Raw genomic sequence first — 57,671 nt, forward strand, 5'->3', positions numbered from 1 at the left:
GCGAATAAAGAGGATGATGGCTAAGGCAAGCGAAGCCACAATCCAGAGGGAAAGACCTTCGGAAAGAACCGGCTTGATAAACGAGAGCAATAAGGTATCTATGCCTATGATAAGCCCCGCAACCAGCCCCAGCCAGGCGCGCCGGAAGATCAGGCAGAGGACGAGATAGATCTCTATGGTGGCGATTACGAAGAGAACGCCTTGCACCATACTCACAGCGGCGAAATTTCCCTGGCCCGCCAGAAGAAAGACCGCCGCGATGAGCAGGGGATAGCCTGGTGTACGTACTGGATCGACGAGGTTGCCATTTGCCAGGATATGCTGAGCGACATTGAGATAGCTGGGAGTATCAGGACGAATTTCTGCCTGTGGATGGTTCAGATAGTACCCGACAACGACCAGGCTCGTGATAAGCAGCAGTAGGAGGCCGAAGGAGACATACCTGGCGCCCTTCCAATCTTTAGCAAGTGTTGCTACCGCTTGTTGAATATGCCGACGTCCTCGCGCAAAGCTGGTCCCCCAGAAAGGTGACCACTGCCAGCTGAGCGCAGAAAGCAGGGTCAGCGGGTGTCCCTCATTAGCGCCATACATGATGTGCTTCCTTGTCTATTAAAATCAGGCCGCAAGATCGAATTTCCAGAGGCTGGTTTGCCATCCTGTCGCATTACTACCGGGATACACACCTGCCATACAGATAAAAGTCTGCTTTTTATCTTGTGAGAAGCCCAGCGACCCTTGTGCATAGTCACCCCAATGTGCTCCGGTGAATGGCCCATTCCCAGCTTGCAGGAGCGTAGATGGGTTCCCCTGCCCAAAGGTATTGGGGGGGCTATCCTGTGAACGGCTGGCGAAGATCAGACCAGAGTACCGATCACGAGACGAAAGCTCTGCAAAGAGTACAACATTTCTCTGGGGATCGACCACCAGTGATGGGTAGAAGATGTAGCCATCGGAGAGGCCGAGGATACTCTGCTGCGCAACGCTGGCGCGCACCCCATTGGCACCTCCATTGTTTGGAGAAGAGTTAAGCGATGGTATGAGGTCGAACCAGTAGATACCCGCTTTGGTAGCAGCGTTACCAGTCCAATTGACGGCTGTAGTGAACGCAGCAAAAAGATGTCCCTGGGTAAGCTGGGCCTGGGCAATCCGCGCGTCGCCTGTTGTGAGCTTTATAGAAGTCCCTTTTTGTTCGGCGGCAGGTGGATCGGCGTAGGGAGATGGAAGCGTCACTACCCCTGCCGTGATGGAGGCTGGAGAAGAAGATCCTCCTGTGCTGGCCGATGACGTATCGTTGAGCGCCCAGAGGCTCAATTTGTTGGAAACCTGGCCGAGGTCTGCGTAGCCAGCGTCATCAGCCAGGAGCCATTCAGTCGTGTCAGCGCCACCCTCGACAGCGGGAGTCAGTGTGACGACTGGATGGCCCTGTGCATTGATGAAACCAGTCCAGGAATACACAGATTTTGTATTGCCAGAGAGAAACTCCTTCCTCGGAAGCTCCCAGAGGTCTGCCCCCAGGAACGCGCCATTTTGCCCACAGGCAAAACTGGTCCCCGTAATGAAGATGCTCGTTCCGTTAATGCCAATCTGCGGATAATCGGCCCAATTACATTGCTCCCTATAGGTAGGAATCTGTGTATTAAATTGATAGAAATACCATGTCCCTAGCGGAGCGCCTGAAACAGTAGTCATAGCGACATTGAAAAAACCCTGGGTGACAGCGCCATTACTTATGCGCAGTTGGTTGGCAACCAGGATCCAGCGATCCCTGGTTGGATCGTAGAGTACCCTTGCCTCCCCGATGACATTACCTGCTTGGAACATGGGCGCAAAGAACGTTGCTAGGCTCACGACGCGATTGCCACTGGGGCCGCTGATGAGTAACGTGCCATCCACTGCCTCAAAGAGAAAATTATTTCCAGATGCGACGGAAATGTCCATCGGGGAATTTATTCCCACTTGCGGCTGTCCAAGTCCGCCCTTAATAGAGGTTGCTGCTGGACCAGATGGCCCGTTGGAGGGTTTCACACTGATGGTCGCGCCTTTGTCTTGTGAGAGGGAAGGTAATTGCTTGATATTTGTAGCTGCGTTGGCAATGTTGTCGGCCTCTTCACTGGACCATTTGTAACGCGCTGGCAAAGTGTATTGTTTGGCTGCTGTATTGCTGGTGATCGCGGGAACACTGGCGAGATCGTGCAGGCCGTATCCCGTGACTGTATGCAGCCTTGAATGAATCGGGTTAACGGTAGTGGGTGGGGGTGAGGTGGTTTTTTGATGCAAAAGAACCCCAACCAGGACAGCAGAAAGAGAACCGAGTATGATGATGAGCGCCAGGCCGCCAAAGACGAATCGCTGACGCGCAGAGAGTGTGTTCAAGGAGAGACGCCGACGAGGCAGTTTTTGGAGGGGAACGCCCGGTACAGGCGGGCGTGACATATCAGGACTTGCAGGCCAGGCGCCTGCTGGCGTGGCTGTCAGAGGTGGCGCAGAGAAATGTGCCCCTGGCTGAGAGAATAGGCTAGCAGGCGTCCCTTGCCCACTGGGTGGAAATTGAGGCTGGCTCCCCCATGAGGGCACAGGGGAGGGAGTTGGTTGCACTATCACGGGAGGAGGGCTGCTCCATCCTCCCGGTCCTGCGGGCGAAATTGGCTGCCCAGGAAAGGGGGTAGCCGCTGGACCTGGGGAGGAAGGTGGAAAAGAAGGCGCTGTCAATTTATCTATGATGCTGACTGGTAATGTCGGCTGCCAAAGCGCCTGCTCAGCCTGGTTTGCAGTGCTGACCGAGAGACGCAGTGCTTGCGCGAAGTCACTGATACGCGCGAACCGCTGTGGCGAGTCTTTTGCCAGTGCGCGGAGAAGCACCCCATTGACGCCTGGAGGCAGGAGCGGGTTGGCTTCAGTTGCAGGAGGCGGCGTAACCGTTAAGTGGTGATGATATACCTCTGCCAAAGTCCCGTTAAATACTGGCCGACCAGTTAAGAGGAGATAGGCAACCCCGGCAAGGGCATATTGATCACTGGCAGGCGATGCCCTCCCGCTGTATTGCTCAGGCGCTGTATAGAGCGGTGTTCCCGCCAATCCACTATGGGAGGAGGTCCAGGTAATCGAACGCGCCAGGCCAAAATCAGCTAAGAGGATATGGAGCTGAATCAGCACCTCATTAGTTATCTGGACGGTAGGTTCATTGGAGAAAGCCTCGTAGGAGAGGTCACTCTGATAGTGATAAGAGGAAGGGGTCGTTGTCGTCGATCCTGGCAGAATACGGACAAGCAGATTTTGTGGCTTTACGTCGAGGTGGACGATCTGGCGGTCATGGGCAAACTGTAAGGCGCTTGCTGCCTGATCGATGATGTCGGCAACGAGGATAGGGTGGAGAGGAAGCTTATAGCGGGGCAGTTGGGAAGAGGTGACGAAATCGGCCAGCGAGCCTAATGCGACGTATTGCATGACCAGATAGCGAGTACCATCCTGCTCGCCAAAGTCATAAATGGGAATAATGTGAGGATGCTCTAGCGCAGCAATAGCCCGTGCCTCTCGGACGAATTGCTGTGTTGCTTTTTCCCGGCTGGCGGGGGTTGCCATCAGCGAGTCTTCCCCCTGAATGACTTTGACCGCCACCTGTCGCCCAAGCTCAGGCTGCTCAGCAAGATAGATGTCACCCATTCCGCCGCTGCCGATGCGGCGTATGATACGGCAACTTCCAAGCGTTGTCCCCTCTAGTCCAGCCATACAAGCTTCCTTTCGCTCTCCCCTCCTGAGGGATTTGTGTTTGCATTGATCCCCTTGCTTCGTGAACGTATTGTACCATAGACTGCTGCTGACTTGTATCGTCTTTCTCGCTTGAGCAGCCCTGTCGCCTGAGACCCTTGCCTCCCCTCTCTAGTCCTTAACAACGGTTGAGGTTAGCGCTTTTTGCGCTTTAGCGAGTCGCGGTTGCCGTAGGGGTTGGAGCAGGCGCCTGGTGAACTACCAGCGCGGCCATGACATTTGCAAGTAACTTTTGCATGCCAGGAATAGGCGAGGTGTGATGAGCGCACCCCTCGGCTGGCTGAAGCAGGCGCAGGCTATCAAGCGCATAGGACCAGTAGATAGAACCTGTGGCAAACACCATTGCGCCCGATTGAGCAATGTAGTAGGTCGTGTTGCTGAAGTCGTGTGTGCCATCGGCGGCGACAGTAGCCGAGACGCTCAGCACGCGCAATCCTGGCGGGGTTGCGCCGTTATGAAAGACGCGGTCCCATTCATAACCAACAAGATCGCAGCCGTATGCTTCCCCTGGCTGAAGGCCCGTTCCGGCCAGAAGTGGTGATGACACCTGCTGATTCACCTGCCAGGGAAATCCTGGTGGTTGGTTTGCAAAGTTGGACCACATAATACCAATTAAGGCGTTCTCTGGACGGCTCAGGAGATCGTCACGCCAGTGGACGGTCACATGGCGATTATCAAGGCCATAGAAAGGGTCTGTTTTGAGATCTTTATAACAGACAATCGTGCGATCCGCTCTGTCCATGCTGTCCGGCTCGAAGCGGATTTGCCAGTACCCATCGTTCGCTCCGAGAAACGCCAGGCCCACGCCCGCGTTGCGGGCGCTTTCCACCCCATCGCGCATCGCTTCTGACCAATATTCATCGTGACCGAGGTCGAGATAGGCGCGATGGTTGAGTAATTGTTGCGGGTCATCGTTCAGATCAACACTGCTGATGTATGAGAGGTCGTAGCCCTGGCGTTCCATCCAGCGAATAGCATCAATTTCGTAAGGCAGACCCTGCACACTAGCGCCCACAGATGCAGGCCGATCAAGAGAAACTTTACTGGCGCGCGTGGCGTCCGAACCATCAGGCCCGTGATACAGGCTATACCCTCCCCAGTCATTATAGGCTGCATAGGTTGTATCGGATGTAACGGCCACATACGTCGAATGCGGGTTGCCGCGCACATCGAAAGTAAGGAACGTTTGCTTATCAGCCGCGCCAGTCAATTTAGCCAGGTAGACTCCTGTAATCCAATTATCTGGGATGCGCAGCTTAAACGAGGGTTGCCAGCGAGCTTCGATCAGGCGTGTTTTGGGATCAACCAGGCAGGAATGACAATCAACAAGCTCCTTCTTACTGTAATCATAATACCCCTGTGCCTGCCCGACTTGTTTGGTAGATTGCATCAGGCGCGCGCCTGCCCCCCCATACCAGCCCAGCCGGTAAATATCAATGGTATACGATGTCCCTGCTTGCTGGACACTGACATAAAACGTGACCGTTTGCCCTGGCAGCGCCGATAAGGCGCTGGCATATACTTGAATCTGTGTGGAAGCAGCCCGGTTTGTTGGAATGAGCCAGCTTGCTGAACCCTTTCGCGCGTTCTCTTGCGCGATGAGTGAACCTTTTCCCTCCCGCGTTGGTGGGGGGTCCGAGCCGAACAGCGCAGTACAGCTTGCCAGAATGATAGGAATGCTCATCAACAGGAGCAGTCGAGGTAGGCTCCAGAATGCCCACCACCCCTTGAAACGTGATAAATATGGATGAAAGGAACGAGCCATAGACACTCTCCTTCAGAGCCTGTATATGCGCCCATCTGCCCAACTGCGCGCCAGGCGTGTGAAGTCCCTTTGGAGCGTGCGCTGCTAGGATTCTTCTGCTTTCCGAAAGACATACTCATTACATCCATGCCCTTTGCCGCACGTCTTGAGTTGCTCCAGTATGAAGCCTCGTTTTCGGTAAAAGTCGAAAATCTCTTCGGGCTTAGCTACTTCAAAGGGGTATCCACCAGCCCAATCCACTAGATCCCGCCACGCCGACATTCCTCGATTTTTTTTGTAATTTTGCCATGAGGTAAATGGATTGCCATGTTGCAGCAGGTCGCGGAGCATGCGTGTTCCCCTCAACTGAATTGTTAGGGGGATTAAAATAAGAAATCTGAGATACCTGGGCAAGCGATTATATGTTCGCTTCATTTGCCGCCACCGTCGGCTCGTACCGCCCTGGTCATTGTAAATGGAAATGAAGAGAAACCCTCCTGGCGCAACCAGCGTAAGGACATATTCCAACGCTTGCCACATTGCTCCTGTATGGTGAAGTACACCCCAGGAATATACAATATCCGACTTCCCCAAAGTCTGGAGGTACGCTGCATCCAGCACCGATCCCTGCTCAATCGTCCAGGTGGGATCGTTTGGGAAATAGCGCTGCCTGAGTTCAGCAGTACACTCCACTGCTACTGGGTCGTAGTCAAAGGAGCGGACCTTTGCGCCCAACCTTCTGGCAGCAAGAGAAAACAGGCCACTCCCAGACCCAATATCGAGAAACGTCTTGCCCTGTAAGTTCTCCACCGATAGCCGACGTTTGAGCGATTTTTCAGCCTCGGTAATGCGCTCATCGTTGAGTGTTCTGAGGAATTGGCGCCAGTTCTTCCCAAATGCAAAGCGCTCGCCCGTAGCAACTTCTTTTTCAGAGAGAATCATCTCGCCCCCTTTGGATTTCAGACTCAGGCATGTTCATCACAGCACAGACGAGGAGGATACGAAGGCGCCCTGGCGCCTTATCGCTGCGCTCACCTGTGGGCGCCTTTGTCTGGTGTTGTCAACGCCAGGCAAAGCTGCTCATAGTAATCGGCAACACGGTCCCAATTATACTGCTGTGCAATATGGGCGCGCGCTTGTCCTCGGCGCTCGGCAACAAGATCAGGATGGGCGAGCAGTTCGCCCAGCACACGGCATAAGTCGCTGGTATCTCCACTCTGAAAGAAGAAGCCAGATGGACCTGCTGCTTCGATATTGGCTGGGATAGTGCTTACCAGCACACAGTTATTAAATGCCAGGGCCTCAAGCAGGGTAAACGCTATTCCTTCAGAGCTGCTGGGCAGAACATAGACGTAGGCATGGCTGTAGAGTTCTGCTAATTCGTCACCGTAGCGAAAGCCAAGAAAACGCACCCCAGGCGTTGCCAGAGAGCGTAGCTGATCCTGGTATTTCTTCTGATGTGGCGCATCACCGACGATTACCAGGGGCATGTCTGTCTGTAACTTACTATAGGCTTCCAACAACAGGTGAACCCCTTTCTGGGGGACGAGCCTGCCGACGAAGAGGATGTAGCCACGCGATGTAAGTCCAAGTGTTTCCAGGTTTTTCATCGGTCGTAGTTCTGGGAGGGTGATGCCTTGAGAAGCGAATCCCGCCTCGCGCCCATAGCGCAGGCGCAGATTTTCCTGAAGCCACTGGGAAGTCACACAAACGTGGGTTGCCAGACTGAATGACACCCGCTCAGAAGCGCGGAGAAAGACCTGTGCTGTGGCGCCCTTCCATTTCTCCATGCGCCATTCCTCTGTATGCAGCACCAGGATCGTAGGTATTCCTGCCAGACGCGGTAGAACGCTCATAAAGGCGTTGCCAAGGCTCTGGTAGATCACAGTATCAACATGTCGTTGGGTTATTACATCCAGTGTTGAAAGCAGAGTATGGCTCAACGTATCGGTGGTTTTCAGATTGAGGGAGGGCAAGCGCACCAACTGAATGCCTTGGTATGGCTTACGCGCAAGCTCCTTTGACGTATAATGGGTGCGCGCATAGACCAGGATTTCATGACCACGCGCTGCGAGGCGAGTCGCCAATTCCTCAGTGTAACGCTCGACACCTCCATAGGTTGCTGGAATGCCTTTCAGGCCCAGTATCGCAATCCGCATGATCGGACACTCCTCCGTGAATCAGTGATGCTCTTTTAGATGAGCATAGAACTACCTGCATGCAGCGCGTGAGCGAGGTGCAGCAGGTTGTTATGATATTACTGGGCAGTCGTTTTCTTTCTCACCACTTCATCCATCTGCATATATGACAGTTAACCAGACTAAAAGTAACTTGCTCGATTGAAGCGATGTGTCTGCGCACACTGCTTGCATAAGCGTAAGGATGTTACCAGAAGCTAGCTGGCTCGTCCTTATCTTGGATAAAGTATGGGGTCGAATGCTATTACCTACAGCTTATGAGCTATACTGACACTTCCGCAGGCTTGAATCGAAGGCCGTCGCGCAATCAGTTGGCTAAGCGGCACTGGATCCAAGGCAGGTTCTGATGAGATCTGACAATGCCTATTGGTTCGGCATGTTTTCGGGCATAAGGAAAGTGTTATGGGTATACAGGCTGGCCGTTCAGCGCGCCTACCTTATCATTCTCGGAATCCTTCTGGTAGCCAGCGCTGCTTATATCTGGTCCAGCCAGCAGATCATTACCTATCAAGCCTCGGCCTTCGTCATGGTTGCAGACCAGTCTCATGCCAGCCCTGATGCCCCACTAGAGGGTGTTGCTTATGCCGCCACCCTGGCCGCCCAGTATGCTGCAAGGCCCATCACATCGGCGATGATTGGCCGCGCGCAAGCAAGTGTCCCCCGGCGCGGAGCCGCGCAAATTCGTGAGGAAGTGCATCTGGCTGCTGTCACCGGCCAGCCTCTTATTATGGTTACTGCTGTGGATACGGATGCCCCAACTGCGATGGCGCTTGCCAATAGTATGGCAGGTGTTCTGGCACAAGCTGATACCGATCTTGTCAGACAAGCCGATGACCAGAAGGTTGCAACCCTTCAGTCTCAGGTCAACACCTTGTCGGTAGATGTTGGCAAGACCATCAACGCGATTGCTCTGGCTCGCCATCGTGGTTCTTCTGGCGCCAGCCTCCAGGCGAAGTTACAACAGCAGCAAATGGAACTGGATCAATTGCAGATACAGCTAGCCCAGGCTCAGAGAAATGCCGCCAGTGTCCAGCCGATGTTCTGGGTCTCATCGCTCGCTCTAAGCGCTTCACAGAACGCGCCCAATCTCCTCTTGAATACATCCCTTGGGGCGCTTGCCGGAGCTTTGGGCGGTCTAGGGCTGGCTGAGATGGCCGATTTGCTAGGCGGTGTTGTGCGAGGTGTTGAGGATTTCTTGCGCTGGGAACAAGTGAGTCCGCTGGGCGAGGTTCCTGATGCTCCCGCCAATGAATCGCCATTTGTATTTACCGACGAAATGTACACGGCTGTGGCTCAGCCCTTCCGCCGGGTCTGGAAAAATCTCCAGTTTCTCAGCGGTCAGCAGACAGGGCAAGCGACGCTGGTCCTGCCGGTAGGTAGCGTGCCTTTCGATGGTTGGGTAGGGCTAAACCTCGCCGTAACTTCTGCGCGATTGGGCCAGCGAACGCTACTTCTTGATACCAATTGGATACAACCAACGGTGGAGGGGTACTTTCAGTTACCAGTCTCTGAGCAGGGATTTTTTACAAGTCTGGCAGCCATGAACCCATCCTCCTTAGACCATTGGCTGGCTATCAAGCCAACAGATACCCCCCATCTATTTGTGTTGCCTGCTGGACCTCTTTCTTCGTACCCTGATGTCCTGGCGCAGCCACAATTGCTTGTCGAACTTTTTGGCATGCTGCGGCAGGACTTTGCCCAGATCATTGTTCTTCCGCCGCCTAAATCGCTCCAGCTTTCCGATGGAGTATTTATGGAACAAATGAATCATGTTTTGCTCGTCGCACGCAGCAAGCACACCACTATCGCAGAGATAAAGCCGGTGCTCGCTGAGCTGGAGAAGGCGGATAGTCCCTTCCTGGGAGCGGTTGTGTTGGTCAGTACATCTGGCTTGTTCAGCCACTTACCGCTTGGGGCGGCTCAAAGAACTGAAGAGACAGAGGAACCCTGAAGGATAGCATCCATGCCTGATACGGTCTATTCCGCTCCTTTGGATTCGGAGGATGTGACGGAGGACTCCAGGGAAGTGGAAGTTTTCACCGACCCCCGGCTCGCCATCGCCAGCGTTACAACCGAACCTTTGCCAAGGGTGCAGGCTGCGAGCGAACGCTCGGTCAATGTGCGTATTCTGGCTGCTCTTATCAGTCTATCCGGGGCTTCTATTGCAGCGCGCGCGTTCGGAGTACTCAATCAGGTGGTGATTTCAGACCATTTTGGCGCGGGTGTCTCAATGGACGCCTATTTTGCTGTCCTTGCGTTGCCAACACTCCTGACCAACCTGATTGTGAGCGCGCTGCAAGCCTCGGTCATTCCCACCTATGTGCGTCTCACCAGGGCCAATCAAGAGCGGGAAGCATCGGACGTGTTGAGTACGCTCTTTAATCTCGTGATCTTGTTCCTTGCCGGTGTGCTGGCGCTGATGCTCTTCTTTCCACGATTTGCCATCAGTCTCTTTGCCCCCGGCGTCTCTTCTGCCACGGTTGATGTTGGGGTAACGCTGGCGCCCCTGATCTTTCCCACATTACTGCTGAACATTTTTGTGGGCTTTATCACCAGCGTCTTTAATGCCTCCCGCCGCTTTGCCTTTCCAGCCTTTACGGCTATGCTGATGCCGTTAGGTATTCTCGTTGCGACCATTTTGCTCAGTTCGCAGTTTGGCGTCTCAGCGTTGGCTATCGGCCAACTGGTAGGGACTGGCCTCCAATTCCTCATCATGCTGGCGCTGGTAAGGAAGGCTCGATTTTCCTACCGCCCCGTACTCCGTCTGGGCAGCCCTCATGTTCGTGTGGCGCTCGGCCAGCTCTGGCCGATGCTCTTCGGCGCTACGATTGGGCAAGCCAATCCGGTTATTGACCAGATAGTCGCCTCGACACTCGGTTCTGGCGCCATCTCTGCCCTCAACTATGCGTTGAAGGTTATCAGCATTCCGGTCACAATGATTTTTATGGCAACTTCGCAAGCGGTTCTGCCGTACTTTGCGAGCCAGGCGGCAGCGCGGGACTTTAGAAGCCTGAAAAAGACGCTCAACCTGTTTCTATGGGCCATTGGGATCATCACGCTTGTGGTAACGGTAGGATTCATTGTATTCGCCCAACCCATTATCACCTTGTTGTTTCGTCATGGAGCATTCACCGATGAGAGCGCCCAAAAAACATCTGCAACGCTCATCGGCCTGGCAGTGGGCCTTCTCCCGATGGCATGGGGCTTCATGATTCCGCGCGTCTTTAATTCCTTACACCGTAATGATGTCCTGTTAAGAATTGCTATCTTTACCCTGATAACCAATGTCGTGCTTGATATTGCGCTGGCGCGCTTCCTGGGCCTGCCGGGTATTGGTTTGGCAACATCACTCGCTTACCTGCTCACCACACTCATCCAGATCGCGGTGCTGCGTTTGCTCATTGGTCCGTTGGGTCTGCTGCGGGTTCCCCCACAGTTGCTGGAGTGGCTATCTCCTCAGCGTTGGATGGGCAGGACTCGCTTCTCGCGGGCCGGGCCACCGAGGAGATTCAACTCCTGGCGTATCCTCAGAAATGGCGCGCTGGTCTTGGGCGGATTCCTTGTTGTTGCTGTTATCGCCAGCCGCGATGCCATCCAAGGGGTACGTGTCTCGCTGGGTATGGCGCTGGCGTTTTTCTTCCTGCCCTCACCCTATCTGCTCTTGTTGACCTGGGCCGGTATGGGAGCGTTCTATGATGTCTATATCGGCGGGCATTCAATCGGGTTTGTGCTGGCCCTTGCCTCACTGCCTGCCTTTGCTCTGGCGTTCTGGCGCCAATGGCGCGGTCTGGCGCGCCAGACCTGGGCGATCTGGGCCTATGTGTTTTTCCTTGTCTGGCTGCTGCCTGGCGCGAGACTGTCGCCGCTGGGGTTGAGCGAATTCAGCGTTACGGTGTGGGGCCTGTTTGATTATCTGGCCCTGATGGTGTTTACCGTCGCTATGCTGACAACTCGTGATCGCTTTGAGCGCTTTCTTTCTGTACTGCTGACGACCTCGACGCTCCTCTGCTTCGTTGGCCTTGCTGAATATGCGCTGCGCTTTGGCGGCTCTCAGCAGGAGGGCGTCATCTGGATTTATCGGGTGGGCGGCGTCTTTGGGTGGTACAACTCGTTTGGCTTTTACCTTGATCTGCTGCTTCCTCTTTGCCTCTATCGCCTGTTGACGGCGCCGCGCGGGCGGCGACGGTTCTGGGGCGGCATTCTTGCGCTCCATGTGCTGGCGCTCGGCCTTACCTTTAGTCGCGCAGGGATGATTTCTGCCATCTTTATGGTGATTACGACAGCAATGCTCCTCAACGGCAGGCTGCGCTGGTGGATGTTACGGGGCGTGTCAGGCGTCATTGCGCTGATCGCCGTACTGCTGCTGATCCCAGGGCTGGGGCTGAACCAGCGGCTGCTTGGTGATCATCTGCTGACGTTAGATGACCGCACAGATGCCTGGGGATTGCTGTTAAGCCAGCTTGATCTGCGTAACCCGTTTGGGCATAGCTATTACGCCTCCTGGGCGCTCTTGCTGCGAGACCACCCAGGTGGAGTTGCAGCGCCCCACAGCCTTTACCTACAAACGCTCTTTGATATGGGCATTCCCGGCCTGGCCTTTTTGCTTGCCACTTTTGCCCTGCTGCTCTGGGGGGGGACACGAAAAGCGCTTCGCAGCCAGGGAGAGGCGCGCATCGCGGCGGCGGTTGCCACCGGGGGAATCTTCGGCGCTGTGGTCAACAGTCTGGTGGGCAATGAATTTCTCGATTTTGCGCTGGGCCTCCACTTCTGGTTCCTGGCAGCCTTACCCTATCTGCCGCTCTTTGCGGCTGGGTCTGGGCGGCGAAAGGGCGCTGCTGCTCCAGCGCCAGCCCAGCAGAAAGATAGTCTTTCCGTCCAGTTTGTCACCTGGCAATTTTTTCCCTTCGTCGGGGGGGCTGAGGTGCGCGCGCTGCGCGAGGCCAGGGCGTTGCAGGCCAGAGGGCATCGGGTGCATGTGCTGACGCTGCGCCTGAAGCGCTCGCTGGCAGCGACGGAGGAGATTGAGGGCGTGCCAGTACGGCGTATTGGCGGCCTGTTTGTGCGTGGTAGGCTGCGCCTGCGCTTTGGGGCGCAGTGGATTGCTGAGTGGTTGCTCTTCCGTGAACTGCTTCGCGCCCGAAATAGCTATCAAGTGGTTCATCTGCGTCAGCTCAGCGTGCTGGCTCGTCCGGCGGCGCTGGCGGCGCTCTTCACCGGCAAGCCGCTCTTCATTCGCCTGGCAAGTACCAGTCCTTCAGACGATCCCCTGGTTCGCATGAGCGCAAAGACAACGCTCTGCCTTGGGCCTCTTAATCCTTCGCTGCCGTTTCTCCAGGTTGAGGAGCATAGCTGGGCTGGCAGCGATCTTCAGACGCTCAGGCGTTCGCAGTGGCTGGCTGGCCTTACCCTCTGGCTGCTGAAATATTGTGGCGCGGTCTTCATTGCCATCAGCACGCGCATTCAGACCACATTGCAAAAGATCGGTTTTCGCCCAAAACGGATTGCGCTGCTTCCCAATGGTATTGACCTGGACCAATACAAAGAGTACGCGCTCGGCGTGAGCATGCGCCTGGCTGCCCAACCGACCGAAGCGCCAAAAGTGGTCTGTGCTGCGCGCTTTAACTATGTTAAGGGTCTAGATGTCTTGATTCACGCATGGCGCGAGGTTCACGCGGCGCTGCCAGAGGCCAGGCTTCTGCTGGTTGGCGGTGGCACTTTGCGCTATCAGCTTGAAGCGCTGGCTGCTGCTCTTGATCTGAGCCAGAGTATTGAGTTTATTGATCTGACGCAGGATGTTCGCCCGTTTCTCGCTGAAGCCGATCTCTTCGTACTGCCATCGCGTTTTGAGGGGATGCCCAACGCGCTGCTGGAGGCGATGGCCTGCGGGCTGCCCTGTGTCGCTACCCGTGTCAGTGGCAGCGAGGATGCAATTGTTGATGGTGAATCTGGTTTGCTCGTGCCTCCCGGCGATCCGGAGAGCCTGGCAAAAGCGCTGCTGGCACTACTGATGGATCGGAATCGCGCGCGGGCCTGTGGCGCTGCTGCTTATATGCGCGTGCAGCAGCATTTTCAGGATGATACGCTGATTGATCAACTGCTTGGTCTCTATCACGAGGCTGTTGGGGGGAAACATCTTTTGCCAACTCCAGTGGGCCTTCAAGAGGCAGCGCCGTTCTCTGGCGCTCCTACGGAGACGCCCTCTCTGGCAAGGCCAATGAGCGCCAGAGCAAAAAGCGAGGAATAGGCATATGTGTGGGATCGCTGGTTTCGTCAACATTGGTCTGAATAACGAGGATGCTGGAGCATTATTAGCCAGCATGACCGATATTATTCACCATCGTGGGCCTGATGACGAGGGACACTGGCTGAAGGATGGTGTCGGCCTGGGAATACGACGCCTGAGTATTATTGATCTCAGCGGCGGGAAACAGCCGATTACCAATGAAGATGGCTCCGTCATTGTGGTTTATAACGGGGAGATCTATAACTATCAGGCGCTCCGTCAGGAACTTGAGGCAGCCGGCCATCATTTCACCACCAACAGCGATACCGAAACGATTGTCCATGCCTATGAGGAGGATGGGCTTGATTTTACACGTCGACTGCGCGGAATGTTCGCTATTGCCATTTGGGACCAGAAGCACAGGCGTCTGGTCCTGACACGCGACCGCTTTGGCAAAAAGCCGCTTTACTACTGCTTCGATGGGCAGCGTCTGCTCTTTGGATCAGAGATGAAGTCGCTGCTTCTGGCGCCCGGTCTCTCCAGAGAACTCGATCCCGTTGCTATCAACCAGTACTTCACCTACGGCTATATACCCGCGCCGCGAACGGCCCTGACGGGTATCTCTAAGCTAGCAGCCGCCCATACGCTCAGCTTTGAGAACGGCAGCATCGTGCTCCAGCGCTATTGGCAGCTCGATTTTACACCACGTTGTATGGATGATGAAGAGACGGCAGTGCAACGAGTGCGTGAATTGTTCGCCGAGGCGGTGCGCATCCGGCTGATGAGCGAAGTGCCGCTTGGCGCTTTCCTCAGCGGTGGCATAGATTCGAGCTGTGTTGTCGCCCTGATGAGCCAGGTCGCCACTGAACCGGTGAAGACGTTTTCCATCGGGTTTGAGGAGCAGGATTACAGCGAGGTGAAGTATGCCCGGCTCGTGGCGCAGCGCTATCAGACCGATCATCATGAATGTATCGTCCGGCTTGATCTGCTGGATGTGCTGCCGCGCCTGATCTGGGATTTTGACGAGCCATTTGCCGACGCTTCGATGGTGCCAACCTACTATGTCTCAAAGCTGGCGCGCCAGCATGTCACGGTGGCGCTTTCCGGGGATGGGGGGGATGAGTTGTTTGGTGGATATATGCGCTATGCCCGTATGATGGCCGATAATTGGGTGGATAGACTTGGCCCCCTCCGAAGAGTAGGGCCGCTGGTGAGCGCGCTCATGCCCGGTGGGATGAGGGGTAAAAATCGCCTGCGCGCCCTTGCTCTTGATCCTGAAGTGCGCTACATCGAGGGATCGTCTATCTTCCCTACGCCGCTTCGTCAGCGCCTGCTTCAGAGTGAGTTTCTCGTAGGAGGCGCGGCTGATTCCCAGCGTATACAGCTTGATCACTTTGCTGAAGCGCGGAGCCTCGATTTTTATACCCGAATGCAGCATGTAGATGTTGCCTGTTATCTGCCCTATGACATCCTGGTAAAAGTGGATAAAGCCAGCATGCTGACCTCGCTGGAGGCGCGCGCCCCGCTCCTCGATCATGTGCTGGGCGAGTATGTCGCTTCCCTACGGCATGAGGTGCGCAACCCCGGCGGGCAGCAAAAATATCTCCTCAAGCGTGTAGCAGAGAGCCTGCTCCCTGATGAGATTCTTCATCGGCCAAAGAAAGGGTTTGGGCTTCCGATTGAACATTGGTTCCGGGGCGAACTGAAGGAACTCGCCTGGGATATTCTCCAGAGCCAGCAGGCTAGCAATCGTGGCGTCGTCAATACTGGGCAGGTGGAGCGGCTCCTCGCCGATCATCAAAGCCATCTGTATAATCATGACCGGCGCATCTGGGCGTGGCTCTGCTTTGAGTTGTGGTGTCGTCTGTATCTTGATGGAGCCGATCACTCAGCGTTCTGGCCGCTCAAGAGTCGCCCATCACTGGCAGCGTCTGGTGGAGAGAGGGGGATGCGTTAGCATGGGGCAGAGCGACGGAGCGCTGGAACAGGCGCTTGCTAACCCTCCGGCTGCTGCGAGACCCCTGCGCATCCTGTATCTTATGGAGCAGCTAGACATGGGCGGCGCTGAGCGGCGCTTTGTGCGCATGGCGCGGATGCTGAATCGGGATCAGATGCAGCTTGTTGTTGGCGTTTTGCGGCCAGGTGGGGCGCTCGAAGCTGATCTGCACTCGTTGGGCGTCGAGATCGTGCCCTTTACACGTCATGGCCGCTTTGATCCCTCGCCCGTATGGCGCCTCGCGCATTATGTGCGCAAAGAGCGCATTGACGTTGTACACGCGATGCACTGGCTTTCTAGTCTGGTAGCAATGCTGGCTGCCTGGCAAATACCCCATCTCGCCGTGATTGGCTCAACCGTCAACCTGTTTTATGATAAGGCTCCTGCTGGGAAGTACCGCCTGATGCTCGATCACCTGTTCTGGCGGCGAATGGACTACATGGCGGTCAATGCGCTGGCCCTGCGCGACTACCTTGTCCAGCGGCGCTTTCCTGAAAAACGTCTGATGGTCATTGCAAATGGCGTTGATATTCCTGATACGGCGCGCCTTTCTCCAGCCACCCGCGAGGCCGCGCGCGCTGCGCTCGGTGTTCCTCCGCATGCGCCGCTGATTGGGACCGTAGCCCGGCTTGAACCAGCTAAGAATCTCCAGATGTTGTTACATGCTGCCAGGGCAGTTTGTGCGCGCTTTCCTGATGCCCGCTTTGTCCTGGTTGGCAATGGCAGCGAGCGCGCGCCGTTAGAGGCATTGGCGGCCACATTGGGAATCAGTGAGAAGGTGCTGTTCACTGGCGAGGTCGCTCACAGCGATCTGGTCCTGCCTGCGTTTGATGTGTTTGTCCTCTGCTCGCGCTTTGAGGGGATGCCCAATGTTTTGCTGGAGGCTGGCGCGTGGGGGCTGCCGTTGATCTCAACGCCGGTTGGGGGAACGGTGGAGATCGTTCTGGATGAGAAAACCGGCTTCCTGACCCCGATGGGGGACGCTCCCGCCCTGGCTGAGCGCATCGGCGCCCTGCTGGAGCGTCCCGATCTGGCTGCTGCGTTCGGGCACGCTGCACGCGCGCACGTGATGAACCATTTCTCAAGCAGCACTATGATCCAACGCTATGAAGCTCTGTATCGCATGGCCGCTGAAGCGCGAGCCATGAGAGGACGCTCAGGCTTATGAATATTTTGATCTGTAACAATCGCTATTTCCCTTCAACAGGGCCAGAACGCTATCTTTTTGCCATTACGGGTCTGCTAGAAAAGCATGGTCATGCAGTAGTTCCTCTCGCCGCCAATTATAGCCAGACAGTTGATACCCCCTACCGGCGCTATTTTGTTCCGCCCCCGGTTGATGCTGAAAGCGTCTTCTTCCAGCAATACAAAGACAGGTTGACTCTGCGTAAGCAGGCGGGCCTGGTGGCGCGAGCAACGTACTATCCTGCTGCGCGTGAGGCGGCTCATCGCGCAATTGTTGAGCAGCAGATCGATCTGGTCTATCTGCTGAGTATGGTCAATGTTCTCTCGCCAAGTATCATTGATGCCGCCTATGCGCATGGGATTCCTGTGGTGATGCGCCTCTCCGATTTCAACCTCCTCTGCCCCGCGTATGTGTTCATGCGCGACGGGAAAGTCTGCCAGGATTGCCTGGGCGGCTATCATCACGCGCTGCGCCATCGCTGTCTTCAGGGGTCGGCGATGGTCACAGGCGCCAGGGTGGTTGCGATGATGGCTCACAATGCACTGGGCATTTACAAGAAAGTGGACGCCTTCATCGCCCCTTCACGCTTTATGGTGAGCCAGATGGAGCAGTATTTCAAGCCTGCGCGTGGACGCATCGTTCACATCCCTAGCTTTGTCGATCAGGCGCTGCTCGATGCGCGTCCAGGCCAAGCAAGTGCCGGAGATCACCAGATAAGCAATGGAGTGGGGAAACGGCCCTATATCCTCCAGTTCGGGCGTGTTTCGTCCGATAAAGGCGTTGCTATTACGCTCCGAGCATATGCTGGACTTGAGCGCGATGTTGATCTAGTGATCGCAGGCGAGAGCAGCAATGATTATCGCCTGCGTATGGAAGAGTTGGCGTTGTCTCTCGGAGAAACAGGTGTGCGCTTTACAGGCTTTGTGCAAGGTGAAGCACTCTCTTCACTCATTGCAGGAGCGTTGTGCGTTGTTGCGCCCTCTACCTGTCATGATAATGCCCCGATGAGCGTCTATGAGAGCCTGGCATATGGCAAGGCGGTGATTGGGAGTGACCTGGGTGGTATCAGCGAGCAGCTTGAGCATGGCTGCGGATTGCTTATCCCGCCAGGTGATGCAGAGGCGCTGCGCCACTCGCTGCGCCAGGTCATTGATGATCCGCTGCTGCGCGCGAGCCTGGAGCGCGCGGGGCAGCAGCGCGCGCTCAACGAGTACGCGCCGGAGCGCCATTATGCGCGCTTACTGGAGGTTTTCCAAAACGTCTGCGCTGGCGAGCGGCGCCTGGGAACGCATGCCAGGGATCGGCTCATAACGCATAAGTGATGTTGTACGTCTTATCCTTATCAATGGTCCCCTTATACGTCAGAATGGGCGCTCGCGCTCCTGGCGCTGTAACAGTCAGCGTCAATTGCTGGTTGGACCCCGACTGATGTTGGAAAATAAGCTGGTAATGCCAATGAGCAGAAGCGTCTGCTGTTGCGGCGTTTGGTACCGACCAGATCAGATGCAGCGAATAGCGTTTGCCGTCTTGCACGTTCACGTATCCTCCCCACATCTGGCGACCAGGCTCATCACTGTGATTGATTTGGTTCGAGCCACCGTTCAGCCCTTTCAAGCTCTTCAGTTTCGCGTTAGCGGGCGCGTAGACGCGCAGGTAGGTCAAATAACGATCTTGCCCAAAGAGCGTCTTGGGGTCTGTCACTTTGTAGTTGTAGGTGATGGTGAGGTTGTGCGTTGCCGTCCCCTGGGCGTCCAGAGTCACGTTATCAGTATAACTGACGACAGTAAACTGACTCCCCTTGTTTACCCCCACATTGGAGTCAATGATGGTGACGCCATCTCCAGGCCCTTGGGTAATCGTCCCATCGAACTTGTGTTGAGCCAGCAGCGCCTCAGCATTTTTATCGCTTAGATAGACCTGAATGTCCTTCGTCTCCAGACTGGTGATGGCTGCTCTGGCTATGTCAACGAGTTTGCTTGTTGGCAGGCCATGCAGCTTTTCTAAAAAGGCGCGCGCCAATAGAGCGGTGAAGCGTTTGCGCGGGGAACTGATTTGATCGCTTGGCGGTAAATTCGTTAGAGGGTCATTTTTTTTGGTCTGCTGGTAATAATGAATGAGCCGCTCCAAGTTCTGGTCGGTGACGGTCTCATGATAATCAGGCACGACGATTGGCCCAATGATTTTAATCACGCGCGCGATGGCTGGCGGAGTAAAAGCGATGACTCCTTGTACGGCAGGCCCGCCCTCCAGCTTGAGCATGCGCATCCCTGTTTGCGCGGCAGTTGGAAAATTGGCCGAGATATTAGAATCGCGTAGTCCGAAGCAGCAAAAGGGCCACCAGGGATAAATAGCTGGGTGATTACTATCATGCTTTTGTACATAGGGAAGATCGAGAAGATAGGTATCACTGAGCGTAAAGGGTTGCACCTGCCCATTCTTGATGGTCATCACACCGTAATTGCCGATAAATCCACCGGTTGAGCGTAGTTCGCTGCGATCCATGAGTTCTAGCAAGAAGCTCTCCGGGGTGGTGACTCCGAGCAGGCTGGGGGCCACGCTCAACCAGGCTTCCACCTCAGCAAATTTCGTTTGGATGCTGGGCCAGATAGTCAGTAGCTGGCGTACTTGATTGACTTGCTGGGGCTTGAGCAGCCCCGCAGGTATAGCAGATAAGTCAGCATGCTGCGCATACAGCACCGCGCTGTTGAGATGATGGAAAGCGTCTTCGAGGTTCTGCTGAAGTTGCTCCAGCAAGTGAGCATTTAACGATGGCGGCGGTGTTCCCGTCTGCGCTGGGGGTGAACTGCTAGCAAATAACCCTGCCTTCAGGACGCCATTAAGCATCTGGAGACTCTTAACCAGATCAAGACCAGCAAAACAAGCCTGATTGGCGGCATCTACCAATGCGCCCAAGGAAGCAATGGTGGTGTTCGTTATCGGCAGATGCGCAGCAATGAAAAAACTGCCAGCAGGCTCTTCAAGATCGCTGTGCAGGAGCGTAAAGTCATGCTGAGCGGCGGTCATTTCTTGCTGAAGCTGCTGAAGGATAGCCGGGTCCAACAACTCCCCTAGATTGCCCTGTGACGGCATCAGCGCCTCGATGCGATGCAAGTGCAGCGCTGCATCGTTTGCCTCAGCGCGTGCGCGAGAGACACGCATCGCTGCGTCTATGGCGCCGGAGAGCGTACCAAGAAGAATCAATGTCAGGATTGCCAGGAGGATTGCCCGGTGTCTCAACTTCGAGATAACTTTGGGCGAAAGCCCCTGCCGGGTAGATCTAAAGATTCCACCCAGACCTGTTGCCCTTAACAGGTACCCGCGAAAGCCTCCCCCAAAATTAGGAAGCCGCTGTTTTCTCCTGGGGCGCTTTCCCTTCGGCTCTTGCTTCCGCGTGCCTGCGCTTATTTTACTCCGGGGGTCCACTGCCGGGAAATCCTCAGACGATCTGGTGTGTCCAGGTGGTGAAATAGGGCCAAAAGGATACGCAGCATCATCCCTTCTTCCAGGCATTGAATATCTCCTTTGTAACACATCCCTTTTTCGTACCTGCCGTGTATGCCAAAACCAGGGCTGTGCTGATTCCTAAGCGTGAAGAGCAACTTTGCCAGGCCGCACCAGCCTCCAGACATGACTATCAACCGAGAGATGACCAGTGGCATTACGTGTATCTACAACAAGCGAGGCCGAGCGCACGACACGTTCATAATCAATAGTACTGTGGTCTGTGACAATGACGACCCCATCAACAGAGGTCAATAGCTCGTCAGTCAACGGCTCTGTCGAGAGCGTATGGTCGCCCAGGCGCAGTTCAGGCACATACGGGTCCGAGTAGATCACGGCTGCATGTCGGTCTTGCAGCAATTCTATAATATCCAGCGCGGGTGACTCACGCACATCGCTGACATCGCGTTTATAAGCAACCCCAAGGATGAGCAGGCGCGCGCCATTCAGACATTTCCCGTGTTCGTTGAGCGCCAGGGTGATCTGCTCCACGACGAAGCGAGGCATTTCAGCGTTTACCTCACTCGCCAGTTCAATGAAGCGCGCTCGATAGTTCAATGATCGCAGCTTCCACGCGAGGTAGTGCGGATCGATGGGGATACAATGGCCGCCTAGCCCTGGACCTGGATAGAAGGGCAAAAAACCAAATGGTTTCGTTGCCGCCGCCTGAATAATCTCCCACACATCAACGCCCAGGATATTTGCCATTTGCGCCAGTTCGTTGACCATCCCGATATTCACAGCCCGAAATGTATTTTCAAGCAGCTTCACCAACTCAGCCGCTTTCGGCGAACTGACAGGAACGATGCTCTCTACGATTGTGCTATACAAGGCGCTGGCGAGTCGAGTGCATTGCTCGGTTACTCCACCGATCACCTTCGGGGTATTGCGGAGGTTAAAGTGGGGATTACCGGGATCGATGCGCTCTGGCGAGAATGCCAGAAAGAAATCATGCCCCACGGAAAGTCCTGTTTTTTCCAACATCGGCAGCAGGAGTTCTTCGGTTGTCCCTGGATAGGTGGTGCTTTCTAGCACGATCAGTTGACCAGGATGAAGTGTTCGTGCGATGTGTTCTGCGGCGCTCATCACAGAGGAGATGTCGGGGTCTCTTGTCTTTCGGAGGGGCGTTGGTACGCAAATACTGACTGTATCTACCTCGGCGAGCCGCCCAAAATCACTCGTTGCCGAGAACTTGCCCGCTCTGACCAACTCCTGAAGCAACGCGCCATTCACATCGGCAATATGGCAGATACCCTGGTTGAGCGCGGCGACACGATGCTGGTCAATATCAAAACCAATGACCTGAAAGCCCGCTTGTGCAAGGCCAGTCGCTAAAGGCAGGCCAACATACCCCAGGCCAATGACGCCGACAACTGCGTGTCGTTGCTCTATCCGGGTGAGCAGGCTGATCAATAAGATACTCCATTCATCCATACTTCTTGCCGGAAGTAGGAACTTCAGCGGGCGCTGCTGAGCGCTTCCAGCGTGCGCGCCAATCCATCAGCGAATCGGACCGTTGGTTCATAGCCCAGCAGGTGTTGAGCTAACTGAATGTCTGCCAGGCTATCATGGACATCCCCGGCGCGGGCCTCCTGATACTCGGCCTCGACAGTCTGTCCCAGGAGCGCCCCGGCCAGGCGTAGTAGCTTATTCAACGAAATCTGCTCCCCACAGCCGATATTGATTGCCTGGCCTGCTGCTTCAGTCGCTTCAGCAGCGAGCAAATTAGCCTCAACGACATTAGCGATATAGGTGAAGTCGCGGGTCTGCTCGCCGTCACCAAAGACAATGGGCGTCTGTCCGGCAAGCAAGGCTTGCAAAAAGCGCGGGATCACAGCAGCATATTGTGAAGTCGGGTCTTGTCGCGGGCCGAAGACATTAAAATAGCGCAAGGCCACCGTTTCCAGACCATACACCTGGGTGAACAAGCGACAGAGATGCTCCCCGGTGAGCTTATGCAGGGCATAGGGAGACATGGGCGATGGAGGCATCGTTTCCCGTTTGGGTAACGTCGGGGTGTTCCCGTAGACTGAGGAAGAGCTGGCATAGACGACCCGCCGCACTCTGGCATCACGCGCCGCCAGCAAGACATGTTGTGTCCCAGTGACGTTCACTTCCAGGGTGGTACGTGGATCAGCGATAGAGCGCGGGACCGAGGCAAGGGCCGCCTGGTGAAATACGACCTCGACCCCTTCAACAGCGGCGCGCACGGCGGCAAAATCGCGCAGATCGCCCTGTACGATCTCGGCCTGCCGCTCAAGAGGAGTAATATTGCCTTCCTTGCCGGTTGAGAAGTCATCAAAAATACGCACAGCTTTTCCCTGCTTCACCAGCGCCTGAGCAAGATGGGAACCGATAAAGCCCGCGCCACCCGTCACAAGATATTGTGCAGGTTTCATATTCTGCCTCGGTGATGTTCTAAACTCTACCGCAGCGCCCTACCATCATAACGAACCATTCAGGGATTCAGTATCATTCCAGCGTTTTGATGTGTTGGCATCGCTCCTCTTTTCTGCGTGCCGCTTGTCGTCATCGAACCTGGGCTTGACTTTAGGGCGAGTCCAGGTTATACTCTCTTCAGTCATTGTTGAAGAGAACATGGTGTCGAACAGGAAAAGTAAGCGATAGCGCGCAGAACAGAGAGTCGGGCCAGGTGAGAGCCGATGCTGGCGCAGCGTTGAATGGTCCTGGGAGCCGCGAACCAAACGCGCCGGGCGCACGCCCCGCCAGTAGGAACTCGCCGGAAGAGCCAACCGTTATCGTGGCAGGGTATCAACTGCGCGGCAGGTCTGCCAGTTCGTACCCGAAATGAGGAGCAGTGCAGCCGCGCCACAAGCCGGGGGCATTGCTCGAAGTGGGGTGGCACCACGAAGGCTCTGTTGATTCAGCCTCTCGTCCCGTTGGGGATGAGAGGCTTTTTGTTTTAGTTCTGGTTTCACGATTGTCTGCGAAACCAGAGGTTGAGGAGGTGAAGCAACGATATGGCTGAGCGGAAGCAACGGGTTTTTTCGGGTATCCAACCATCAGGAAACCTGCACATCGGCAATTACCTGGGGGCCATTCGCAACTGGGTGGCCTCACTGGATGAGTATGACAACATCTTCTGCATTGTGGACCTGCACGCGCTGACTGTTGAGCCGGAGGAGCGCGCGGCGGAACTGCGTGGGCTTACGACACAGTTGGCGGCGCTCTATCTCGCCTGTGGGCTGGACCCCAACAAGTGTGCGCTCTTTGTGCAATCGCATCTGCACGAGCATGCCGAACTGGCCTGGATGCTGAGCTGCGTGACGCCAACCGGCTGGCTGAACCGCATGACGCAGTTTAAGTCGAAGGCGGGCGAGCATAAAGAACAGGCAAGCACTGGCCTCTACACCTATCCAGTGCTGATGGCCGCCGACATCTTGCTCTATCAGACGGATGCGGTGCCGGTGGGCGATGACCAGCGCCAGCATGTAGAACTGACACGCGACATTGCCGAGCGCTTTAACTACCTTTTCGGGCCGACGTTTACGGTGCCGCAGCCGCTGATTCGAGAGGTGGGCGCGCGCATCATGGCGCTGGACGATCCAACCGAGAAGATGAGTAAGAGCGCGCCAAATGAGTTCTCACGCGTTGCGCTGTTCGATCTGCCGGATGTCATTCGCAAGAAGCTGGCGCGCGCGACGACGGATTCGGAACGCTCGATTCGCTTCGATGAGTCGCGGCCAGGTGTCTATAACCTGCTCACGATCTACGAACTGCTGAGCGGGCAGACACGGGCGGCGATTGAGGCGCATTTCGAGGGCAAGGGTTACAGGGAGTTGAAGGCCGAGGTGGCCGAGGCGCTGGTTGCTGAACTGGAGCCAATCCAGCAGCGTTATTACGCGCTGATGGCTGAACCGGCGCGGGTACAGGCGATTCTGGGTGAAGGCGCGGCGCGCGTGCGCCCGCTGGCCCAGGCGACGCTGCGAACAGCTATGTCCAGAATGGGCCTGCGTTCTTAAACAAGAAGTGGAGCGAGTGTATGTATCAGCCGACATTGGAAGAAGCGCGGCGCTTGCGCGACGCCGCCCGCGCGGGTGAGCCGGGCGCGGGAAATCTGCTGCCGGTTTCCTGCGAGGTATTTGCCGATGTGGAGACGCCCGTCTCGGTCTATCTCAAGCTGGCGGGCGGCCCCTATACCTTTTTGCTGGAAAGCGTGGAGGGCGGCGAGCGCATCGCGCGCTACTCCTTTGTCGGCCTGGACCCGTATCTGGTGATGACGGTGCGCGGGCGCTCTGCCGCGCTCACCTGGCGCAGCGGCCCCAAAGCCGGAACCTGCGAAACAGTGCCCTGCGACGACCCGCTGCGGCTGATCGAAGCTGAACTGCGACGCTCGCGGCTGGTGAAGCTGCCGGGGATGCCGCGCTTTCATGGCGGCGCGGTTGGCTACCTGGGCTATGAGACGGCTGCCCGCTTTGAGCGCCTGCCGGTGCCGGAGGACGATCCGCTGGGTCTGCCGGAAGCGGTCTTTTGCTTTACCGAGACGATGCTGGTCTTCGATCACCTGCGGCGCAGCCTGCGCATCATCACCCATGTGCGCCTGGATGATGCGCTTGAGGCGAACTATCAGCGCGCCGTGGAGGCGATCACCTGCCTGCTCAAACGCTTGCGCGAGTCGTCCCCCTCGGCGAATTCATTCTCCGCTGGGGAGGGCGCGGCTTCAACCGCCAGTGCTCCATTTCTCACCTCGCGGGATCGCTTTGAGGCGATGGTCGAGCGCGCCAGGGAGTATATCCAGGCGGGCGACATCTTTCAGGTGGTGCTGTCGCAGCGCTTTGCGCGCCCGGCGCAGACCCATCCGTTCAGCGTGTATCGCGCGCTGCGCTCGATCAATCCTTCGCCCTATCTCTACTATCTCGACCTGGGCGAGCTAACGGTAGTGGGAGCTTCGCCAGAGTTACTGGTGCGCGTCGAAGATGGCGAAGTCATCATACGACCCCTGGCGGGCACGCGCCCGCGTGGCAAAGACGCGGAAGCTGATCTGGCGCTGGAGCAAGAGTTGCGCGCCGATGAAAAAGAGCGCGCCGAGCATCTGATGCTGGTGGACCTGGGACGCAACGATGTGGGCCGCGTCGCCGCGCCCGGAAGCGTGCGCGTCACGGAGTTTATGAAGGTGGAGCGTTATTCCCATGTGATGCACCTGATGTCGCATGTGACCGGGTGGCTGCGCACTGATCTTTCGCCCTATGACGCGCTGCGCGCCGCCTTCCCGGCGGGGACGCTCTCTGGCGCGCCAAAGGTGCGGGCAATGGAGATTATCGCCGAACTGGAGGGCGAGCGGCGCGGCGTCTATGGCGGCGCGGTTGGCTATTTCAGCCACAGCGGCAATCTGGATATGGCGATTGGGCTGCGCACGCTGGTGCTCAAGGATGGCGTGGCTTACGGGCAGTCGGGCGCGGGCATTGTCGCCGATTCTATTCCGGCCAAAGAATACGAAGAGACGTGTCATAAGGCGGAGGCGCTCTTGCGGGCGCTGGAGCAGGCTGAAGCCCTGGAGCGAGGAGATATGTATGCTGCTGCTGCTCGATAACTATGACAGTTTCACCTATAACCTGTATCAGTATCTTTGGGGGTTAGGCGCTGAAGTGATCGTGCGGCGCAACGATCAGATCACGCTGGAAGAGATTGCGGCGCTGGCCCCGGCAGGCATCGTCATCTCGCCCGGACCCTGCACACCCAACGAAGCGGGCATCTGCAACGAAGTCATCCGCACGTTTGGGCCGACAACGCCCCTCCTGGGCGTGTGCCTGGGGCATCAGTGCATCGGGCAGGTGTATGGCGGGCGCGTGATTCGCGCGCCAGTTCCCATGCATGGGAAACTCTCGCGCATCACGCATCAGGGGCAGGGTGTGCTGGCAGGTCTGCCGCAGCCGTTCGAGGCGGTGCGCTATCATAGCCTGATTGTTGAGCGTGCCACACTGCCTGCCGAGTTGGAGATCACTGCCGAGACGGACGATAAGCTCATTATGGCCTTGCGCCATCGAGAATATCCGGTAGAGGGGTTGCAGTTTCATCCAGAATCCATCCTGACGAGCCAGGGGAAAGACCTGCTGCGCAATTTTCTGGCGCAAGTGCATGCGCGGGCGTATGCAGGCGTCTGAATGTCTGAAGAGGAGGCAGGACCATGATTAAAGAGGCTATTGCGCATGTTGCGGCGGGCCAGTCGCTCTCGGAGCAAGAGGCTGTCGCGGTGATGGAAGAGATTATGACGGGCGAGGCGACGCCCTCGCAGCTTGGGGCATTTCTGATGGCCTTGCGCCTGAAGGGAGAGACGGTTGAGGAGATAGCCGGGCTGGCGCGGGTGATGCGCGAAAAAGCCCTGCATGTGCCTATTCCGGCGGGCATGTCGCCGATGGATACCTGCGGGACCGGCGGCGACGGCGCGGGTACGTTTAACGTTTCGACAACGGCGGCGCTGGTGGTGGCGGCCTGTGGGCAGCCGGTTGCCAAGCATGGCAATCGCGCGGCCACCAGCCGCTGCGGCAGCGCCGATGTGCTGGAGGCGCTGGGGGTGAAGATCGATCTCAAGCCAGAGCAGGTGGCGCGCTGCGTGGCTGAAGCAGGCTTTGGCTTTATGTTCGCGCCCGCCTATCATCCGGCGATGAAGCACGTCGGCCCGACGCGGCGCGAGATTGGGATTCGCACCGTCTTTAACATTCTGGGGCCGCTGACGAATCCGGCGGGCGCTGCCTATCAGGTGCTGGGCGTGCCAGAGGCGAGCCTGGCGCGTAAGATGGGCGAGGCGCTGCTGCGCCTGGGCTGCAAGCGCGCGCTGGTGGTCTATGGCGAGGATGGGATGGATGAATTGTCGCTGGGCGCGCCGACGCTGATCTGCGAAGTCCTGGGCAGCCAGGGTGATCTGCGCGAGTATCGCGTGACGCCTGAAGACGTTGGCCTGACGCGCCAGAGCCGCGATGCTGTGCGCGGCGGCGACGCGGCCTTTAACGCCGATCTGCTGCGCGATACGCTGGCGGGGAAGCTCAACGACGCGCACGCCGATATGGTCGGCCTCAACGCTGGCGCGGCGCTGCTGGCCTGCGAGCGCGTGAGTACATTGGCCGAGGGCGTGAAGCTGGCGCAGGAGACGCTGCGCGCTGGCCGGGCGACAGAGACGCTGGCGGCGGTGGCCGCGCTGAGCCAGATAGCCTGAGCGGGGAAACTATGGGAACTATTCTCGATACCATTGTGGCGCGGGTGCGCGCTGATCTCGAAGAAGAGAAGCAGCGCGTGTCGCTGGAGGAGATGCGCCGTCGGGCCGAGGCAGCGCCGCAGCCGCGCGATTTTTTGGGCGCGCTCCAGGGCGCGTCGGTGATGACGACCCAGCACGAGGCGAAGCTGATTGCTGAGGTGAAGAAAGCGTCGCCTTCTAAGGGTGTGCTGGTCGCGGATTTTGATCCGGTGGCTCTGGCGCGCACGTATGAGGCGGGCGGCGCTTCGGCCATCTCTGTGCTGACGGAGCGACATTTCTTCCAGGGGTCGCTGGAGTATCTGGCGGCGGTGCGCGCGGCAGTGGCGCTGCCGACGCTGCGCAAAGATTTTATCGTTGACCCCTATCAGGTCTATCAGGCGCGCGCCTCTGGGGCCGATGCGGTCTTGCTGATCTGCGCCATTCTGGATGACGCGGACCTGGCGCTGCTGCTGGGTCTGGCGCGCCAGTTGGGCATGCGCTGTCTGGTTGAGGTCCATGACGAAGAGGAGACAAAACGAGCCGTTGCCAGCGGGGCGGAGATCATCGGCATCAATAACCGCGACCTGCGCGATTTTCATGTGGACACTGAGACGACGCGCCGCCTGGGCAGGCTGATCCCCAAAGATCGCGTGGTGGTCAGCGAGAGCGGGCTGCATACCGGCTCGGACGTGCAATCGGCGGCGCTGATGGGCGCGCAGGCTGTGTTGATCGGTGAGGCGCTGGTAACGGCCAGCGATCCGCTTGAGAAGGTGCGCGAACTTTCGTCGCTGCGCATCAAAATCTGTGGGCTGCGCAGCGATGAGCAGGCGCGCGCTGCCCTCGATAGTGGCGCGCACTATATCGGGCTGGTCTTTTATCCGCCAAGCCCCCGCTGCGTGACGCCAGAAGAGGCCGCATCGATCACCCGCGCGGCGCGCATGCGCGCCGACATGGGGATGTACGCGCCGAAAACGGTGGGCGTGTTTGTGAACGAGCCGCCGGAAACGATCAACACGCTGGCCCGCGAGGTGGGGCTGGATATGGTCCAACTGAGCGGCGACGAGTCGCCAGAAGTCTGCCGGGCGATTGAGGTTCCGGTGATGAAGGCGGTGCGCCCGCAGCGGCCCAAAGACCTCGACGCGCTGGAGGCGTATCGCCCCGGTGTGCTGGCTTTTCTGCTGGATACTAAAATAGATGGGATGTGGGGCGGGACCGGTGCGGTGGGCAACTGGTCGCTGGCGCGGGAGATGGCCCGGCGCTATCCGACCTTGCTGGCCGGAGGCTTGACACCCGAAAACGTGCGCGAGGCGGTGGAGGCGGCGCAGCCCTGGGGCGTGGATGTGAGCAGCGGCGTGGAGACGAACGGCCAGAAAGACTTGAGTAAGATTGCCCGCTTCGCCGATCAAGCCAGGCTGGCAAGGCGCGGGCGTCCGATCCCGCCATCGCGCCAGAAAGACTCATTGGCGGCCTTCAAGCAGCAGATGCGGGCGAGGACATCCTAGATGCTGACGTTTGCGATTGTAGAGGTTATCGAACGCTTTGCGGATTTTCGTAAAGGAGCAATCAGCCTCAATGACCACCTTTCGCTATCATCCTGACATTCTGGCGCGCTACCCCAACGTGGTGGGCGGCGTGATCCTGGCCGAAGGGATGATCAATGGCCCGACGCCTGACGCGCTGCGCGAGGCGTTTCTGGCCGAGCAGCAGGCCGTTTTGCGGCGCGTTGGCGAGACGCCGCTCAGCCAGATTCCGCAGCTTTCGGCGTGGCGCGGCGCGTTTCGCGGCTTTGGGCTGGACCCGACGCAGTATCGCAGCGCCGCCGAGGCGTTGCTGCGGCGATTGACCAAGAAAGGCGATATTCCCAGCATCAATACGCTGGTAGACCTGGGGAATCTGGTCAGCATTCGCTACGCGCTGCCCGTTGCAGTCTTCGATACGCGGGCGCTGCGGGGGACGGTGCATTACGCCGATGGCTCGGAGCGTTATAGGACGCTGGGCGAGAACGAGGAAGATCATCCAGAGCCGGGCGAGGTGGTCTTTTCGGATGAGACAAAGCTGGTGATTGCGCGGCGCTGGTGCTGGCGGCAGAGTGAGCTAAGCGCGGCGCAGGCGGATACGACGCGGGCGCTGATAACGGTTGAGGGACATCACGTGGAGGCGCGCAGCGATGTGCAGGCGGCGCTCGCTGATCTGCTGGAGCTATTGCGAACGTATGCGGGCGGAACCTTCACTTCAGCGGTTCTGGATGCCACGCATCCGGCGCTGGCCCGGTGAAATGAGGGCGCGTTATCAAGAAGTTGCCGGATTTGCTGACTGTTCCTGCTGTTTGGGCGGGCATGGGCTGCTGCCATAGGAACAGAAGACACAGCAATCGCCCGGTTTGGGGCGAAGGAGATGGCCGCAGGCGGAACATTGATACACGATCTGGCAGGCGTCAAGAGGCATCGTTTCTTCTTGCGCGAAATGGCACTGGGGGCAGCGAATCTGAGAAGTCAATTGCATACCTCTCCTCCTGGCTCTTTAATATTGTCTCAAGAATACATTGTAGTCCCTCCGATTGCTGGATTTCTAGAGAAGGGGGCAAATAGGTTCCACCAACTATTGGGGTTGCCACTTGTAGCGCCGCCTTCCAGGCGGCCAGCCCGTAGCGCCGCCGGCGCGGCGGCCAGCGTTGGCCTGCTGGTCCGCTGGCCTGGAGGGGGAAGGCTCGCTCTGGCGCAGCGTTGAGCCGCCTGGAAGGCGGCGCTACAAGTGGGCGTTCGTTGCCAGGGATGGCGGCGGTACGAGCGGCAACCCCGATAATTAGTGGGAGGGGCAAATAATGAGCGAGACGATCATCCGATGAAGGGTGATCCAGGCGAAAGGGCTGAACAACTTCCTATAGCCGCATTGTAGGGCAATGAAATTGATATTTACAAGGAGGTCGCGGGCCAATGCAAACGATCAATTCTGAACAAACAGCCACACCGCTTGCCTATCAACATGGCGTCTATCCCGATGCGCGCGGGCGCTTCGGGCCGTTTGGCGGGCGCTATGTGCCGGAAAGTCTGATGCACGCGCTTGGCGAACTGGAGCAGGCGTATGTGGAGATGCAGGCCGATCCGCGCTTTCACCAGCAGATTGCGGGGCTGATGAAAACGTATGTAGGGCGGCCCACGCCGCTCTATCGCGCCGAACGGCTCGCGGCGAGGCTGGGCATTCCGGTTTATCTGAAGCGCGAAGATCTGGCGCATACCGGCGCGCATAAGATTAATAACGCGCTGGGGCAGGGCTTGCTGGCGCAGCGCATGGGCAAGCGGCGCATCATCGCCGAAACGGGCGCGGGGCAGCATGGCGTGGCGACGGCGACGGTCTGCGCCATGCTGGGGCTGGAGTGTATTGTCTATATGGGCGAGGAGGATATCCACCGCCAATCGCTGAATGTCTTCCGCATGAAGCTGCTGGGCGCGGAGGTGCGCCCGGTGATCTCCGGCAGCAAGACGCTCAAAGATGCGATCAATGAGGCGATTCGTGATTGGGTGACGAACGTCGAGACGACGCATTATCTGATCGGCTCGGTGGTTGGCCCGCATCCCTATCCGCGCCTGGTACGCGATTTCCAGTCGGTGATTGGCGCGGAGGCGCGCGAGCAAATCCTGGCCGCCGAAGGCCGCCTGCCTACTTATGCACTGGCCTGCGTGGGCGGCGGCAGCAACGCGATTGGCCTGTTTTATCCGTTCGCAGGCGATCCGGCAGTGCAGTTGATCGGCGTGGAGGCGGGCGGCAAGGGCGCGGCCCTTGGCGAACACGCGGCGACGCTGGTTGGCGGGCGCGTGGGTGTGCTGCATGGCGCGATGAGCTATCTGTTGCAGGACGACGCCGGGCAGGTGGCGACGACGCACAGCATTTCCGCCGGACTGGATTATCCAGGCGTTGGCCCGGAGCATAGCTATCTGAAGGAAACGGGCCGGGCGGTGTATGTTGCTGTAGATGACGCGGCGGCCTTGCGCGGCTTGCAGGTCTTGAGCCAGACGGAAGGGATTATCCCGGCGCTGGAGTCGGCGCACGCGATTGCCTACGCGCTCCAGATGGCTGAAGAGGGTCGGCTGCGCGCTGGCGAGATGATGCTCATCAATCTGTCCGGGCGCGGCGACAAAGATATGGGTACGGTGGCGGGCGCGCTGGGCGTGACCTTGTAGCTGCGCCTCAATCTGGAAGGAGAGAGATGATGCCGGATGAGAAACTCAATGCGCCTGATGCTGCTGCTGGCGCTGATCTGCCTGCATCGAGCGGGCTGAGGCTGGCGGCTGCGATTGATCGCACGTTTGAGCAAGCAAACGCTGAGGGGCGCATCTGCCTGCTCCCCTATGTGATGGCTGGCTATCCTGACGCGGCGACCAGCGAGGCGCTGGCGCTGGGCCTGGCGCACGCGGGCGCGGATGTGTTGGAACTGGGGATACCGTTTTCTGATCCGCTGGCGGATGGCGCGACGATTCAACACGCCGGGCAGGTGGCCTTGCAGGGCAGCATGACGCCCGCCGGGGCGCTGGAACTGGCGGAAAGGATTCATCGCCAGGTTGCCACGCCGCTGGTGCTGATGGGCTACTATAACCCGATTCTGGCGTTCGGGCTGGAGCATTATTGTGAAGCGGCGGCGCTGGCGGGCGTCTCCGGCCTGATTGTGCCTGATCTGCCGCCAGAAGAGGCTGAGCCGCTGCTGCGCTCGGCCAATCGCGCCGGGATGTGCCTGATCTTTCTGGTGACGCCGACCAGCACGACAGAACGGCTGGCGCAGGTGGCGGCGGCGGTACACAGGCAGAACAGCGGCTTTGTCTATTGCGTTTCCCTCAGCGGCGTGACCGGCGCGCGCGGCGAACTGTCGGCGTATCTGCCGGAGTTTCTGGCGCGGGTGCGCGAGCAGATACGTTTGCCGCTGGCGGTGGGCTTTGGCATCTCCACGCCAGCGCATGTGGCGGCGCTGACCGAGATAGCCGATGGGGTCGTGATCGCCAGCAAGCTGATTGACACGCATGATCGCGCGACGCCAGGCCAGGGGGTGGCCGAGACCATACGCTATTTCGAGACGCTGCGCGCTGCCGCTGTGCGCGCTCATGTGTAGGAAAACCGGGGGCGCTGCCACGCTCTTTGAGGTGGCGGCGCCCTTTCTCTGCAAATCGCTCCCTTCCGCGCTCGCTTTATCGGTCTCGCTATGTTACAATTGAGACAAGGGCCAGGGGAAATAGCATACGCTTCTCTTTTGCCACGATGCTGTGGTACTGCTCTTATCCATTCTCTTTCTCCAACAGCGGGTCCAATGATGGGCGCGCGCCTGCTTCCTCCTGCATGGTCCATATTTTTACGACAGAAGTCATTGGAGCGACACACAGCGATGCCAGGCTGCAATTTCGCCAGGAGGTGTCGTTTTCAGAGACGGAAGGAGCTACATGAGCGGTTATAGTACAATCACCGGCTGGGGCAAGTATGTGCCTGCCAAAGTCCTCTCCAATGCCGACCTGGAGAAGATGGTCGAGACTTCGGATGAGTGGATTGTTTCGCGCACGGGCATTCGAGAGCGGCGCATTGCCGGACCAGAAGAGACGGCCTCGACGATGGGGCTGGCCGCCGCGCGCGACGCGCTGAAGGTAGCCGGGATCGAAGGCAAAGACCTGGGCATGATTATCGTCGCTACGGTCTGCCCGGATTATCACTTCCCCAGTGTGGGCTGCATCGTGCAGGCGCAGCTTGGTGCGCAGTGCGGAGCGTTCGATCTTGAGGCGGCGTGCAGTGGGTTTCTCTATGCCCTTTCGATTGCTCAGCAGTTCACCAGCAGCGGCGCGGCTAAACATGTGCTGGTGATTGGCGTGGAAAAGCTCTCGATGTATGTTGATTATACCGACCGCGCGACCTGTGTCCTCTTTGGGGACGGCGCGGGCGCGGCGGTGGTCAGCGCCAGCGATACTCCTGGCGGCTTCCACTCCTTCACGCTTGGGTCGGATGGCGCGCGTCCCGAACTGCTGTATGTCCCCACTGGCGGCAGCGCCGAGCCGATTACCGAAGAAAGTCTCCGTCAGGGGCGGCACTGCATCAAGATGATCGGGTCTGAGGTCTTCAAGTTTGCTACCCGCGCGATGGACTCCGCGACGGATAAGGTGATCGGCGAAGCGGGCATTACGCCTGACGAGATCGATCTGTTTTTGCCGCATCAGGCGAACCAGCGCATTATCGAGGCGACGGCGAAGCGGCTGGGCCTGCCGTCGGAAAAGGTCTTTCTCAATATTGATCGCTACGGTAATACCTCGGCGGCGTCGATCCCCATTGCGCTGTGCGAGGCGATTGAGCAAGGGAAGGTCTGGCCGGGCGCGAAGGTGGTCTTCGCGGCCTTTGGCGGCGGCCTGACCTGGGGCGCGGCAGCCATGACCTGGACGGCTCCTGTTCCAGGGACGCTGAGCGCGGCTGCATCGCGCAGCAGCGCGGCAGCCAGCAGCCGCTGATAACAGCCGGAGCGTTGGTCCTGTAACGCCGCCTTCCAGGTGGATCGCCGATTGGTCGCCTGGAAGGCGGCGCTGTAATTGGTTATGATGCGTCCGGCCCGTCATGTATCGGCCCGACCCCCTGGATTTTGAGCAGGTAGATGAAGCCATCGAGCGTCTCGCCGCCAGCAACCCGGATGCGCGGAAGCTCATAGGGATGCCGGGCCTTCTGCATGACGGACTCAGCCCCTGGGTCAAGCAGCGCGCCGATATAGCCATCCTGGCGGAGCAGCGAGGTAATGAACTGCTGTCGTTCGAGGCTGCCGTGATGGAACGGTTCGCCGGAGGGATAGCAGAAGAACTGGATGGGGGCGCTAAGCTGTTGTTCCAATGTGGCCTGGGAGTCCAGCAGTTCTGTCCTGGCTGTTTGGGGCGACGCCGAGGCCAGGCTGATGTGATGAATGGTATGGGAGCCGATCTCCATACCTGCTGCGGCCATCTGGCGAATCTGGTCCCAGGTCAGGTAGCGCCCGCCAATCATGCCGGTGATAATGTTCATTTCAGCGACAAAATGATGCTGCTGGAGGATGGGGAAGGCGTCGGTGTAGGTATCCTCGTAGCCATCATCAAAGCTGATGACGATAGGCTGCCTGGGCAGCGGCAGACCATAGTAGAGGCTGTCGAAGATGTCGGTGAGTGTAATGGGATGGTAGTCGTTCTTTGCCAGGTAATTCATCTGAGCCGCGAAGTCGGGCGTTGTGACGGTCAGGCCGAAGTCCAGAGCATTTTTTGTGGGCCTGGCTGAGACGTGGTGGTACATCAGGATCGGAACCCTGGCGCTTGTAGACATGGCTTTCGCTGGCGCCAGGATCGGCGCGTCCTGGTCGAGCGGCCCGGCCAGCAGCACGCGCCAGAGGCCCCTGCTTTTCACTTCGGCAAACGCCAGATGGTTGAAGAGGCAGTTGACCGCGGCTTGCTCTGAAGGCGAACTCAGGATGCCTTTGGACGCGCCGAGGACCAGCGAGACGGGCAGTACAGCCGCGATGTTGTAAAGCCCTGTGGTGTCGGGATCGATCCAGGGGGCGAGGATTTTTGCCTGGCCGATATGGTAGGACAGGCGTGGTAATGACCCGAACTTGCGCGTCAGGAAGCTGACGAAGGCGGCCTCGGAACCCCAGAGCGCCTGAGCATCGGGATGCGTCATATTCCAGAGTCGGTTATCGTTCTGCTGCATGAAGGCGTTCATATACCGCCGGGCGGTCTCGCTGGGATCGGGCACGAGTTTGATGGTCAGCGCCCGGCCAGGAGTGATGGGCTGCGCGTCGTAATTGAGTGCGCTGATTATCAACTGGCTCGAATGGGGGGCGCGCAGTGAAAAATGTCCCTGCGCGTCAGTAGTTGTCTGTGTGTGGAAGCTAGATATTCGTGCCGTAATGGGGAGATCGCTAAGCGGCTGTCCGGTCTGCGCGTCCTCAATGGCGCCATCAACCAGCGCCATTGTCAGGGTGGAGGTGATCTGTGACCGGATGCATGAGATCAGCCCAAACTGTGTCAGGCATATAGCAGCCAGAGCGGAGAGCAAGACGGCGCTGCCAGAGACAAAGATTCGCTGACGCTCAGGGTACCTGGGGGATGGGCGCGATTTCACTGACTGGCTTGCCTTGCCTTGCCGGGTCTCAAGCATGCTCATCTGCTGCCATCCTTGATGGAGTGTTGTGGGCAGCAGCCTGCTGCCCACAGAGAGGATTTTCACAGAGGGAAAACGACTAACCTGATAAAATCAGGTTTCGGGCAGAATTGCATATTTAATGCCACGATGCTGTAATAGTTGCCCAAATGCTTCGTTTAATTGGCGCAGCGGAAATGCGCCGCTTACAAGCTGTTCAACTGGAATCCGGCGCTGCGCGATCAATTGCAGGGCGGTTGAGAAGTAATGCGGGGTATGGTGAAACACGCCCTTGAGGGTGATCTCGTCGTAGTGCAGCGGCTGGGTTGCCAGGGAGATGGTCGTTCCGGCGGCGCAGCCACCAAAGAAGTTGACCAACCCGCCGCGTCTGACCATCCGTGTGGCTGCCTCCCAGAGCGCGGGGTCGCCGACGGCTTCAATGACGACATCAGCGCCGCGCTGCCCATCGGTGAGCGCGCGGACGGCGGCCACTTCGGCTGCGGTGTCTGGAAGCTGATGCGCATCAATGATGGCATCGGCCCCCAGGGCGCGGGCCAGGGCCAGCCGTTCATTGCCACGTCCGCAGAGAATGACACGCGCGCCCTTCATTTTCGCCACTGCCAGCAGGAGCAATCCCAGCGGGCCACCGCCGATAATGGCGACGCTCTCGCCAGGGTGGATGTTGCTCTCCTCGATGCCATGCAGCGCGCAGGCCAGCGGCTCGGCGAGGGCCGCGCTGGTGAACGGGAGATCGGGAGGTAATTCCCAGAGGTTCTGTTCTACAATGCGAGCGGGGACCAGCAGATAGTCGGCATACGCGCCGTTGAGCAAGAGCAGGTCTTCGCAAAGGCTCTGGCGGCCTCGCTGACAGAAGAAGCAGCGGTTGCATGGCGCGGAGTTTGCCACGACGACCCGCATGCCAGGCTGGAATCGCTCCACCTGCGCGCCAACCTCAGCCACCGTTCCGGCGACTTCGTGCCCAAAGAGGGAGGGCAGGGTTTTCATCAAGACCGGATGGCCGCGCTGGTAGGCTTTGAGATCGGTGCCGCAGGTGGTGGCTGCGGCCACTTTGACCAGAGCTTCTCCGGGTCCGGGGTGTGGGGCTTCTATTTCTTCGAGGCGCACGTCCAGCGGGGCATAGAAGCGGGCTGCCAGCATCTTCATAGCTCGCCTCCCTTCGTCTGCTGGCTGCAAACGCGGCCCATTTCTGAGGTTTGCAGCCAGGACTATAGCATAGTGGCCGGGCGAACGTCAATCTCTGCGGGCGGTTCAGGCTAAGCAAGCGTAAGTATGCTCAGCAAGGTCTCGACGCTTCAGGAGACTTATGGTACAATGTGGAGCAAATCTATCTTTCTGCTAAGGAGCGCCTTTGTGTCCACTCTCCTTCTCGCAACCACGAATCCAGGCAAGTTGCGTGAATATCGAGAGATTTTTGCGGAGCTTCCCTTGCGCCTGACTACGCTGGAGGAGCAGGGGATTGATCTGGATGTAGAGGAAACTGGCGCGACCTTTGTCGAGAACGCGCTGCTCAAGGCGCGGGCCTACAGCCAGGCCAGCGGTTTGCTGACCCTGGCGGATGATTCCGGGCTGGAGATTGATGCCCTTGGAGGCGAGCCAGGCGTGCGCTCGGCCCGTTGGCCCACTGCCGATACCTCTTATCCTGAGCGTTTCAGGCTGATTTTCCAGCGCCTCGCCGGTCTGTCTCCTGAACACCGCACCGCGCGTTTTCGCTGTGTGATTGCGCTTGCCCGGCCCGATGGATGGCAAGAGACGGTGGAAGGGGTGGTAGAAGGCGTCATTACCGATGGTCCACGCGGCGAAAACGGCTTTGGTTATGATCCCATTTTCTCGGTGCCTGCGCTTGGTTCTACGACTGCGGAACTCTCCCCCGAAGAAAAACATCGCATCAGCCATCGGGGGCGTGCGGCCAGGGCCGCGCGTGACGTGCTGCTGCGCCTGAATGCGGGGTCCGCTCATCGCTAATACGCCTGGGAAACCCTCTGGAATGAGCGCGGTTGGCCTGAAAAAGCCGATGCCGCGCGGCGCGCCCATCCGTGTCTCTATTGATCTGGAGACGACGGGGCTGCAAGCTGAAACCGACAACATTATCGAGATCGCCGCCGTTAAATTTCGTGGCGCAGAGGTTCTTGGGCGTTTTCAGACGTTTGTTGCCACCAATCGCTCCATCCCCTTTCGCGTGCAGCGTCTGACGGGCATCACCGCGACTGACCTGCAAGATGCCCCACGTTTCGAGGCGGTTGCGCCGTCACTGAGCGCCTTTCTTGGCAAGGCTCCACTGGTGGGGCATAGCGTGCCGTTTGACGCGGCCTTTCTGCGTCGGCGCGGATTGGTTCAGGAAAATCCGCTGATTGATACGTTTGAGTTGGCAACTGTCCTGCTGCCTGCTCTGCCCAGCTATACGCTGGAGCGCGTGGCCGAGGCGCTGGATGTGCAAAGCGATGTTTTTCATCGGGCAATGGCTGATGCGGTGCTGGCGAAAGATGTCTTGCTGGCGCTGCTGGCGCGTATCGAGCAGTTAGAGTCGTCGGTGCTGGAGGAACTGGCGAGGCTGAGCGGACGCCTGAGTTGGCCGCTGCTCTCGCTCTTTGCCGATGAGCGCCGCGCACGTGGCGCGGGGCGTTCCACCTCAAAAGGTGGGGCGTCGGTTGGCGAGCAGTGGGCCGCCAAGCTGGGACTCAACCCACAGGTTTTTGCGCTGGGCATCGCGCGCCCCGCCAGCGTGGCCTCCAATAGCCCTGCTTCCTCCGACCAGCCCTCAGCCCTTCCCAGCCCTGGATTGACCGAGGTTGCGCCTGATGAGCGCGCCAAAAATGAACCTCCGCGCGCTCAGACGGCTCTTGATGCGGCGCTGGCTGGCGCATTTGAGGCGACACGGCCCTTGCTGCTGGAGATCGAGCCGGATGCCGAAAGCCTGTCTTCGAGCTTGTTGAGCGCGATCTGCTGGGCGCAGGAGCAGCGCCGCCCGCTGGTGATTGCGGCGGCCAATGCCGGGACGTGTCGGCGGCTAATGCAAGAAACGCTGCCGACTCTCCAGGCCAACCTGCCCCGGCCACCCAGGGTGGAGTTTCTGGTTGAGCCGGAGAAATATCTATGCCTGCATCGCTGGTTTGGCGGGGGACGCCTGCCGCGCAACGGACGCCTGCCTGCCGATATTACGCGCGGCCTGGCGAAGCTGACCCTCTGGCTGCATTACAGCGCCAGCGGTATCCGCGATGATCTGGTTTTGATGCCCCAGGAGCAGGCGGCCTGGGAGATGGTGCGCGCCGGGCCAGAATATCTGAACGATCTGTCGGGCTGCCACTATGCCCGACATGGCTACTGTTTCTACAAACGCGCCCGCGACGCGGCGGCGACAGCCGATGTGTTGGTGACGACGCATGCCGCGCTGCTGGCCTATCTCTCCAGTGATGCGGCGGTGCTGGCGAAAGCCAACCATCTGCTTATCCTTGACGCGCACCTGCTGGAAGAGGAGGCGCTGCGCCAGGACGGCTATGATCTGAATCAGCCAGGCATTGCCCGGCTGCTGGATGACCTGCTGACCGGGCCAGCCGAAAGCGGCTCAAGTGGGCTGCTGGCGCTGGCAGCGCGCTCGTTGGGACAGGGGCTGGCGGCTGCCGCCGGGCGTGGCGCGCTGCCAGCGGAAGCTCGTCCTGGCTGGTGGTACGGGCCGGTCAACGAGGCCAGGCAGGCGCTGGATCGCTTCTTCAACGCGCTGGCGCTCCTGCTGGCCGAGTATCAGGCGCAGCATCATGGCGGCCCACGCTCCTGGTCAGAAGGAGTCGAGCCATCGCTGCGGCTTCAGCCGAAGATTCGCAACGCTCCGGCCTGGAAAGGCGTTGAGCAGACCTGGGACGAACTAGAAAAGGCGCTGCTGCCGCTCATTTCACGCCTTGAGCGACTGATAACGCTGCTGGGTGGTTCGGTCACTGCGGCGAACGGCCAGCAGCGCGCATCCCATTCTCGTAAAACTTCTCAGGCTTCCAGGCTGGTCGATCTTCAGCAAACGCCTTCTGATGAGTCTATGGCGCTGGCGGAGGAGATCAACGGCGTCTATTTCCGTTTGCGCGAATGGGCCGAACAGGGCAGGCTGGCGATTACTCAGCCGCGCGGCGGAATGGTCTATTGGGTCAGACCGCCACTGCCTCCGCCTCCGCCGCGCGCGGCTTCAGGCATTTCAGCTACCCCGCCTGACGATGCTCCACCAGCGCGGCCCACCTTGCACGCCGCGCCGGTACATGCAGGGCCGCTGCTCCAGCGCACCGTGTTTCGCGCTGATCGCGCGGCGGCGCTGGTGTCTTCGGCGCTGAGGGTAAATGGGGAGTTTGATTATATCGCCGAGCGCCTGGGCCTGGCTGCCGGGCGCGCAACGACACTTTCCGTGGCCCCGGAAAATCAGCCGCACTCGCTGCTCTATCTGCCGGACGATGTCGCTGAACCTAATACCCATCACTATCAGCGCAATCTTGACGCTATGCTGATTCAGCTTGCTACCGCGCTGAATGGCGAGACGGTGGCGCTCTTTGCCTCGCACGCGGCCCTGCGCGCGGGCTATGCTGGCGTGAAAGCGGCGCTGGAGGAGCGCGGGATTCTGGTGCTGGCCCAGGGGATTGATGGCTCGCTGCGCCAGCTCTGGCAGACGTTCCGCTCACAGGAGCGCGTGGCGCTGCTGGGCGCGGTGAACTCCTGGGATACCGTTGAGTTACCAGGAGAGCGTCCGGCCTGCGTGGTGGTCACAAGACTGCCATTTCCGGCGCTCAGCGACCCTCCGCTGGCAGGGCGCGCCGAATTGTATCACGATCAGTTGCACCAGTATGTCATCCCTCAGGCGTCGCTGCGGCTGCGCCAGGCGCTGAACCGGCTCTCGTGGAGCGGCGCGGGCGCGCGAGCGACCAACGGGAGCGAGAGTGCGGGAATCCAGTTCCCGCAAGGGTCGCTCCCCACAGGGGTTCCGCAAGCACCCGCTGCCGCAGGCGCGCGCCGCAACGCGATTGTGTTGTTTGATAAGCGGGTGCAGGCCAAGGATTACGGCGCGGTCTTTTTAAGCTCTATGCCCCACTGCACAGTGCGCCAGGGCAGCGTTTCGGTCCTGCCGGAACATGTGGCGGGCTGGATTCGCGGTGAGAACGGTGAGTGAGTCTGACCTGGAAGCGTCCGAGACGATCAGGGCGCTGGGGGAGTTTGGCCTGATTGCGCGCCTTACGGCGGGGTTGACGACGCGCCCGGATGTGCTGGTGGGTGTCGGCGATGATTGCGCGGCGCTTGATCTAGGGGGCGAACTGGTCTTGCTGGCGACGTGCGACGCGCTGCTGGATGGTGAGCAGTTTCTGCGCCGCGCTGCCACGCCAGAACAGATTGGGCGGCGGGCGATGGCGGTCAACCTGAGCGATATTGCCAGCATGGGTGGCTGGCCGCGCTACGCATTGGTTTCGCTGCTGCTGCCTGCCGATCTGCCCACGACGTTTATGGATGGCGTCTATCGTGGGCTGCGTGCCGAGGCAGAGCAGTATGGCGCGGTGATTGTCGGCGGTAATATCACCGGCTCCTCTACATTTGGCATTGATATGACACTGCTCGGCCAGGCGCGGCGCGGGCAGATGCTCTTGCGCAGCGGCGCGCGCCCCGGCGATGCGCTGCTGATGACGGGGACATTGGGTGAGGCGGCGGCGGGCCTGCATCTGCTGCTGCATCCAGAACTGAAGGTTTCTGATGTTCCCGCGTCGAGCGCGGCGCGGCTGGAAGCAGCCCTGCTTGCGCCCGTTCCGCGTGTGCCGGAGGGCCGTCTGCTGGCGAGGTTGGGCGCGGCGTCGGCGATGATGGACATTAGCGATGGGCTGGCGGCTGATCTGTGGCATCTCTGCGAGCGCAGCGGTGTGGGGGCGTGTCTCGATGGGGCGGCGCTGCCTATCCCTGATGCTGTGCATACGGCTGCTCATTTTGTGGGGCAGAGCGCCCTGGACTGGGGACTTTTTGGCGGCGAAGATTATCAACTGCTCTTTACCGCGCCGCCCGCTGCTGTGGCGCGCATCAGGGACACGCTCTGGATTGCTACCGGCACGCCCGTCACGGTGATTGGCGACATGTTGCCCCCGGAGGCCGGATTAACCCTGCGCGCCCGCGACGGCTCTATCAGGCCGCTGCCCCGGCGCGGCTGGGACCACCTGCGCAGCAGCGCCCGCTCGTAGCGCCAGGCTTCGCCCGCAGCCGCTTGCCTCGGCTATGCCTCTGCACTCTCGGCTGCGCCTCCGTACTGGCGAACGGTTCGCCGCCAGGGACGGCGGCGGTACACGCGCCGCCGCCCCTCTTCAAGCGGATTTGCTATTATTATCAGAAGCAAAAGGCAGGTGAATCAGAATGACCCAGCAGCAAGAGCAACAAAAGAGCGAGCAGCATCCCAGCCGGATTCCTCACTTTGCCAGCCGTGAGGAAGAGGCGGCGTTTTGGGATACGCATGACATCACCGAGTTTGAGGACGAGCTAGAGCCGGTCAAGGTTCGCTTCGGCAAACATCTCTCTGAGGAGGTGAAGAAACCCTGGCATTGATCTTGCTAACGTTGTACCAGTTACGCTATCGGGTTGCCTGTCAGTGCTGGTCCCATCGGCGCCTGTTCCAAGGAGAGTGCGTATATGGTACAGAAGAAAGGGTCGCAGCGGCTCTTTCAGCGGGAGCTTCGCCAGTTGATTGAGGAGTTGACCGAAATGGCGCTGGTGGCCGAAGAGTTGTTCAGCGCCAGCGCACGCGCGCTCGTTGGGCGTGATCGTTATCTGGCGCGCCGGGTTGCCGAGAGCGCGGGGGTTGGTCCTGCTGAGTTTGGCGAGACGGTACACGCGCGCACGCTGGAACTGCTGCAAGAGTGGGCCAACGTGGTTGGCAACGTGCGCAGCCTGATGATGATTCAGCAATCGGCGACGGAGTTGGAGCGCATCGGCGACCATGCCCGGCGAGTCGCCACGCACGCTTTGGCGTTGACTGACGGGGCAGGCCCACACCTGCCCTCGCTTGGGCGCGAGATTGGCGGTGATCTGCTGGCGCTCATTCGCGCTGTGTCGGGTCAGCTTCGCGGCTGCGCCGAGATGCTCGCTGCGCCCGACACTGAAGGCGCGCAGGGGCTTGCGGCGGCTGATGCTGAGGTTGATCGCGTCTATCTGCGGCTGGTAGCGGAACTTCAGGAGGCGATGTCGCATACGCCGGAATGGGCGCTGCTGCTCACGCGCCTGCTCTTTGCGGCGCACGAGATGGAGTGTATCGGCAACCGCGTTGGCAATATCTGCGAGAATATCAGTTATATGCTGGCTTATTGGGAGCCAGCCGCTTCATCGAAGGGCGGCTCGCGCGCGGCAATCTGAGCCAGCAGGAGACCCAGCGCCTTCAGCGCAGCCTCGCGGGTTGGCTGGTCGAGGGTGTGGTCGGCGGCAAACTCGTCTTCGTCAAGAATCTGCCAGGTTCCGTCTGGAGCCACCCAAACATCCAGGAAGAGGTCTTCGGCAGCAACGATGTTTTCACTCATGGTCGCCGGGCGGGTGATATTGCAATACCAGCCCTTGAGCCTGCCGCTGTGAACGGAGTGGATGACGCAGATGTTGTGCCAGCGATCTGTGTAGTGATACTCGGTGAAGTGATCGCCGGTTTCAAAAATGGCGTAGCCCAAATCGCGGGTTGCCCAGGTCCAGGTGGCGTCCAGGACGACACCATTGGGCAGGCGTTCGGCAATTTGGGCTGGGTAGCTGAGGACCACCTGCCCCTGGCTGTTCAATTTCTCGACTTTGATGCTCATGACTGTTTATATGGGCTGGCTTTCCAGCGCCAGGATTTGTTCCTCCAGGCGAAAGATGTGCTGCTGAAGCGCCTGCTTGCGCTGCTGCGGCTGGAGCAGTTGAAGATTCTCCATTTCGCGTAGTTCCAGCTTCAGGCGCTTGAGTTCCAGCTTGAGCGCCTGAAGCTGCTGTTTGCGGGTGGGTGCGCTCGCTGGCGTGGCTGACTGGTCAGGGTGAACCACACTCGCTCCCACGCTCATCGGGGTGGTAGCGCGATTGCCGCTGGTCACGTCCTCGGCCAGCAGGGACGCGCCACATTGACCACAAAAGTGGCTGCCAGCCTGCGCCGCTGTGCCACACTGCGAGCAAAACATGGCCTCTCTCCTCTTATTTGCCGGACTTGCGAGCGCGCTCGCGCTCGCGCAGTTCCACGCGGCGAATCTTGCCGCTGATCGTCTTGGGCAGCTCGGTGACAAATTCGATCTCGCGCGGGTACTTATAGGGCGCGGTGACTTTTTTGACGTACTCTTGCAGCTCTTCGGCCAAGTGGTCCGAGGCGGTGTGGCCGGGGGCCAGGATGACAAACGCCTTGACGATTTCGCCGCGCATTTCGTCGGGGCTGGCGACAACGGCGGACTCGGCTACCGCTGGATGCTCGACCAGCGCGCTTTCCACCTCGAACGGCCCGATGCGATAGCCAGCGGAGATGATGACATCATCGGCGCGGCCCACGAACCAGAAGTAGCCGTCCTCATCTTTATAGGCGCGGTCCCCGGTGATATACCAGTCGCCCTTGAAGGAGCGGGTCATCGCGTCGGGGTTATTCCAATATTCTTGAAAGAGTCCCAGCGGGCGGTTCGGCTTGATCTTGATGGCAATATCCCCCTCTTTGTGAGGTGGCAGTTCGTTGCCCGCGTCGTCAATGACCGAAAGATAAAAGCCGGGCGAGGGCTTGCCCATTGACCCCGGCTTCACCGGCAGCGGCGGGAAGTTGCCGCAAAGCAGCACTGTTTCGGTCTGGCCGTAGCCGTCGCGGATCGTCAGGCCGGTGGCCTCTTGCCAGGTGGCAATGACTTCGGGGTTCAGCGGCTCGCCCGCGCCGACGCAGTGGCGCAGCGCCTTGAGCGGGTAGGCTTTCAGGTCTTCCAGAACGAGCAGGCGATAGACGGTGGGCGGGGCGCAGAAGGTGCTAATAGGGTACTTTGCCAGGAAGGTCAAGGTCTCTTTGGGGTTGAACTTGCCGCGCGCGTCCTGAATGAACATGGAGGCGCCCTGGCTCCAGGGGCCAAACAGGTTGCTCCAGGCGGCTTTGGCCCAGCCCATCTCCGACACGTTCCAGTGCAGATCGTCGGGGCGTAGGTCCAGCCAGTATTTGCCGGTGACGTTGTGTCCGATGCCGTAGGAGGCGTGGGTGTGCAGGACCATCTTGGGATAGCCGACGGTGCCGCTCGTAAAGTAGATCAGGCAGGGGTCGGTGCTTTTCGTTGGCGTCGGCTTGAAGGTGGGTGAACCCTCGGCGACGACCTCGGCGTAGGAGGTCCAGCGTGGCCGGAAGGAGCCGATGATGATCGCGCCGCGTATGGAGGGACATTGGTCGCGCACTTCGTCGTACTTGGGCGCGTTGTCGTGATCGGTGATAATGGCAACAGGTCTGGCGGTTTCGGCGCGAAACTGAATATCTTTGGGTGTCAGCAGGACGGTGCAGGGAATAGGCACAGCGCCCAGCTTCATCAAGCCCAGCACGCTTTCCCACCATTCCACCAGACGCGGCAGCATGACCAGCACCCGGTCGCCTTTCTGGATGCCCAGCTTGCTGAAGGCATCGGCGGCTTGATTGGAGCGCCGGGCAAACTCGGCAAAGGTGACGTGGCGCTCCTGTCCATCGGGGCCGACCCACCACATCGCCTCTTTCTTCGGATCATCGGCCCATTTGCCGACCACATCCACCGCGAAGTTGAACTCGTCGGGCGCTTCCCAGCGAAAATGCTGGCGCTCGGCCTCGTAATCGGTCATGTTGGCTCTGGCAGTTGCCATCTCGTGTTATCCTCCTTCTTACGAATCCGCTGTCTGCTGCGCCGCGTCGTGCGGTCTGTTTCTGTCGTGAAGGGATATACCTAAGTATAGCGTGCCTTCTGCCGCTCGGCAACCGTTTTGTAGAGGGAAGGAGTATGCTATGCCAGGAGCATTGCTGGTTCTGATCTCCGGGCCGCCGGGCGCTGGAAAAACGACGCTGGGAGCGAGGATTGCCAGGGAGCTTGGCGTCCCTTTTTTCAACAAAGATGGCATCAAGGAGCTATTATTCGATACGCTGGGCTGGAAAGATCGGGAGTGGTCCAGGCAGCTTGGGATTGCCAGCACTGTGCTGCTCTTTCATGTGATCGAGCGTCAGCTTGCTGCGGGGTGTTCGCTCGTGGCCGAGAGCGCCTTTCAGATTGAATTTGATGTACCCAGGCTGAAGCGGTTGCAGGAACTGTATCAGTTTCAGACAGTGGAGGCGCATTGTACGGCAGAGACCGACGCGCTGCTGGCGCGCTTTGTCCGGCGCGGTCAATTGGGCGAGCGCCACCCTGGGCATGGAGATCAGACCGAGACGGCGGAACTGCGCGCCAATCTGGAGCGCGGCGTTTATGGACCGCTCAGCCCGCCTGGCGAGGCGCTGATCGTTGATACGACTGACTTTGCCAGCCTTGATGATCGGGGGCTGATGCAGCGCCTTGCTGCGAAAGCTGGCTGGCCGCGCGGATGAGACCTATTTGCTGGCGCCGCCTGCGCCTTCGATGCCTGCGCCGCCATGCTGCGCCAGAATGGCGCGCGCCCGCGCAATGTCGGCGTCAGAGCTGCGTCTGCTGAAGCGCATGCCTATCGCTGCCTGCTGGCGCAGGGTGTCGAGTCGGCGTTTCCACGCGCGCCATTCCAGCGACCCCACGACAATGCCCCCGGCGGCGCCTGCGGCGCCCAGGATGAGCATCCAGAACCAGAGCGGCCCGATATTGGGCGCGTTCAGAAAGAGGGCTACCAGCCAGCCGACCACTACGCCCGCCAGCGCGCCCACCGCAAACTCGGTGGAGACGATGATCCAGATAGCAACGACCTGATCGGAGAGCAGGTCAGCGGTTGGGAGCCTGATCTGCCCATCGGGCGAGATCAGGTGAGCCGATGGGGATGGTTCTTCCGGGCGCAGCAAGATCGCCTGGTCAGGGCCAAAACCAGCGGCGCGCAGGTCGGCGAGCGCCTGACGGGCCTGCGTCTCATCTGGAAAAGCGGCGATCATGTCAAGGCGCTCTCTGGACATCCGCTCTGAGAGATGCCGTTCAGGGCCGTTCATGGGGATGCTCCCTGCCTGAATGCTGGCTGGTGTCGTCAGGGAGGACACTTGCAACTGGCGGGCCAAGAAGGTTTCACGGGCAAGAGGTTCGGGAACAGCAGAATCAGCCTGCCACTGAGAGCGGCGAGAGCGCGCGCAGTTTTTCGATGATGCCGGGGAGCGCCTGAGCGATGGCGTCTACATCATCCTGGGTGTTTTCTTTGCCCAGTGTGAGCCGCAGGCTGCCGTGAGCGAGTTCCGTCGGAATGCCCATTGCCAGCAAGACGTGCGACGGGTCGAGCGAGGCGGAGGTGCAGGCCGAGCCGCTGGAGGCGGCAATGCCCAGCATATCCAGGCTCAGCAAGACCGATTCGCCCTCGATGCGCTCGAAGCAAAAGCTGGCGTTGTTGGGCAGCCGCTCGGTTGGATGGCCGGTGAGATGCGTGCCGGGGATCGTCAGCAGCCGCGCGATCAATTGATCGCGCTGGGCGCGCAGGCGTGTGTTGGTCGTTTCCAGTTCGGCGTAGGCCAGACGCAGGGCTTCGCCAGCGCCGACGATGCCCGGCACGTTTTCGGTGCCAGCGCGGCGGTTGCGCTCCTGCGAGCCGCCCTGCAACTGCGGCAGGATGCGCGTCCCCTGGCGGATGTAAAGGATGCCTACGCCCTTGGGGCCATAGAACTTGTGGGCCGAAAGCGAGAGCATATCCACGCTCAGCCGGTTGACGTTGAGATCGAGCGCGCCGCCCGCCTGCACAGCGTCGGTATGGAAGGGGATGCGCCGCGCCCGGCATATCTGGCCGATCTCGCTGATCGGCTGGATCGTGCCAACCTCGTTGTTGGCGTACATGATCGACACGAGGATGGTCTTATCGGTGATGGCTCGTTCGACAGCGGCAGGAGCGACCCGCCCGTAGCGATCGACTGGGAGATACGTGACCTCGTAGCCGAACTTTTCGAGATACTGGCAGGTATGCAGGATGGCGTGATGCTCGATGGCCGAGGTGATGATATGGTTGCCCTTTTTCTGGTTCGCCTGGGCAGCGCCCTTGACGGCCAGGTTATCGCTCTCGGAGCCGCAGCCGGTGAAGATCAGTTCGGTGGGTCGGCAATCGAGGATCGCGGCGATCTGCTCGCGCGCTTCGTCGAGGGCTTTCTGCGCCGCGCGACCCAGCGCGTAAATGCTGCTGGCGTTGCCATACGCCTGCGAGAAATAGGGCAGCATGGCCTCGACCACACGCGGATCGGTGGGGGTCGTGGCGGCATGGTCAAGATAGGTTATGCGGTCTGAGGCCATTACGGGCGCTTCTTTCTCTTTCAAGCGTATCTATACTACAAAAAGTATAGCATGCGACATGGGGGGTGTCAAAGCGCGGCGGCGAGAGCAAGATGCCGCTCTCATCAGCTTGTCCCTGTGTAGTGGCCCCCACAGAGTTTTGCCCTCTGTCATGCTACATCCATCCCCAGGGAGACACTTCCAGCGTCCCCCTGATAACATTCACCCAGCCTCCTGGCGCCAGGCTATCTGATAGAAAGGGCCATATTCATGTGGAAAGTTTGGAGTCTGTTCATCGGCCTCTTCCTCTGGGCCGCGTTGTGGTTTACCGGGAATGGTTCCTCTGACCTCCTGGCGCTCGCCGCTCTGCTGATTTTTCTGCCGCTGTTCTGGTGGGCGGTGGCGCTCCTGGCAGCCTTCCTGATCTGGATGAAATTTTTCTGATCAGCGCCTCTGCCCCTCCGCTGGAGGCGCCAGCGGGAGGGTAAACCAGAACGTTGCCCCTTGCGCCAGGACGCTCTGGACCCCGACCTGCCCACCATGATGTTCGATGATGGTCTTGCTGAGATAGAGGCCAATCCCCAGCCCGGCGCCTGAGCCGCTCTGGACCTCAATCCCCGGCGCGCGATGAAACCGTTCCCATATGCGCTCTTGTTCCTCTTGCGGCAGCCCTGGCCCCTGGTCGCGTACCCAGACGCGCGCGTGCTGCGACTCTCCCTGCACGCCCAGTTCCACCGGGCGATCTTCCTGGGAGTAACGCAGCGCATTGGTCAGGTAATTGGTGACGACCTGCTCAATCCGGTCAGGGTCGGCGGAGATCAGCGTGGACTCTCCTGCTGGCAGGTGAAGCTGAATGCTGCGCTCCGGCCAGGCTTCGCGCTGCTCCTCGACCACTGCCCGCGCAATAGTTGCCAGATCGGTTGGCTCCAGGTGGAGTTCCAGCCGTCCAGCCCGAATGCGGGAGACATCCAGAAGTTCGTTGATTAATCGCTTTTGCTGCCGGAGCAGCGCCTCGGTCTTCAACAGGTGGGTATCCAGCAGGTGAAATGCCCGCTCCTCTTTAGAGAAGCTGCCTGCCTCATGGAGCTTGAGATGTTGGATGCGCCGCCGCGCCAGTTGGATATGCAGGGTGATGGAGGTCAGGGGGGTTCTCAGTTCGTGGCTTGCCATGCCCAAAAAGGTCTCCATTTGTCGGTTGGCTTCGTGCAGCGCCAGTTCGTTGGCGCGCGTCGCTTCGCGTTCACGCAGCAGCCGTGCATGGTCCAGGAAGACGACGCCCTGGCGAGCCAGCGCCAGCAGCAGCAGCGCCAGCATAACCAGATAGATCGTCAGCGCCCTTACGAATGGTTGTGGCGCGAACAGGAGGTGGGCTTCCAGCCCCAGACTCGCCAGCAGCACTGCCGCGAAGGGCAAAAGAAAACGGATGCTTTCCAGCACATCTTTCCGCTTGAAGCCCACAGCGGCGTGGGTCTCTCTCTGCGCTGTTGTTGTGACCGGCTCGCGCCGGGCAAAGCGAAATTGCATCAGCGCAGCCAGGGGAAGCAGGAGCGAGGCGATCAAAAACAACAGATCGGGAAGACGGCCCGGATCGTTTCTGACATACAGATGCAGCCAGGCTGCCCAGGAATCGGCGATGATCAAGCAGAGGGCAACCAGGATCAGCAGGCTCAGGATGGCGCCGCGCCCGTAGCGGCGTCCTGAGCGCAAGAGCAGCACGCTCAGCACAAAGATGCCAGCGAGGTCTCCAACGGGATAGGCGAGATTGACGGCCTTCCCCAGCCAGGGGGTTGCGCTCCTCATGAAGATTGGGGCCAGGAGTAAATCCCAGGAGAGCGCCGCTGCCGCGCCGATTACGAGGAGAGTATCTAAGGCCAATTTCGCGCGGTTCAGCCTTGAGTGGCGATACACGCGCACGCCGGGCCAGAAGAAGGGGGCCAGAAAAAAACAGGGGAATGTGAGGAGATAGAAGAAATCGGACCACCAGGGAAAAGGCGGCGGGTTCTGAAAGACGAGGTTGGTGAACACTACCAGCAGGGTCTTCCCAATCGCGTAGCCCAGCATCGCTATACTCAACAGCCACCAGGTCAGCGCCTCTGGACGGTGGGCGCGCGTGAGCCACAGACTGAGCAGCAGCAGCAGAAAGACTTCCGGCCAGGCGAGGGACGCGCGGAACCAGCCTGTAACTGTATCTGCCCAACTGGGGGCGAGCAGGATCACCCCCAGTTGGTAAGCGACTAACAGACCGGCCACCAGGAAAACATAGCGCAGCAGTCGATCCTGTCCGCGTAGCTGGCTCTGACCCGGATGTGGCGAGGGCAACTGAGCATCATACGGCATGGCGGTCTCTCTTGCTCAATGGGTCACTGCCCGTATATCCTGCTGGGGAGCTGTTCTCGAAGCTGCTCTCAAGATGGAAGCTGGGCAAGCGCGCCCTTCGCACAGTCTGCGCTGTGCGCTGTTTTCCGCCTCAGTCATGCCAGTGGCGTTGCAGATTCCAGACCAACCACCATCCTGGCCTGATGGTACTAATTTTCTTGTGTAAGATCAGCTCTGCCTTTTATACTTCTGAAGACGTGTGCGAGGTACACAAGTAAGCAGAAAGAGAAAAGAGGCAAGATGAGCAATCTGACGCTCTCAACTCTTGGCCCCTATCGGCTGCTCTCGCTGCTGGGTGTCGGCGGCATGGCCGAAATCTATCGCGCCCACGACCCCCGCCTGGATCGAGAGGTGGCGATGAAAGTGCTGCCGTTTGATCTGGCAAAGCAGCCTGGCTTTTTAGAACGATTTCGCCGTGAGGCTCGTGTGGTCGCCAGGCTAGATCACCCCAATATTATGCCGATCTATGATTTTGGCGAAGAGGGCGGCGTGATGTATGTGGTGATGCCGTTGATCGAGGGCGGCACGTTGCGCGACCGTATTGTTGAGCGTGGCGCTTGCTCGCTGCGTGAGGCGGCGGCGATTCTGTATCAGGTGGCCCAGGCGCTGCACGAGGCGCATCAACACGCGCTGGTGCATCGAGACGTGAAACCCGCCAATATTCTGCTGGCGCCGGGCGGACGCGCGGTGCTGGCTGATTTTGGCATTGCTTTTGCGCTGGCCGATCAGCGCGAAAAGGGCCTGACACAAGTGGGCATGGGCATTGGCACTGCGGAATATATGTCGCCAGAGCAGGCGCGCGGCGAGCAGGTCGATCACCGCGCCGATGTCTATGCCCTGGGAATCGTCTTGTTTCAGGCGCTCACCGGGCGCGTACCCTTTACGGCTACCGATCATTTTTCGACGGCGCTCAAGCAGATCCATGAGCCGCCACCCGCGCCGCGCAGCCTGAACCCCGACATTCCGCCTGCGGTTGAGGCGGTCATTCTGAAGGCGCTGGCGAAAGAGCCAGATCGGCGCTTTCAGAGCGCAGCCGCCTTTGGCGCGGCGCTGGCCGAAGCGATACCAGGAGCGCATCTCGCTGGCGCACCGCCGGGCAGGCGCGCGGCTGCGCAGGTGCGCAGAGCGCCCTGGAGCGCCTGGGGAGATACGGTAAACGGCGAATCCATGACCATACCCTGGCTGCCCAGGAATGGCGCGGCGCGGGGCGCGTTTCGGCCTGCGGGCGTAGCCGCTTCTGGCTATCAAGCAAGTGGGTCTGGGAGCGGGAGCAGGAGCAAGGGCTGGGTGGTTCTCTTTACGCTGGCGCTGGCGCTGCTGGTGGTTGGTGGCGCATTTGCCACGGTTGGGGGGCTGCGCGCCCTTCATAATAGGGCGTCCGTTAATAGGGCGTCTTCTCCACCGACACTTGCCAGGCAGCAGCCAACCACTGCGCCCGCCACCAGCCCAACGGCGACGGCAACGGAAGCTCCCAACCCGGCTGCCGTGTATTATATGGCGCAGTTCTTTCAACTGATACAAGCCGACCTGTTCCAGGGCGATCAATTGGGCGACCAGATGAGCGTCTCCAATGATGAGTATCAGGCGTTGGAAGGCTCGAAGGGAACACTCTACCAGAGCGGCGACGCCGATCAATTTGGCCGCGCCTTTGGCACCGGGACCATGATAAGCGATCAGGTGGGCACGACGCGCTTTGTGGCACTGGTTGATCGCTTTTATACCCCCGCCCAGGCCCGGCAGTATTATCAGCACGAGGCTGGTATGCTCTCCCAGTCGGTCTCGCTGTCGGTCGGGGAACAGGCATTGGCCGGGCTGGCGCGGATAAAAGAGGATCGGGCGTCGTATCGCCTGATCGTGCAGGACCGCAATGTGGTCGTGACCTTTGCTACCCCGCGCACGGCCACGCCACAGGCGTTTCAGGAGTACTTTGCGAAGTTGGGGCAGATCATCGATCAGCGCGGCCATCGCTGCCAGTTCACAGCCAACCTCGCGCCTGTGCCTGGCTCTCCGGCTCTTTGTACCCAACCATAACAGGCGCTGCCTCCGCAGCGTTCGTCATTCCGGTGACGCTCGCCCTTCCAGCGCGAGGTCAGGAGTGAGTCTGGCTGCCCCCTCGATGAGGACGAGCAGAGCCTGATTGGTGAACTCTTCTGCTGATGTCGTCTTGTTCCCGGCGCTGGCATGTGCTTGAGTCAGGCCAAGGGCATCTCACCTGTGCAAGAACCTCTTATGCTGCGGCTTGAAACGCTTGAGCCGCAGCGTTTGTGTCTGGCGGATACTGCTGGCGCAGCCCAGCGTGTTCGTTTAACAGCCGTTGTGTTGCCAATTTCATAGCGCCAACGGGGGGCTTATCTGGTATAATGGAAGCCAGCAGCTATGGTGTAGTTTCGTGGGAGACTTGCTCCATGCGCATGCCATCGCCCGTTCGCCTGCTCTGCGGGTGAGGTTAGGAGGCTTCTCGTGGCTGGTTTGGAGGGGACTAACATTGGCCCCTATGAGATTCAAGGTTTGCTCGGCGCTGGCGGCATGGGCCAGGTCTATCGTGCCCGCGACCCGCGCTTGGAGCGCGAAGTAGCAGTTAAAGTGCTGACGGCTGCGCTGGCCCAAGAGTCGGGGTATCTGGATCGCTTTCGCCGCGAGGCGCGCGCGGTGGCGAAATTGAATCATCCGAATGTGGTCCAGGTCTATGATTTTGGCGAGCAGGGCGATCTGACCTATCTGGTGATGCCGCTGATCTCTGGCGGCACGCTGCGCGATTATCTTGCCCACCGCCACATTCTGCCACTTGCTGAGGCGGCCTCTATTATTGAGCAGGTGGCGAGTGCTCTTCAGTATGCCCACGAGCGCGGCCTGGTGCATCGTGATGTGAAGCCGGCCAATATTTTGATGAGCGGCGAGGGCCGGGTGCTGCTCTCCGATTTCGGGATTGTGCGGCTGGTGCAGAAGGACGATAGCTCTGCGACGCTGACACGCATGGGGGCATTTGTCGGCAGCCCGGAGTATGCCGCGCCGGAGATGATTCTGGGCCAGGGGGCCGATCATCGGGCCGATGTCTACGCGCTGGGTGTGGTACTCTTTCAGATGCTCACGGGGAAGCTGCCCTTTTCCGGCGCGACGCCGGTCTCGCTGATGATGATGCAGGCGCAGCAGCCGCCTCCACCTCCGCGCAGTCTCAACCAGGATATTCCGCCAGCGGTGGAAGCGGTGGTGCTGAAGACGCTGGCGAAGAAGCCCGAAGAACGCTATCAAACAGCAGCGGAGTTTCTGGCAGCCCTGCGCGCCGCTACCGCTGCATCTACGGCTGGGACGAGATATGGGCAAACATCCGCCGCGGGAACCATCGGTGATCTGCCAACCCTATCGTCCACTGGTATGCCGCCAGCGCCGGGAAGCGGCCCGGCGATCTACTCGCCTGCGGGGCCGGGTTCTGGACCGCCGCCCATGTGGGGTGGGCCTGGCGGCGGCCCATCTGTGATGTCGCCTATGTCGCCGACGCCGCAGGCGGGCTGGGCTGCGCCAGGCAGCGGCCCGGCTGGTTGGGCGACGCCAGGGAGCGGCCCTGCCGCTGCGCCGCCATTGCCGCCAACCTATGCGACAGGAGTATCGGCGCTGCCTTATCAGCCGCCGATCAGTCCTCCTCCTTCACCAGCGCCACGGCGCCGCTGGCTCCTGTCGGTGCTGCTGCTGGCGCTGGCGGTGGCGCTGGTGGCTGGCGGTGGCGCTACGCTGGCGCTGGCGGGCTTCTTCAATGGCAAGGCAACGCCCACTCCGATTGTGCAGAGGTCGCCGGGCACAACGCCTACCGCTGCGCCATCGCCAACGCCCACAAAGCCCGCCGGAACCATCACCGAAGTTAAGACACTAGCCGCTAGAAGTACCCCTGTCGACATTACGCTGGGGCCGGATAACAACCTCTGGTTCACGGAGCGGAATGGCAACCAGATTGGGCGCATTACTCCGCAAGGCAGCCTCAGGGAATATGGTGTGCCCACCGCTGAGAGTTCTCCGCAGGGAATTACGGTTGGGCCAGATAACAACCTCTGGTTTACAGAGTATGCTGGCAATCAGATCGGGCGCATTACTCCGCAAGGCGGCATCACCGAGTACCCTGTGCCAACCGCTAACAGCCAGCCCTGGGGGATTACGCTGGGGCCGGATAACAACCTCTGGTTCACGGAGCGGGATGGCAACCGGATCGGTCGCATTACCCCGCAAGGTGACATCACCGAGTACCCTGTGCCAACCGCTAACGGCGACCCGCTTGAGATTATTACCGGGCCAGATGGCGCTCTCTGGTTTACGGGGTATCATAGCAGTCAGATAGGGCGCATCACTCCGCAAGGTGACATCACCGAGTACCCTGTGCCGACCGCTAACAGCAAGCCCTGGGGGATTACGGCTGGGCCGGATAACAACCTCTGGTTTGTCGAGGATGATGGCAATCGGGTTGGGCGCATCAGCACGCAAGGGGTCTTCAAGGAGTATCGTTTGCCAACCGCTAACAGTCACCCTGTTGATATTACGCTGGGGCCGGATAACAACCTCTGGTTTACGGAGCAGATTGGCAACCGGATAGGGCGCATCAGCACGCAAGGGGTCTTCAAGGAGTATCGTTTGCCAACCGCTAATGACGCTCCCTGGGGGATTACCGTGGGGCCAGATAACAATCTCTGGTTTGTAGATGCCACGAGTAGTAAGATCGGGCGCATTACCAGCGGGAAGTGACCAGCAAGCCCGATTTTCGTCTTTCATGAGAGTGAACGGGCTTTGACTCGTAATCCGTTTGTATGAGGAAGCTTGCCTCCTGCGTCATTGCTCGCTGGTTGGAATACATACCACCTGTAGCGCCACCTGCCAGGCGGACCAGCGTTGAGTTGTCTGGCAGGTGGCGCTATAAAGAACCGCCAGGGTTCAAGCGGATTTGGCATCATACCCGTGAGGCGCTGCACTGGCATACATCTTGTTGTTTGGCGTATGCTCAAGGTGGAACCATTCTGCTCTGCACCCTACTAACCAGTCTCTTTGCTGAAGAAGCTGGCGGCGTAGCCTATTGCAGGGCAGCAACATCTTGAATAAAGCAGGTGGCAGCATGGCTGGCGCAAGTGATCTGATTGGGCAGCGAGTTGGCCCTTATTTTATTCAGGGGCTGCTGGGAACCGGGGGCATGGGCGCCGTCTATCGCGCCCAGGACTTGCGATTGGCGCGCGCGGTTGCCATCAAGGTGATTGATGCCAGCAAGGGCAACGGATTGCACTTCGCGGCGCGTTTTCAGCGCGAAGCGCGCCTGCTGGCCCATCTCGATCACCCCAATATTTTGCCGTTGTGGGATGTCGGCCAGGCGGGCCAGATGCTCTATCTGGTGACGCCTGTGGTGGAGGGCGGCTCGCTGCGCGATCTGCGCCTGCGGCTGGGGGGCAGCGTACCACCGCAGCAGGCGCTGGGGCTGGCGATTCAGGTCGCCGACGCCTTGCAGCACGCCCACGAGCGCGGCATCATTCATCGTGATGTGAAGCCGGGCAACTTGCTGCTGCACCCCGATGGCCGGGTGATGCTGGCCGATTTTGGCATTGCCCGCCTGGTAGGGGATCGCCCGGAGGTGAGCGCCAACGATCTGGCGATTGGCACGCCGCATTATATTTCGCCAGAGCAGGCGCTGGGCGATCAGGTTGATGGTCGCGCCGACGTTTACAGCCTGGGCGCGGTGTTGTATGAACTGCTCAGCGGACGCCCACCCTATACCGGCGAATCAACGACGCGCGTGCTGGTGCAGATGCTGGATGGCCCGCCGCCGCCGCTGCTTCAGATCAATCCGGCGCTTTCTCCGGCGGTGCAGACGGTGGTGATGCACGCGCTCACCAGTCAACCCGGCGAGCGTTACGCAACCGCTGGCGCTTTTGCCGCCGATCTGCGCAAGCTGCTGACGCTGGGCGTGATCTTTATCGGTCAGCCATCGTCTGGCCCTGGAGCGCGAGTTACCAGGAGGTTGCCGTCTGCTGGAATCGCTGTTGCCCCCCAACAGATTCCGGGCAACCCCAAGGGCACGGTTCCAGACGAGCGCCCTTCGCGCCAGCGTCCCCTGGAAGCGGCTATGTCTGCTGCCCCGGCGAATACAACAAGCCGCCCGATCTGGAAACCCGTGATTACAGAGCAACCTCCGCCGCGTTCATCCTACCTGGCGGTGATCTTGACGATTCTGGTGATCCTCTTTTTAGGCGCCGTCATCATTACAGCCCTCATTATTAATCATTAAGCGCCGCCAGATGCCACCTGCGCCTTGACACTTGCCGATCTCGTCTGTATAGTGGGCGCGTTTAGCAGCATACTTTCTGCACAAATGCGGCTCTGTAAAGAGTAGTTCTATAAAAACCTGAGAGAGAATGATGGCCCACTCTTTGTAGTTGTGCTGGGAGAATCGGCAGTTCACGGCTGTTAATGTGATAGGGCGCCATCAGCGCCAGATAGCTCTTATGGAAGAAAGAGATCGTTATGAAAATACGCAAAGCAGTAATCCCAGCGGCTGGCCTGGGGACGCGGCTCTTGCCAGCGACCAAAGCAACCCCCAAGGAGATGCTTCCGCTGGCGGATAAGCCCTCCATCCAATATATCATCGAGGAGGCGGTGGCTTCTGGTATCGAGCATGTCATCGTGATTACCAGCCGCACCAAGCGTATCATCGAAGACCATTTTGATTCGTCGCCCGAACTGGAGCGCATGCTGGAGCAAAAAGGCGACTATAAAACGCTTGAGATGCTCAGGCAGATTGAGGATATGGCCCAGGTGACGTTTACCCGCCAGCCAACGCCACGCGGCCTGGGACACGCGATCTTGCAGGCCAAAGATCTGGTGGGCCATGAGCCGTTTGGTGTGATGCTCCCCGATGATCTCATTGATACCAACGGCCAGACACCTTGCTTGCGCCAATTGATGGATGTGTATGAGCGGCACGAGGGGTCGGTGCTGGCGGTGATGCACGTGCCGCGTGAACACGTCTCGCGCTATGGCGTGATTGCCGGGGAGCAGATTGCTGA

General features: G+C 59.3%; 42 protein-coding genes (2 of these 42 cut by a window edge). 25 read left to right on the forward strand and 17 right to left on the reverse strand.

The genetic code is table 11. The features are described from left to right. The 5 genes from VH599_06700 to VH599_06720 all read right to left on the reverse strand — a co-directional run. Positions 1 to 591 carry the start of a hypothetical protein gene (locus tag VH599_06700; protein ID HEY7347993.1) on the reverse strand. The gene continues 1,179 nt to the left of window position 1, outside the view, so only the first 591 of its 1,770 coding nucleotides appear in the window; it begins with the start codon at positions 589 to 591; its stop codon lies off the left edge, out of view. A gap of 24 nt (positions 592 to 615) precedes the next feature. Beyond that, a complete protein-coding gene (locus VH599_06705) occupies positions 616 to 3,726 on the reverse strand; it encodes a protein kinase (protein HEY7347994.1) in 3,111 nt (1,036 codons plus the stop codon). Positions 3,727 to 3,916: 190 nt separating this feature from the next. Next, positions 3,917 to 5,530 (reverse strand): N,N-dimethylformamidase beta subunit family domain-containing protein, encoded by a 1,614-nt coding sequence (locus VH599_06710; GenBank protein ID HEY7347995.1) that lies wholly within the window; start codon positions 5,528 to 5,530, stop codon positions 3,917 to 3,919. Between the two features lie 84 nt (positions 5,531 to 5,614). Then, a complete protein-coding gene (locus tag VH599_06715; GenBank protein HEY7347996.1) occupies positions 5,615 to 6,451 on the reverse strand; it encodes a class I SAM-dependent methyltransferase in 837 nt (278 codons plus the stop codon). 89 nt (positions 6,452 to 6,540) lie between these two features. After that, positions 6,541 to 7,668, reverse strand: a complete 1,128-nt coding sequence (locus VH599_06720) for a glycosyltransferase family 4 protein (GenBank protein HEY7347997.1) — start codon at positions 7,666 to 7,668, stop codon at positions 6,541 to 6,543. A gap of 385 nt (positions 7,669 to 8,053) precedes the next feature. Between VH599_06720 and VH599_06725 the strand changes: the two genes are divergently transcribed. Genes VH599_06725 through VH599_06745 form a run of 5 tightly spaced genes read left to right on the forward strand, consistent with a single transcriptional unit; the run spans position 8,054 to position 18,434 of the window. Continuing rightward, entirely contained in the window at positions 8,054 to 9,658 is a 1,605-nt protein-coding gene (locus VH599_06725) for a hypothetical protein (protein ID HEY7347998.1), read from the forward strand. A 12-nt stretch (positions 9,659 to 9,670) separates the two neighbouring features. Then, entirely contained in the window at positions 9,671 to 13,951 is a 4,281-nt protein-coding gene (gene murJ / locus VH599_06730; protein HEY7347999.1) for a murein biosynthesis integral membrane protein MurJ, read from the forward strand. 4 nt (positions 13,952 to 13,955) lie between these two features. Next, positions 13,956 to 15,887: an asparagine synthase (glutamine-hydrolyzing) gene (asnB, locus tag VH599_06735; protein HEY7348000.1), complete on the forward strand. Its 1,932-nt coding sequence runs from the start codon at positions 13,956 to 13,958 to the stop codon at positions 15,885 to 15,887. A gap of 1 nt (position 15,888) precedes the next feature. Next, on the forward strand, positions 15,889 to 17,094 hold the full coding sequence (locus VH599_06740; GenBank protein HEY7348001.1) for a glycosyltransferase: 1,206 nt from the start codon (positions 15,889 to 15,891) through the stop codon (positions 17,092 to 17,094). Next, a complete protein-coding gene (locus tag VH599_06745) occupies positions 17,091 to 18,434 on the forward strand; it encodes a glycosyltransferase family 4 protein (protein HEY7348002.1) in 1,344 nt (447 codons plus the stop codon). Before VH599_06740 ends, VH599_06745 begins: the two co-directional genes overlap by 4 nt. Here VH599_06745 and VH599_06750 read toward each other — a convergent pair. From VH599_06750 to VH599_06760, 3 genes are all read right to left on the reverse strand, one after another. Next, complete coding sequence (locus tag VH599_06750; GenBank protein ID HEY7348003.1) at positions 18,418 to 20,349, reverse strand: DUF4012 domain-containing protein; 1,932 nt, start codon at positions 20,347 to 20,349, stop codon at positions 18,418 to 18,420. The two genes, VH599_06745 and VH599_06750, sit on opposite strands and share 17 nt — an antisense overlap. A gap of 345 nt (positions 20,350 to 20,694) precedes the next feature. Then, entirely contained in the window at positions 20,695 to 22,047 is a 1,353-nt protein-coding gene (locus VH599_06755; GenBank protein HEY7348004.1) for a nucleotide sugar dehydrogenase, read from the reverse strand. A 23-nt stretch (positions 22,048 to 22,070) separates the two neighbouring features. Then, on the reverse strand, positions 22,071 to 23,012 hold the full coding sequence (locus VH599_06760; GenBank protein HEY7348005.1) for an SDR family oxidoreductase: 942 nt from the start codon (positions 23,010 to 23,012) through the stop codon (positions 22,071 to 22,073). A 582-nt stretch (positions 23,013 to 23,594) separates the two neighbouring features. On the opposite strand from VH599_06760, the gene trpS reads away from it, so the two are divergent. From trpS to VH599_06790, 6 genes are all read left to right on the forward strand, one after another. After that, on the forward strand, positions 23,595 to 24,596 hold the full coding sequence (gene trpS / locus VH599_06765) for a tryptophan--tRNA ligase (GenBank protein ID HEY7348006.1): 1,002 nt from the start codon (positions 23,595 to 23,597) through the stop codon (positions 24,594 to 24,596). A gap of 20 nt (positions 24,597 to 24,616) precedes the next feature. Further along, on the forward strand, positions 24,617 to 26,164 hold the full coding sequence (trpE, locus tag VH599_06770; GenBank protein ID HEY7348007.1) for an anthranilate synthase component I: 1,548 nt from the start codon (positions 24,617 to 24,619) through the stop codon (positions 26,162 to 26,164). Then, positions 26,145 to 26,735, forward strand: a complete 591-nt coding sequence (locus tag VH599_06775) for an aminodeoxychorismate/anthranilate synthase component II (protein ID HEY7348008.1) — start codon at positions 26,145 to 26,147, stop codon at positions 26,733 to 26,735. The genes trpE and VH599_06775 overlap by 20 nt, the downstream gene beginning before the upstream one ends. Before the next feature lie 23 nt (positions 26,736 to 26,758). Further along, positions 26,759 to 27,784: an anthranilate phosphoribosyltransferase gene (gene trpD / locus VH599_06780; protein ID HEY7348009.1), complete on the forward strand. Its 1,026-nt coding sequence runs from the start codon at positions 26,759 to 26,761 to the stop codon at positions 27,782 to 27,784. An 11-nt stretch (positions 27,785 to 27,795) separates the two neighbouring features. Beyond that, positions 27,796 to 29,304 (forward strand): bifunctional indole-3-glycerol-phosphate synthase TrpC/phosphoribosylanthranilate isomerase TrpF, encoded by a 1,509-nt coding sequence (trpCF, locus tag VH599_06785; GenBank protein HEY7348010.1) that lies wholly within the window; start codon positions 27,796 to 27,798, stop codon positions 29,302 to 29,304. 70 nt (positions 29,305 to 29,374) lie between these two features. Then, positions 29,375 to 30,076 (forward strand): phenylalanine--tRNA ligase beta subunit-related protein, encoded by a 702-nt coding sequence (locus VH599_06790; GenBank protein HEY7348011.1) that lies wholly within the window; start codon positions 29,375 to 29,377, stop codon positions 30,074 to 30,076. A gap of 15 nt (positions 30,077 to 30,091) precedes the next feature. Here the strand turns inward: VH599_06790 and VH599_06795 are convergent, their stop codons facing one another. Continuing rightward, positions 30,092 to 30,304, reverse strand: coding sequence for a GDCCVxC domain-containing (seleno)protein (locus VH599_06795; GenBank protein HEY7348012.1), 213 nt, complete (start codon positions 30,302 to 30,304; stop codon positions 30,092 to 30,094). A 431-nt stretch (positions 30,305 to 30,735) separates the two neighbouring features. Here VH599_06795 and trpB point away from each other — a divergent pair, with 431 nt between their 5' ends. From trpB to VH599_06810, 3 genes are all read left to right on the forward strand, one after another. After that, positions 30,736 to 31,980 (forward strand): tryptophan synthase subunit beta, encoded by a 1,245-nt coding sequence (gene trpB / locus VH599_06800; GenBank protein ID HEY7348013.1) that lies wholly within the window; start codon positions 30,736 to 30,738, stop codon positions 31,978 to 31,980. Positions 31,981 to 32,006: 26 nt separating this feature from the next. After that, positions 32,007 to 32,900 carry a tryptophan synthase subunit alpha gene (trpA, locus tag VH599_06805; GenBank protein ID HEY7348014.1) on the forward strand — a complete coding sequence of 298 codons (894 nt, stop codon included), beginning with the start codon at positions 32,007 to 32,009 and terminating at the stop codon, positions 32,898 to 32,900. Between the two features lie 325 nt (positions 32,901 to 33,225). Next, complete coding sequence (locus VH599_06810) at positions 33,226 to 34,272, forward strand: beta-ketoacyl-ACP synthase III (protein HEY7348015.1); 1,047 nt, start codon at positions 33,226 to 33,228, stop codon at positions 34,270 to 34,272. A gap of 82 nt (positions 34,273 to 34,354) precedes the next feature. On the opposite strand, the gene VH599_06815 is transcribed toward VH599_06810, so the two are convergent. Both VH599_06815 and VH599_06820 read right to left on the reverse strand, forming a co-directional pair. After that, positions 34,355 to 35,941, reverse strand: coding sequence for a polysaccharide deacetylase family protein (locus VH599_06815; protein HEY7348016.1), 1,587 nt, complete (start codon positions 35,939 to 35,941; stop codon positions 34,355 to 34,357). 90 nt (positions 35,942 to 36,031) lie between these two features. Continuing rightward, the gene (locus VH599_06820; GenBank protein ID HEY7348017.1) at positions 36,032 to 37,081 is read right to left on the reverse strand and encodes a zinc-binding dehydrogenase; all 1,050 of its coding nucleotides are present in this window, start codon (positions 37,079 to 37,081) and stop codon (positions 36,032 to 36,034) included. Between the two features lie 207 nt (positions 37,082 to 37,288). Between VH599_06820 and rdgB the strand changes: the two genes are divergently transcribed. The 5 genes from rdgB (at position 37,289) to VH599_06845 (ending at position 43,282) form a co-directional block, all read left to right on the forward strand. Further along, on the forward strand, positions 37,289 to 37,900 hold the full coding sequence (rdgB, locus tag VH599_06825; GenBank protein ID HEY7348018.1) for an RdgB/HAM1 family non-canonical purine NTP pyrophosphatase: 612 nt from the start codon (positions 37,289 to 37,291) through the stop codon (positions 37,898 to 37,900). 22 nt (positions 37,901 to 37,922) lie between these two features. After that, positions 37,923 to 41,072 (forward strand): exonuclease domain-containing protein, encoded by a 3,150-nt coding sequence (locus VH599_06830; GenBank protein HEY7348019.1) that lies wholly within the window; start codon positions 37,923 to 37,925, stop codon positions 41,070 to 41,072. After that, positions 41,065 to 42,120: a thiamine-phosphate kinase gene (thiL, locus tag VH599_06835; GenBank protein ID HEY7348020.1), complete on the forward strand. Its 1,056-nt coding sequence runs from the start codon at positions 41,065 to 41,067 to the stop codon at positions 42,118 to 42,120. Before VH599_06830 ends, thiL begins: the two co-directional genes overlap by 8 nt. A gap of 169 nt (positions 42,121 to 42,289) precedes the next feature. Beyond that, positions 42,290 to 42,478 (forward strand): CopG family antitoxin, encoded by a 189-nt coding sequence (locus tag VH599_06840; GenBank protein HEY7348021.1) that lies wholly within the window; start codon positions 42,290 to 42,292, stop codon positions 42,476 to 42,478. Positions 42,479 to 42,562: 84 nt separating this feature from the next. After that, on the forward strand, positions 42,563 to 43,282 hold the full coding sequence (locus VH599_06845) for a PhoU domain-containing protein (GenBank protein ID HEY7348022.1): 720 nt from the start codon (positions 42,563 to 42,565) through the stop codon (positions 43,280 to 43,282). Here the strand turns inward: VH599_06845 and VH599_06850 are convergent. From VH599_06850 to VH599_06860, 3 genes are read right to left on the reverse strand one after another with little or no spacing between them, the layout of a single operon-like run. Then, positions 43,231 to 43,710, reverse strand: coding sequence for a DUF402 domain-containing protein (locus VH599_06850; GenBank protein HEY7348023.1), 480 nt, complete (start codon positions 43,708 to 43,710; stop codon positions 43,231 to 43,233). The two genes, VH599_06845 and VH599_06850, sit on opposite strands and share 52 nt — an antisense overlap. 6 nt (positions 43,711 to 43,716) lie before the next feature. Beyond that, positions 43,717 to 44,064 (reverse strand): zinc ribbon domain-containing protein, encoded by a 348-nt coding sequence (locus VH599_06855; protein HEY7348024.1) that lies wholly within the window; start codon positions 44,062 to 44,064, stop codon positions 43,717 to 43,719. 13 nt (positions 44,065 to 44,077) lie between these two features. Beyond that, the gene (locus tag VH599_06860; GenBank protein HEY7348025.1) at positions 44,078 to 45,724 is read right to left on the reverse strand and encodes an AMP-binding protein; all 1,647 of its coding nucleotides are present in this window, start codon (positions 45,722 to 45,724) and stop codon (positions 44,078 to 44,080) included. Between the two features lie 139 nt (positions 45,725 to 45,863). On the opposite strand from VH599_06860, the gene VH599_06865 reads away from it, so the two are divergent. Further along, a complete protein-coding gene (locus tag VH599_06865; protein ID HEY7348026.1) occupies positions 45,864 to 46,436 on the forward strand; it encodes an AAA family ATPase in 573 nt (190 codons plus the stop codon). A 3-nt stretch (positions 46,437 to 46,439) separates the two neighbouring features. Here VH599_06865 and VH599_06870 read toward each other — a convergent pair whose 3' ends face one another. Next, on the reverse strand, positions 46,440 to 47,015 hold the full coding sequence (locus VH599_06870; protein ID HEY7348027.1) for a hypothetical protein: 576 nt from the start codon (positions 47,013 to 47,015) through the stop codon (positions 46,440 to 46,442). A 103-nt stretch (positions 47,016 to 47,118) separates the two neighbouring features. Next, positions 47,119 to 48,288 carry a cysteine desulfurase NifS gene (nifS, locus tag VH599_06875; GenBank protein HEY7348028.1) on the reverse strand — a complete coding sequence of 390 codons (1,170 nt, stop codon included), beginning with the start codon at positions 48,286 to 48,288 and terminating at the stop codon, positions 47,119 to 47,121. A gap of 249 nt (positions 48,289 to 48,537) precedes the next feature. On the opposite strand from nifS, the gene VH599_06880 reads away from it, so the two are divergent. Next, the gene (locus VH599_06880) at positions 48,538 to 48,711 is read left to right on the forward strand and encodes a hypothetical protein (protein HEY7348029.1); all 174 of its coding nucleotides are present in this window, start codon (positions 48,538 to 48,540) and stop codon (positions 48,709 to 48,711) included. Here VH599_06880 and VH599_06885 read toward each other — a convergent pair whose 3' ends face one another. Then, on the reverse strand, positions 48,712 to 50,604 hold the full coding sequence (locus VH599_06885) for a HAMP domain-containing sensor histidine kinase (GenBank protein ID HEY7348030.1): 1,893 nt from the start codon (positions 50,602 to 50,604) through the stop codon (positions 48,712 to 48,714). It lies immediately after the preceding gene. Between the two features lie 279 nt (positions 50,605 to 50,883). On the opposite strand from VH599_06885, the gene VH599_06890 reads away from it, so the two are divergent. The 4 genes from VH599_06890 to galU form a co-directional block, all read left to right on the forward strand. Next, the gene (locus VH599_06890) at positions 50,884 to 52,674 is read left to right on the forward strand and encodes a protein kinase (protein ID HEY7348031.1); all 1,791 of its coding nucleotides are present in this window, start codon (positions 50,884 to 50,886) and stop codon (positions 52,672 to 52,674) included. Positions 52,675 to 53,103: 429 nt separating this feature from the next. Further along, positions 53,104 to 55,368 (forward strand): protein kinase, encoded by a 2,265-nt coding sequence (locus tag VH599_06895; protein HEY7348032.1) that lies wholly within the window; start codon positions 53,104 to 53,106, stop codon positions 55,366 to 55,368. Between the two features lie 364 nt (positions 55,369 to 55,732). Further along, positions 55,733 to 56,893: a serine/threonine-protein kinase gene (locus VH599_06900; GenBank protein HEY7348033.1), complete on the forward strand. Its 1,161-nt coding sequence runs from the start codon at positions 55,733 to 55,735 to the stop codon at positions 56,891 to 56,893. 236 nt (positions 56,894 to 57,129) lie between these two features. Continuing rightward, positions 57,130 to 57,671 carry the 5' portion of a UTP--glucose-1-phosphate uridylyltransferase GalU gene (galU, locus tag VH599_06905; protein ID HEY7348034.1) on the forward strand. It continues 331 nt past the right edge of the window, so the window shows 542 of its 873 coding nt (coding positions 1-542); its start codon is at positions 57,130 to 57,132; its stop codon lies beyond the right edge, outside the window.

Source organism: Ktedonobacterales bacterium, assembly GCA_036557285.1.
Lineage (GTDB): Bacteria > Chloroflexota > Ktedonobacteria > Ktedonobacterales > DATBGS01 > DATBHW01.

Bases quoted from the DNA above. Each gene is read 5' to 3' on its own strand.
- VH599_06705 (HEY7347994.1), bottom strand. From the start codon at position 3,726: ATGGCTGGACTAGAGGGGACAACGCTTGGAAGTTGCCGTATCATACGC.
- VH599_06710 (HEY7347995.1), bottom strand. From the start codon at position 5,530: ATGGCTCGTTCCTTTCATCCATATTTATCACGTTTCAAGGGGTGGTGG.
- VH599_06715 (HEY7347996.1), bottom strand. From the start codon at position 6,451: ATGATTCTCTCTGAAAAAGAAGTTGCTACGGGCGAGCGCTTTGCATTT.
- VH599_06720 (HEY7347997.1), bottom strand. From the start codon at position 7,668: ATGCGGATTGCGATACTGGGCCTGAAAGGCATTCCAGCAACCTATGGA.
- VH599_06725 (HEY7347998.1), top strand. From the start codon at position 8,054: ATGAGATCTGACAATGCCTATTGGTTCGGCATGTTTTCGGGCATAAGG.
- murJ (HEY7347999.1), top strand. From the start codon at position 9,671: ATGCCTGATACGGTCTATTCCGCTCCTTTGGATTCGGAGGATGTGACG.
- asnB (HEY7348000.1), top strand. From the start codon at position 13,956: ATGTGTGGGATCGCTGGTTTCGTCAACATTGGTCTGAATAACGAGGAT.
- VH599_06740 (HEY7348001.1), top strand. From the start codon at position 15,889: ATGGGGCAGAGCGACGGAGCGCTGGAACAGGCGCTTGCTAACCCTCCG.
- VH599_06745 (HEY7348002.1), top strand. From the start codon at position 17,091: ATGAATATTTTGATCTGTAACAATCGCTATTTCCCTTCAACAGGGCCA.
- VH599_06755 (HEY7348004.1), bottom strand. From the start codon at position 22,047: ATGGATGAATGGAGTATCTTATTGATCAGCCTGCTCACCCGGATAGAG.
- VH599_06760 (HEY7348005.1), bottom strand. From the start codon at position 23,012: ATGAAACCTGCACAATATCTTGTGACGGGTGGCGCGGGCTTTATCGGT.
- trpS (HEY7348006.1), top strand. From the start codon at position 23,595: ATGGCTGAGCGGAAGCAACGGGTTTTTTCGGGTATCCAACCATCAGGA.
- trpE (HEY7348007.1), top strand. From the start codon at position 24,617: ATGTATCAGCCGACATTGGAAGAAGCGCGGCGCTTGCGCGACGCCGCC.
- VH599_06775 (HEY7348008.1), top strand. From the start codon at position 26,145: ATGCTGCTGCTGCTCGATAACTATGACAGTTTCACCTATAACCTGTAT.
- trpD (HEY7348009.1), top strand. From the start codon at position 26,759: ATGATTAAAGAGGCTATTGCGCATGTTGCGGCGGGCCAGTCGCTCTCG.
- trpCF (HEY7348010.1), top strand. From the start codon at position 27,796: ATGGGAACTATTCTCGATACCATTGTGGCGCGGGTGCGCGCTGATCTC.
- VH599_06790 (HEY7348011.1), top strand. From the start codon at position 29,375: ATGACCACCTTTCGCTATCATCCTGACATTCTGGCGCGCTACCCCAAC.
- VH599_06795 (HEY7348012.1), bottom strand. From the start codon at position 30,304: ATGCAATTGACTTCTCAGATTCGCTGCCCCCAGTGCCATTTCGCGCAA.
- trpB (HEY7348013.1), top strand. From the start codon at position 30,736: ATGCAAACGATCAATTCTGAACAAACAGCCACACCGCTTGCCTATCAA.
- trpA (HEY7348014.1), top strand. From the start codon at position 32,007: ATGATGCCGGATGAGAAACTCAATGCGCCTGATGCTGCTGCTGGCGCT.
- VH599_06810 (HEY7348015.1), top strand. From the start codon at position 33,226: ATGAGCGGTTATAGTACAATCACCGGCTGGGGCAAGTATGTGCCTGCC.
- VH599_06815 (HEY7348016.1), bottom strand. From the start codon at position 35,941: ATGAGCATGCTTGAGACCCGGCAAGGCAAGGCAAGCCAGTCAGTGAAA.
- VH599_06820 (HEY7348017.1), bottom strand. From the start codon at position 37,081: ATGAAGATGCTGGCAGCCCGCTTCTATGCCCCGCTGGACGTGCGCCTC.
- VH599_06830 (HEY7348019.1), top strand. From the start codon at position 37,923: ATGAGCGCGGTTGGCCTGAAAAAGCCGATGCCGCGCGGCGCGCCCATC.
- VH599_06840 (HEY7348021.1), top strand. From the start codon at position 42,290: ATGACCCAGCAGCAAGAGCAACAAAAGAGCGAGCAGCATCCCAGCCGG.
- VH599_06845 (HEY7348022.1), top strand. From the start codon at position 42,563: ATGGTACAGAAGAAAGGGTCGCAGCGGCTCTTTCAGCGGGAGCTTCGC.
- VH599_06850 (HEY7348023.1), bottom strand. From the start codon at position 43,710: ATGAGCATCAAAGTCGAGAAATTGAACAGCCAGGGGCAGGTGGTCCTC.
- VH599_06855 (HEY7348024.1), bottom strand. From the start codon at position 44,064: ATGTTTTGCTCGCAGTGTGGCACAGCGGCGCAGGCTGGCAGCCACTTT.
- VH599_06860 (HEY7348025.1), bottom strand. From the start codon at position 45,724: ATGGCAACTGCCAGAGCCAACATGACCGATTACGAGGCCGAGCGCCAG.
- VH599_06865 (HEY7348026.1), top strand. From the start codon at position 45,864: ATGCCAGGAGCATTGCTGGTTCTGATCTCCGGGCCGCCGGGCGCTGGA.
- VH599_06870 (HEY7348027.1), bottom strand. From the start codon at position 47,015: ATGAACGGCCCTGAACGGCATCTCTCAGAGCGGATGTCCAGAGAGCGC.
- nifS (HEY7348028.1), bottom strand. From the start codon at position 48,288: ATGGCCTCAGACCGCATAACCTATCTTGACCATGCCGCCACGACCCCC.
- VH599_06880 (HEY7348029.1), top strand. From the start codon at position 48,538: ATGTGGAAAGTTTGGAGTCTGTTCATCGGCCTCTTCCTCTGGGCCGCG.
- VH599_06885 (HEY7348030.1), bottom strand. From the start codon at position 50,604: ATGCCGTATGATGCTCAGTTGCCCTCGCCACATCCGGGTCAGAGCCAG.
- VH599_06890 (HEY7348031.1), top strand. From the start codon at position 50,884: ATGAGCAATCTGACGCTCTCAACTCTTGGCCCCTATCGGCTGCTCTCG.
- VH599_06900 (HEY7348033.1), top strand. From the start codon at position 55,733: ATGGCTGGCGCAAGTGATCTGATTGGGCAGCGAGTTGGCCCTTATTTT.